Annotated in this window: 59 protein-coding genes and 2 tRNA genes (1 of these 61 running past the window's edge); 18 read left to right on the top strand and 43 right to left on the bottom strand. The window is 61.3% G+C overall.

The features are described from left to right. Positions 1-3,227, bottom strand: partial view of a DUF3683 domain-containing protein gene (locus AC1DS5_RS08240; protein WP_477717759.1) — the 5' portion only. It extends 676 nt beyond the left edge of the window; only the first 3,227 of its 3,903 coding nucleotides appear in the window; its start codon is at positions 3,225-3,227; the stop codon falls past the left edge of the window. A 215-nt stretch (positions 3,228-3,442) separates the two neighbouring features. On the opposite strand from AC1DS5_RS08240, the gene ugpB reads away from it, so the two are divergent. From ugpB to ugpQ, 5 genes are all read left to right on the top strand, one after another. Then, on the top strand, positions 3,443-4,756 hold the full coding sequence (ugpB, locus tag AC1DS5_RS08235; protein ID WP_477717758.1) for a sn-glycerol-3-phosphate ABC transporter substrate-binding protein UgpB: 1,314 nt from the start codon (positions 3,443-3,445) through the stop codon (positions 4,754-4,756). Between the two features lie 97 nt (positions 4,757-4,853). Continuing rightward, the gene (gene ugpA, locus AC1DS5_RS08230) at positions 4,854-5,735 is read left to right on the top strand and encodes a sn-glycerol-3-phosphate ABC transporter permease UgpA (protein WP_477717757.1); all 882 of its coding nucleotides are present in this window, start codon (positions 4,854-4,856) and stop codon (positions 5,733-5,735) included. A 63-nt stretch (positions 5,736-5,798) separates the two neighbouring features. Then, the gene (ugpE, locus tag AC1DS5_RS08225; RefSeq protein WP_477717756.1) at positions 5,799-6,650 is read left to right on the top strand and encodes a sn-glycerol-3-phosphate ABC transporter permease UgpE; all 852 of its coding nucleotides are present in this window, start codon (positions 5,799-5,801) and stop codon (positions 6,648-6,650) included. A gap of 65 nt (positions 6,651-6,715) precedes the next feature. Further along, positions 6,716-7,738 (top strand): sn-glycerol-3-phosphate import ATP-binding protein UgpC, encoded by a 1,023-nt coding sequence (locus tag AC1DS5_RS08220; protein WP_477717755.1) that lies wholly within the window; start codon positions 6,716-6,718, stop codon positions 7,736-7,738. After that, entirely contained in the window at positions 7,735-8,514 is a 780-nt protein-coding gene (gene ugpQ / locus AC1DS5_RS08215) for a glycerophosphodiester phosphodiesterase (protein WP_477717754.1), read from the top strand. Before AC1DS5_RS08220 ends, ugpQ begins: the two co-directional genes overlap by 4 nt. Before the next feature lie 150 nt (positions 8,515-8,664). Here ugpQ and AC1DS5_RS08210 read toward each other — a convergent pair whose 3' ends face one another. Beyond that, positions 8,665-8,970, bottom strand: a complete 306-nt coding sequence (locus AC1DS5_RS08210; protein ID WP_477717753.1) for a hypothetical protein — start codon at positions 8,968-8,970, stop codon at positions 8,665-8,667. 98 nt (positions 8,971-9,068) lie between these two features. On the opposite strand from AC1DS5_RS08210, the gene hemA reads away from it, so the two are divergent. From hemA to grxD, 4 genes are all read left to right on the top strand, one after another. Next, positions 9,069-10,349: a glutamyl-tRNA reductase gene (gene hemA, locus AC1DS5_RS08205; protein WP_477717752.1), complete on the top strand. Its 1,281-nt coding sequence runs from the start codon at positions 9,069-9,071 to the stop codon at positions 10,347-10,349. 105 nt (positions 10,350-10,454) lie between these two features. After that, a complete protein-coding gene (gene prfA, locus AC1DS5_RS08200) occupies positions 10,455-11,576 on the top strand; it encodes a peptide chain release factor 1 (RefSeq protein ID WP_477717751.1) in 1,122 nt (373 codons plus the stop codon). A 98-nt stretch (positions 11,577-11,674) separates the two neighbouring features. After that, a complete protein-coding gene (gene prmC / locus AC1DS5_RS08195) occupies positions 11,675-12,538 on the top strand; it encodes a peptide chain release factor N(5)-glutamine methyltransferase (protein ID WP_477717750.1) in 864 nt (287 codons plus the stop codon). Positions 12,539-12,734: 196 nt separating this feature from the next. Further along, a complete protein-coding gene (gene grxD / locus AC1DS5_RS08190; RefSeq protein WP_477717749.1) occupies positions 12,735-13,064 on the top strand; it encodes a Grx4 family monothiol glutaredoxin in 330 nt (109 codons plus the stop codon). 63 nt (positions 13,065-13,127) lie between these two features. Here grxD and AC1DS5_RS08185 read toward each other — a convergent pair whose 3' ends face one another. The 9 genes from AC1DS5_RS08185 to AC1DS5_RS08145 form a co-directional block, all read right to left on the bottom strand. Next, the gene (locus AC1DS5_RS08185) at positions 13,128-13,403 is read right to left on the bottom strand and encodes a hypothetical protein (protein ID WP_477717748.1); all 276 of its coding nucleotides are present in this window, start codon (positions 13,401-13,403) and stop codon (positions 13,128-13,130) included. A gap of 85 nt (positions 13,404-13,488) precedes the next feature. Beyond that, a complete protein-coding gene (locus AC1DS5_RS08180; RefSeq protein WP_477717747.1) occupies positions 13,489-13,695 on the bottom strand; it encodes a DNA gyrase inhibitor YacG in 207 nt (68 codons plus the stop codon). 40 nt (positions 13,696-13,735) lie between these two features. Next, entirely contained in the window at positions 13,736-14,491 is a 756-nt protein-coding gene (gene zapD, locus AC1DS5_RS08175; protein WP_477717746.1) for a cell division protein ZapD, read from the bottom strand. A gap of 43 nt (positions 14,492-14,534) precedes the next feature. Beyond that, positions 14,535-15,158, bottom strand: a complete 624-nt coding sequence (gene coaE / locus AC1DS5_RS08170) for a dephospho-CoA kinase (RefSeq protein ID WP_477717745.1) — start codon at positions 15,156-15,158, stop codon at positions 14,535-14,537. Positions 15,159-15,162: 4 nt separating this feature from the next. After that, on the bottom strand, positions 15,163-16,026 hold the full coding sequence (locus AC1DS5_RS08165; RefSeq protein WP_477717744.1) for a prepilin peptidase: 864 nt from the start codon (positions 16,024-16,026) through the stop codon (positions 15,163-15,165). Further along, complete coding sequence (locus AC1DS5_RS08160; protein WP_011481800.1) at positions 16,026-17,243, bottom strand: type II secretion system F family protein; 1,218 nt, start codon at positions 17,241-17,243, stop codon at positions 16,026-16,028. Before AC1DS5_RS08160 ends, AC1DS5_RS08165 begins: the two co-directional genes overlap by 1 nt. A gap of 81 nt (positions 17,244-17,324) precedes the next feature. Next, a complete protein-coding gene (gene pilB, locus AC1DS5_RS08155; protein ID WP_477717743.1) occupies positions 17,325-19,061 on the bottom strand; it encodes a type IV-A pilus assembly ATPase PilB in 1,737 nt (578 codons plus the stop codon). Positions 19,062-19,210: 149 nt separating this feature from the next. Beyond that, positions 19,211-19,287: transfer RNA gene (locus AC1DS5_RS08150), tRNA-Pro, on the bottom strand. Between the two features lie 12 nt (positions 19,288-19,299). Next, entirely contained in the window at positions 19,300-20,283 is a 984-nt protein-coding gene (locus AC1DS5_RS08145) for a polyprenyl synthetase family protein (protein ID WP_477717742.1), read from the bottom strand. A gap of 173 nt (positions 20,284-20,456) precedes the next feature. On the opposite strand from AC1DS5_RS08145, the gene rplU reads away from it, so the two are divergent. The 4 genes from rplU (at position 20,457) to proB (ending at position 23,495) form a co-directional block, all read left to right on the top strand. Then, entirely contained in the window at positions 20,457-20,768 is a 312-nt protein-coding gene (rplU, locus tag AC1DS5_RS08140) for a 50S ribosomal protein L21 (RefSeq protein ID WP_011481797.1), read from the top strand. A gap of 27 nt (positions 20,769-20,795) precedes the next feature. Further along, positions 20,796-21,053 carry a 50S ribosomal protein L27 gene (gene rpmA / locus AC1DS5_RS08135; protein ID WP_011481796.1) on the top strand — a complete coding sequence of 86 codons (258 nt, stop codon included), beginning with the start codon at positions 20,796-20,798 and terminating at the stop codon, positions 21,051-21,053. Positions 21,054-21,173: 120 nt separating this feature from the next. Then, positions 21,174-22,268, top strand: a complete 1,095-nt coding sequence (gene cgtA, locus AC1DS5_RS08130; protein ID WP_477717741.1) for an Obg family GTPase CgtA — start codon at positions 21,174-21,176, stop codon at positions 22,266-22,268. 90 nt (positions 22,269-22,358) lie between these two features. Then, positions 22,359-23,495, top strand: coding sequence for a glutamate 5-kinase (proB, locus tag AC1DS5_RS08125; RefSeq protein WP_477717740.1), 1,137 nt, complete (start codon positions 22,359-22,361; stop codon positions 23,493-23,495). A 101-nt stretch (positions 23,496-23,596) separates the two neighbouring features. Here the strand turns inward: proB and AC1DS5_RS08120 are convergent, their stop codons facing one another. Next, the gene (locus AC1DS5_RS08120; RefSeq protein ID WP_477717739.1) at positions 23,597-24,118 is read right to left on the bottom strand and encodes a CNP1-like family protein; all 522 of its coding nucleotides are present in this window, start codon (positions 24,116-24,118) and stop codon (positions 23,597-23,599) included. Beyond that, positions 24,115-24,834 carry an RNA pyrophosphohydrolase gene (locus tag AC1DS5_RS08115; RefSeq protein ID WP_477717738.1) on the bottom strand — a complete coding sequence of 240 codons (720 nt, stop codon included), beginning with the start codon at positions 24,832-24,834 and terminating at the stop codon, positions 24,115-24,117. The genes AC1DS5_RS08120 and AC1DS5_RS08115 overlap by 4 nt, the downstream gene beginning before the upstream one ends. A gap of 114 nt (positions 24,835-24,948) precedes the next feature. Between AC1DS5_RS08115 and AC1DS5_RS08110 the strand changes: the two genes are divergently transcribed. Both AC1DS5_RS08110 and AC1DS5_RS08105 read left to right on the top strand, forming a co-directional pair. Beyond that, on the top strand, positions 24,949-26,691 hold the full coding sequence (locus AC1DS5_RS08110) for a proline--tRNA ligase (protein WP_477717737.1): 1,743 nt from the start codon (positions 24,949-24,951) through the stop codon (positions 26,689-26,691). Then, positions 26,688-27,344, top strand: a complete 657-nt coding sequence (locus AC1DS5_RS08105) for a lytic transglycosylase domain-containing protein (RefSeq protein ID WP_477717736.1) — start codon at positions 26,688-26,690, stop codon at positions 27,342-27,344. The genes AC1DS5_RS08110 and AC1DS5_RS08105 overlap by 4 nt, the downstream gene beginning before the upstream one ends. A gap of 90 nt (positions 27,345-27,434) precedes the next feature. Here AC1DS5_RS08105 and AC1DS5_RS08100 read toward each other — a convergent pair whose 3' ends face one another. The 5 genes from AC1DS5_RS08100 to AC1DS5_RS08080 all read right to left on the bottom strand — a co-directional run bounded on the left by AC1DS5_RS08100 (position 27,435) and on the right by AC1DS5_RS08080 (position 34,047). Continuing rightward, entirely contained in the window at positions 27,435-27,896 is a 462-nt protein-coding gene (locus tag AC1DS5_RS08100; protein WP_477717735.1) for an NUDIX domain-containing protein, read from the bottom strand. Continuing rightward, positions 27,893-28,858, bottom strand: a complete 966-nt coding sequence (locus AC1DS5_RS08095) for an ATP-binding protein (protein ID WP_477717734.1) — start codon at positions 28,856-28,858, stop codon at positions 27,893-27,895. Before AC1DS5_RS08095 ends, AC1DS5_RS08100 begins: the two co-directional genes overlap by 4 nt. Before the next feature lie 20 nt (positions 28,859-28,878). Continuing rightward, positions 28,879-30,120 carry a bifunctional glutamate N-acetyltransferase/amino-acid acetyltransferase ArgJ gene (gene argJ / locus AC1DS5_RS08090; protein ID WP_477717733.1) on the bottom strand — a complete coding sequence of 414 codons (1,242 nt, stop codon included), beginning with the start codon at positions 30,118-30,120 and terminating at the stop codon, positions 28,879-28,881. A gap of 41 nt (positions 30,121-30,161) precedes the next feature. After that, entirely contained in the window at positions 30,162-32,927 is a 2,766-nt protein-coding gene (gene secA, locus AC1DS5_RS08085) for a preprotein translocase subunit SecA (RefSeq protein WP_477717732.1), read from the bottom strand. A 136-nt stretch (positions 32,928-33,063) separates the two neighbouring features. After that, the gene (locus tag AC1DS5_RS08080; RefSeq protein WP_477717731.1) at positions 33,064-34,047 is read right to left on the bottom strand and encodes a M23 family metallopeptidase; all 984 of its coding nucleotides are present in this window, start codon (positions 34,045-34,047) and stop codon (positions 33,064-33,066) included. A gap of 61 nt (positions 34,048-34,108) precedes the next feature. Here AC1DS5_RS08080 and AC1DS5_RS08075 point away from each other — a divergent pair, with 61 nt between their 5' ends. Further along, entirely contained in the window at positions 34,109-34,417 is a 309-nt protein-coding gene (locus tag AC1DS5_RS08075; RefSeq protein ID WP_477717785.1) for a hypothetical protein, read from the top strand. Between the two features lie 121 nt (positions 34,418-34,538). Here the strand turns inward: AC1DS5_RS08075 and AC1DS5_RS08070 are convergent. The 6 genes from AC1DS5_RS08070 to petA form a co-directional block, all read right to left on the bottom strand. Further along, positions 34,539-34,614 (bottom strand) — tRNA-Thr (locus AC1DS5_RS08070). 11 nt (positions 34,615-34,625) lie between these two features. After that, positions 34,626-35,159 carry a ClpXP protease specificity-enhancing factor gene (locus AC1DS5_RS08065; RefSeq protein WP_477717730.1) on the bottom strand — a complete coding sequence of 178 codons (534 nt, stop codon included), beginning with the start codon at positions 35,157-35,159 and terminating at the stop codon, positions 34,626-34,628. 143 nt (positions 35,160-35,302) lie between these two features. After that, positions 35,303-35,914 carry a glutathione S-transferase N-terminal domain-containing protein gene (locus AC1DS5_RS08060; protein ID WP_007868077.1) on the bottom strand — a complete coding sequence of 204 codons (612 nt, stop codon included), beginning with the start codon at positions 35,912-35,914 and terminating at the stop codon, positions 35,303-35,305. 105 nt (positions 35,915-36,019) lie between these two features. Further along, positions 36,020-36,787, bottom strand: a complete 768-nt coding sequence (locus tag AC1DS5_RS08055) for a cytochrome c1 (RefSeq protein ID WP_477717729.1) — start codon at positions 36,785-36,787, stop codon at positions 36,020-36,022. A gap of 17 nt (positions 36,788-36,804) precedes the next feature. Next, positions 36,805-38,205 carry a cytochrome b gene (locus AC1DS5_RS08050; RefSeq protein WP_477717728.1) on the bottom strand — a complete coding sequence of 467 codons (1,401 nt, stop codon included), beginning with the start codon at positions 38,203-38,205 and terminating at the stop codon, positions 36,805-36,807. 126 nt (positions 38,206-38,331) lie between these two features. Continuing rightward, positions 38,332-38,958, bottom strand: a complete 627-nt coding sequence (gene petA, locus AC1DS5_RS08045) for a ubiquinol-cytochrome c reductase iron-sulfur subunit (protein ID WP_477717727.1) — start codon at positions 38,956-38,958, stop codon at positions 38,332-38,334. A gap of 267 nt (positions 38,959-39,225) precedes the next feature. On the opposite strand from petA, the gene mscL reads away from it, so the two are divergent. Continuing rightward, the gene (mscL, locus tag AC1DS5_RS08040) at positions 39,226-39,651 is read left to right on the top strand and encodes a large conductance mechanosensitive channel protein MscL (protein WP_332774990.1); all 426 of its coding nucleotides are present in this window, start codon (positions 39,226-39,228) and stop codon (positions 39,649-39,651) included. A gap of 121 nt (positions 39,652-39,772) precedes the next feature. Here mscL and pdxA read toward each other — a convergent pair whose 3' ends face one another. Continuing rightward, on the bottom strand, positions 39,773-40,810 hold the full coding sequence (gene pdxA / locus AC1DS5_RS08035) for a 4-hydroxythreonine-4-phosphate dehydrogenase PdxA (protein WP_477717726.1): 1,038 nt from the start codon (positions 40,808-40,810) through the stop codon (positions 39,773-39,775). A 49-nt stretch (positions 40,811-40,859) separates the two neighbouring features. Continuing rightward, entirely contained in the window at positions 40,860-41,621 is a 762-nt protein-coding gene (locus AC1DS5_RS08030) for a Nif3-like dinuclear metal center hexameric protein (RefSeq protein WP_477717725.1), read from the bottom strand. Between the two features lie 251 nt (positions 41,622-41,872). Between AC1DS5_RS08030 and AC1DS5_RS08025 the strand changes: the two genes are divergently transcribed. Next, positions 41,873-43,024, top strand: coding sequence for a S1C family serine protease (locus AC1DS5_RS08025; RefSeq protein ID WP_477717724.1), 1,152 nt, complete (start codon positions 41,873-41,875; stop codon positions 43,022-43,024). 156 nt (positions 43,025-43,180) lie between these two features. Here the strand turns inward: AC1DS5_RS08025 and tatC are convergent, their stop codons facing one another. The 17 genes from tatC to AC1DS5_RS07940 form a co-directional block, all read right to left on the bottom strand. Then, positions 43,181-43,999: a twin-arginine translocase subunit TatC gene (gene tatC / locus AC1DS5_RS08020; RefSeq protein ID WP_477717723.1), complete on the bottom strand. Its 819-nt coding sequence runs from the start codon at positions 43,997-43,999 to the stop codon at positions 43,181-43,183. Between the two features lie 63 nt (positions 44,000-44,062). Continuing rightward, a complete protein-coding gene (gene tatB, locus AC1DS5_RS08015; RefSeq protein WP_477717722.1) occupies positions 44,063-44,545 on the bottom strand; it encodes a Sec-independent protein translocase protein TatB in 483 nt (160 codons plus the stop codon). 106 nt (positions 44,546-44,651) lie between these two features. Next, positions 44,652-44,900 carry a Sec-independent protein translocase subunit TatA gene (gene tatA / locus AC1DS5_RS08010; protein WP_477717721.1) on the bottom strand — a complete coding sequence of 83 codons (249 nt, stop codon included), beginning with the start codon at positions 44,898-44,900 and terminating at the stop codon, positions 44,652-44,654. Positions 44,901-45,089: 189 nt separating this feature from the next. After that, positions 45,090-45,449, bottom strand: coding sequence for a histidine triad nucleotide-binding protein (locus AC1DS5_RS08005; protein ID WP_477717720.1), 360 nt, complete (start codon positions 45,447-45,449; stop codon positions 45,090-45,092). A gap of 51 nt (positions 45,450-45,500) precedes the next feature. Next, positions 45,501-45,851: a DUF4870 family protein gene (locus AC1DS5_RS08000; protein ID WP_477717719.1), complete on the bottom strand. Its 351-nt coding sequence runs from the start codon at positions 45,849-45,851 to the stop codon at positions 45,501-45,503. Positions 45,852-45,901: 50 nt separating this feature from the next. Next, the gene (locus AC1DS5_RS07995; RefSeq protein WP_477717718.1) at positions 45,902-46,285 is read right to left on the bottom strand and encodes a phosphoribosyl-ATP diphosphatase; all 384 of its coding nucleotides are present in this window, start codon (positions 46,283-46,285) and stop codon (positions 45,902-45,904) included. Between the two features lie 17 nt (positions 46,286-46,302). Then, a complete protein-coding gene (gene hisI / locus AC1DS5_RS07990) occupies positions 46,303-46,692 on the bottom strand; it encodes a phosphoribosyl-AMP cyclohydrolase (protein WP_477717717.1) in 390 nt (129 codons plus the stop codon). Positions 46,693-46,848: 156 nt separating this feature from the next. After that, positions 46,849-47,628, bottom strand: a complete 780-nt coding sequence (gene hisF, locus AC1DS5_RS07985; RefSeq protein WP_477717716.1) for an imidazole glycerol phosphate synthase subunit HisF — start codon at positions 47,626-47,628, stop codon at positions 46,849-46,851. 160 nt (positions 47,629-47,788) lie between these two features. Further along, positions 47,789-48,529: a 1-(5-phosphoribosyl)-5-[(5-phosphoribosylamino)methylideneamino]imidazole-4-carboxamide isomerase gene (gene hisA, locus AC1DS5_RS07980; RefSeq protein WP_444825571.1), complete on the bottom strand. Its 741-nt coding sequence runs from the start codon at positions 48,527-48,529 to the stop codon at positions 47,789-47,791. Between the two features lie 80 nt (positions 48,530-48,609). After that, on the bottom strand, positions 48,610-49,281 hold the full coding sequence (hisH, locus tag AC1DS5_RS07975; RefSeq protein WP_477717715.1) for an imidazole glycerol phosphate synthase subunit HisH: 672 nt from the start codon (positions 49,279-49,281) through the stop codon (positions 48,610-48,612). A 99-nt stretch (positions 49,282-49,380) separates the two neighbouring features. Then, positions 49,381-50,001, bottom strand: coding sequence for an imidazoleglycerol-phosphate dehydratase HisB (hisB, locus tag AC1DS5_RS07970; protein ID WP_477717714.1), 621 nt, complete (start codon positions 49,999-50,001; stop codon positions 49,381-49,383). Further along, on the bottom strand, positions 49,998-51,074 hold the full coding sequence (hisC, locus tag AC1DS5_RS07965) for a histidinol-phosphate transaminase (RefSeq protein WP_477717713.1): 1,077 nt from the start codon (positions 51,072-51,074) through the stop codon (positions 49,998-50,000). Before hisC ends, hisB begins: the two co-directional genes overlap by 4 nt. Beyond that, a complete protein-coding gene (gene hisD / locus AC1DS5_RS07960; protein WP_477717712.1) occupies positions 51,071-52,414 on the bottom strand; it encodes a histidinol dehydrogenase in 1,344 nt (447 codons plus the stop codon). Before hisD ends, hisC begins: the two co-directional genes overlap by 4 nt. 15 nt (positions 52,415-52,429) lie before the next feature. Next, the gene (hisG, locus tag AC1DS5_RS07955) at positions 52,430-53,068 is read right to left on the bottom strand and encodes an ATP phosphoribosyltransferase (RefSeq protein WP_477717711.1); all 639 of its coding nucleotides are present in this window, start codon (positions 53,066-53,068) and stop codon (positions 52,430-52,432) included. Between the two features lie 138 nt (positions 53,069-53,206). After that, entirely contained in the window at positions 53,207-54,481 is a 1,275-nt protein-coding gene (gene murA / locus AC1DS5_RS07950; protein WP_477717710.1) for a UDP-N-acetylglucosamine 1-carboxyvinyltransferase, read from the bottom strand. A 6-nt stretch (positions 54,482-54,487) separates the two neighbouring features. Next, on the bottom strand, positions 54,488-54,745 hold the full coding sequence (locus tag AC1DS5_RS07945; protein ID WP_477717709.1) for a BolA family protein: 258 nt from the start codon (positions 54,743-54,745) through the stop codon (positions 54,488-54,490). A gap of 180 nt (positions 54,746-54,925) precedes the next feature. Continuing rightward, entirely contained in the window at positions 54,926-55,681 is a 756-nt protein-coding gene (locus AC1DS5_RS07940; protein ID WP_477717708.1) for an ABC transporter permease, read from the bottom strand. Between the last annotated feature and the right edge of the window lie 27 nt (positions 55,682-55,708).

The following is a 55,708-nucleotide window of genomic DNA, read 5'->3' as shown; positions in this document are numbered from 1 at the left end:
TAGCCGCAGCACAGGTAGCCTGGCGGCAGCACGGTTTGCACGCCGGCATGCCACAGCATGGCCTGCGTAGCCAGGCCGACCTGGCTGAACAGACGCTCGGAACCGCAACCCGGGAAATAAAACACCGCTTCGGTTTCCGCCGTGGTGTTTTTTGGATTACGGATGATGGGCACGTAATCCTTGTCCTCAATGTCCAGCAGGGCACGGGCCGTCTTCTTGGGCAGGCCACCGGGCATTTTCTTGTTGATGAAGTGGATCACCTGCTCCTTGACCGGCGCCTTGCCCACCGTTGCCGGTGGCCTGGCGGTCTGCTTGCGCGCCAGGGTGCGCAGCAGGTCATTGGCCAGGCGCTGGACCTTGAAGCCCACGTCGACCATGGCGCCGCGCATGAACTTGATGGTTTGCGGATTGGTGGCGTTGAGGAAGAACATGGCGGCCGCATTGCCGGGCCGGAAGGACTTCTGGCCCATCTTGCGCAACAGGTTGCGCATGTTCATCGACACATCGCCAAAGTCGATATCCACCGGGCAGGGCGTCAGGCACTTGTGGCATACCGTGCAGTGGTCGGCCACATCCTCAAACTCTTCCCAGTGCTTGATGCTGATGCCGCGCCGGGTCTGCTCCTCATAGAGAAACGCTTCCACCAGCAGCGAGGTCGCCAGGATCTTGTTGCGCGGGCTGTACAGCAGGTTGGCGCGCGGCACATGCGTGGCGCACACCGGCTTGCATTTGCCGCAGCGCAGGCAGTCCTTGATGCTGTCGGCAATCGCGCCGATGTCAGACTGCTGCATGATCAGCGACTCATGACCCATCAAGCCGAAGCTGGGCGTGTAGGCATTCGTCAAATCGGCCGGGAGCCTTTTCCCATCCTGCGTATTCAGCTCCTGATTTCGCAGCAGCTTGCCTTTGTTGAAGCGGCCTTCGGGGTCGACCTTCTGCTTGTACTCGGTGAAGGGGCGCAGTTCCTCGTCGGTCAGGAAATCCAGCTTCGTGATGCCGATGCCGTGCTCGCCGGAAATCACGCCGTCGAGCGAACGCGCCAGCACCATGATGCGCGCCACGGCTTCGTGCGCGGTCTGCAGCATCTCGTAATCGTCGCTGTTGACCGGCAAATTGGTGTGCACATTGCCATCGCCAGCATGCATGTGCAGCGCTGCCCACACGCGGCCCTTGAGCACCCGCTTGTGAATGGCGTTGCATTCTTCCAGGATGGGCAGGAATGGCGCGCCGCTGAACAGGGTCTGGAGCCTGGCCCGGATCTGCGTCTTCCAGCTGGCGCGCAGCGTATGGTCCTGCAGCTGCGGGAAAAACGCCTCAATACCCTCGAGCCAGCCGGCCCAGAGGGCCCGGACTTCGGCAATCATGGCAAGCGCCTGGCCGACCCGGTCTTCCAGCAGTTCGGCCGACGGGATGTCGTTGGCATCGTCCGATTTACCCAGAGGCAGGTTGCCCTTGAGGAAAAAGGCTTCCAGCTCATCGCACAGCCTGATCTTGTTGCGCAGGCTCAGCTCGATATTGATGCGCTCGATGCCGTCGGTGTACTCGGCCATGCGCGGCAGCGGGATCACCACATCCTCATTGATCTTGAAGGCATTGGTGTGCCGGGAAATGGCGGCGGTGCGCTTGCGGTCCAGCCAGAATTTCTTGCGCGCGTCCGGGCTGATGGCGATAAAACCCTCACCATGGCGCGAGTTGGCAATGCGCACTACTTCCGAGGTCGCACGCGCCACCACATCGGCGTCATCGCCAGCGATGTCGCCGAACAGCACCATTTTTGGCAGGCCGCCGTGCTTCTTCGACTTGGTCGCATAGCCGACCGCTTTCAGGTAGCGGTCGTCCAGGTGTTCCAGGCCCGCCAGAATGGCGCCGCCGCGCTTTTGTTCCGCAAACATGAAATCCTTGATCTCGACGATGCTGGGAACAGCATCCTTGGCATTGCCAAAGAACTCCAGGCAGACGGTCCGGGTGTGTGCAGGCATGCGGTGCACGATCCAGCGGGCGCTGGTGATCAGGCCGTCGCAGCCTTCTTTCTGGATACCCGGCAGGCCACTGAGGAACTTGTCGGTGACGTCCTTGCCCAGGCCTTCCTTGCGGAAAGTCTTGCCCTGAATATCCAGGCGCTCTGTGCGCACCGGCGTCTTGCCGTCGGCTTCAAAATACTTGAGCTCGAAACTCGCCATCTCGGCGTCGTGGATCTTGCCCAGGTTGTGGTCCAGCCGGGTGACTTCCAGCCACTGGGCTTGGGGCGTCACCATGCGCCAGGAGGCCAGGTTGTCCAGGGCCGTCCCCCACAGCACGGCCTTTTTGCCGCCCGCGTTCATCGCGATATTGCCGCCAATGCAGGACGCTTCGGCAGACGTCGGGTCCACCGCGAACACAAAACCGCCCCGCTCGGCGGCATCGGCCACACGCTGCGTGACCACGCCGGCCTCGGTCCAGACCGTGGCCACGGGCTGCGCAATACCGGGCAGCGAGACCATTTCCACTTCGGTCATCGCCTCGAGTTTTTCGGTGTTGATGACGGCCGACTTCCAGGTCAGCGGAATCGCGCCGCCGGTGTAGCCGGTTCCGCCACCACGCGGCACGATCGTCAGGCCCAGTTCGATACAGCCCTTGACCAATCCGGCCATTTCCTGCTCGGAATCGGGGGTGAGCACGACAAAGGGATATTCGACGCGCCAGTCGGTGGCGTCGGTGACGTGCGAGACGCGTGACAGGCCGTCAAACTTGATGTTGTCCTTGAGCGTCAGCTTGCGCAGTTTGCGCTCGGTCTGACGGCGCAGGCCGGCTATTTCCTCAAACGAGGCCGAAAAGCGGCTGACCGCGCTGCGGGCCGCGTCCAGCAGCTCGCCGACGATGCCGTCGCGCTGGCTGTCAGCCTCCGGTGTGCGGCGCTTTCCGACTTCGGAGAGGCGATGGTGCAAGGCATCCACCAGCAGCTTGCGGCGTTTGGGATTGTCCAGCAGGTCATCCTGCAGATAGGGGTTGCGCTGAACCACCCAGATGTCCCCGAGCACCTCATAGAGCATGCGGGCAGACCGGCCGGTGCGCCGTTCGTCGCGAAGGCGGTTCAGCAAGTCCCAGGCAGGCGCGCCCAACAGACGAATAACCACTTCCCGATCGGAAAAGGACGTGTAGTTATAGGGAATTTCGCGAATGCGTGCTTCGCCGGGCTTTGCGTCATCCGCAAAAACGTTCAATTCTTGAAGGGTAGTAGGGGCGTTCATCGTGAAAATCAGCGGCTTCGGACCCACGTCCAGCGCTGTTGCCCTATGTTACCGCAGCACGGCGTTTGGCCGGGGACCCGGCCCAATGGCCTCATGGAAACCCCGCTTGTTAAGAAGGCACCAAATCGCTTAAATCGGCCTGTCACAAACAGTTCCTAGACTGACCTATTTCAATAACAGCCCCAAAAAATGGGGCATCCATATCAGGAGTTTTCATGAAAACCCGTTTCTCCGCACTGGCCATCGCTGCCTGCGCCCTTGTTGCCCCCCTGGCGAGCCAGGCGCAAACAGAGATCCAGTGGTGGCACTCCATGGTTGCCGTTAACAATGAATGGGTCAACGACCTGGCCAAGGATTTCAATGCGAGCCAGAAGGAGTACCGGGTCGTGGCCACCTACAAGGGCAGCTACGACGAGTCGATGACCGCCGCCATCGCCGCCTTCCGCGCCGGTAACGCGCCGCACATCCTGCAGGTGTTCGAGGTAGGCACCGCCACCATGATGGCCAGCAAGGGCGCGATCGTGCCCGTAGCCAAGGTCATGAAGGATGCCGGCCTGAAATTCGACCCGGCCGCCTACATATCGGCAGTCGCCGGCTACTACACGGCGCCAAACGGCCAGATGTTGAGTTTCCCGTTCAACAGCTCCACCACCATTTTTTACTACAACAAGGACGCCTTCAAGGCGGCAGGACTGGACCCGGACAAGGCGCCCTCCACCTGGCCCGAAGTCGCGCTGGCGGCTGCCAAGCTCAAGGCCTCCGGCCACAAGTGCCCCTTCACGACGGCCTGGCAGGGCTGGACCCAGCTGGAAAGCTTTTCCGCCTGGCACAACGTCGAATTCGCCAGCAAGTCCAATGGCCTGGCCGGCATGGACGCGCGGATGAAAATCAACTCACCGCTGCACCAGCGGCATATCGAGAACCTGTCGAGCATGTCCAAGCAGGGCCTGTTCGTCTACAAGGGCCGTGGCAATGTGCCCGAAGCGAGCTTCATTTCGGGCGAGTGCGCAATGATCAACACCTCTTCGGGTTTCTACGGCAATGTGGCCAAAAACACCAAATTCAGCTATGGCCTGGCCCCGCTGCCCTACTACCCTGACGTCCCCGGCGCACCGCAAAACACGGTGATCGGGGGTGCCAGCCTGTGGGTCATGTCGGGCAAGAAACCCGCTGAATACAAGGGGGTGGCAGCCTTCTTCAACTACATCTCCAGCCCTGAAGTGCAGTCAGCCAGCCACAAGCGTACCGGCTATCTGCCGGTCACCACGGCCGCCTACCAGCTGACAGAAAAATCCGGCTTCTACAAGGAAAAACCGGGCACCGATGTCGCCGTGACACAGATGATTCGCAAGGTCACCGACAAGAGCCGCGGTATCCGCCTGGGCAACTACGTACAGGTTCGCGCGATCGAGGATGAAGAGCTGGAGCAGGTCTGGAGCGGCAAGAAATCAGCCAAGGAAGCCCTTGATGCCATTGTGAAACGCGGCAACGAGCAGCTCGAACGCTTCGAGAAAGCCAACAAGCCCTGATATCCCCGGCGCCGGCCGCAGGCCTGCACCACGGCTAACCCGCAATCCCCCGCCTGCCCGGTTGCTGGCGGGCGGATTGTTTACCTTGAATAAGCCCATGGAAAAACGCGTCTTGTTCCGCTCAGGCTGGCTGCCATGGCTGCTGCTGACTCCCCAGGTCATCGTGATCAGCGTGTTTTTCTTCTGGCCCGCAGCGCAGGCGCTGCTGCAATCATTCCAGCTACAGGATGCCTTTGGGAGTTCCACGGAATGGGTCGGTCTGGCCAACTTTGACAACCTGTTCAACGATCCGGGTTACCTGGCCTCATTCAAAACCACCGCGGTATTTTCCGTGCTGGTTGCGGTGCTCGGTATCTCTTTGTCGCTGACGCTGGCGATCTTTGCAGACCGCATCCTCAAGGGTGCGCTGTTTTACAAAACCTTGCTGGTCGTCCCCTATGCAGTGGCCCCTGCCGTGGCTGGTGTACTGTGGGTGTTCATGTTTTCTCCGGCGCTGGGCGTGGTCGCCTATGCACTGGACCAGGTGGGCATCAACTGGAATCACCTGCTCGACTCCGGCCACGCGATGACGCTGATCGTGATGGCCGCCGTGTGGAAGCAGATTTCCTACAATTTCCTGTTCTTCCTGGCCGGCCTGCAGTCGATTCCAAAATCGCTGATCGAGGCCGCCGCCATCGATGGCGCCCGGCCCTGGCGGCGTTTCTGGACGATTCAATTTCCGCTGCTCTCGCCCACCACCTTCTTCCTGCTGGTGATCAACATGGTGTACGCATTCTTCGACACGTTTGCCATCGTCGATGCCACCACTCATGGCGGCCCCGGCCAGGACACATCCATCCTGGTCTACAAGGTCTACTACGATGGCTTCAAGGGCATGGACCTGGGCGGTTCAGCGGCGCAATCGGTGGTCCTGATGCTGATCGTGATTGCCCTGACGGTGGTGCAGTTCCGGTATGTTGAAAAGAAAGTGGTGTACTGATGTTCCTGCCCATCATGAGTTCAGCCTCGGCTGCTGCGCCGCAATTTCAGCAGGAGCGCCCTCATGGTTGAGCGCCGCGCCACCCTGGGGCTGCTTGCCCATGCAGTGATGATCCTGGGCGTTTTGATTGTCGCTTTTCCGCTCTACCTGGCTTTCGTGGCGTCCACCCATACCGCGCAGGAAATCGTGCAGGCCCCGATGCCTCTGCTGCCGGGCAACCATTTTTGGGACACCTACCGCGCCGCGTTGTTCGGCCGTGATACCGGAACGGGTTCCAACGCGCCTGTCGCCCGCATGATGTGGGTCAGCCTCGTGACGGCGCTGGTGATTACCTTCGGCAAGATCGCGATCTCGCTGCTGTCGGCCTTTGCCATCGTCTACTTCCGTTTTCCCCTCAAAAACTTCTTTTTCTGGGCGATTTTTGTGACCCTGATGCTGCCCGTGGAAGTGAGGATAGGCCCCACCTACAAGGTAGTTTCCGATCTGGGCATGCTCAACAGTTACGCGGGCCTCACCATTCCGCTGATTGCGTCCGCCACGGCAACTTTCCTGTTCCGCCAGTTTTTCCTGACGGTGCCCGATGAACTGGTAGAGGCCGCGCGCATGGATGGCGCGGGCCCGATGCGCTTTTTCAAGGACATCCTGCTGCCGCTGTCCAAAACATCAATGGCCGCGCTGTTCGTGATCCAGTTCATTTACGGCTGGAACCAGTACCTCTGGCCTCTGCTGGCCACCACCAGTGAAGACATGTACCCCGTCGTGATCGGCATCAAGCGCATGATCGCCGGCGGTGACGCCGCCAATGAATGGAACGTGGTCATGGCCACAGCCATTCTGGCCATGCTGCCGCCCGCCTTCGTGGTGGTGCTGATGCAGAAGTGGTTTGTCAAGGGCCTGGTGGATACCGAGAAATAGGCAGAAAACACAAAAACGACAACGACAAAAATGACAAGAAAAGACAACAAGCAGGCGCAACACCCATGGCATCCATCTCGCTGAACAACGTCATCAAGCGCTACGGCGCCGGCAAAAGCACCGTGCAGGTCCTGCATGGCGTGAATGCCGAAATCGCAGACCGCGAATTCATCGTCATCGTCGGCCCTTCCGGCTGCGGCAAATCAACGCTGCTGCGCATGGTCGCCGGCCTTGAGGAAATCAGTGAGGGACAGATCGCCATCGGCGGCAAGGTGGTCAACGACCTGGAGCCTGCCGAGCGCGACATYGCCATGGTGTTCCAGAACTACGCGCTCTACCCGCACATGAGCGTGTTCGACAACATGGCGTACGGCCTGAAGATCGCAAAAATTCCGAAGAATGACATCAAGACCCGCGTCGACAAGGCCGCCGGAATCCTCGAACTCGGCCACCTGCTGGACCGCAAACCCCGCGAACTCTCAGGCGGGCAGCGCCAGCGCGTAGCCATGGGCCGCGCCATCGTGCGCCAGCCCCAGGTGTTTTTGTTCGACGAGCCGCTTTCCAACCTCGACGCCAAGCTGCGCGTGCAGACGCGGCTGGAGATCCAGAAGCTGCACCGCGAGCTCGGCATCACCGCGCTGTTCGTCACGCATGACCAGGTGGAGGCGATGACACTGGCACAGCGCATGATCGTGATGAACGCGGGCCGCATGGAGCAGTTCGGCACCCCCGAAGAGGTCTATAACCGCCCCGCCACCACCTTTGTGGCGAGCTTCATGGGCTCGCCGCCGATGAACCTCCTCAAGCACGCCCCCAACGCTGACTTCGGTGGCAAGCCCGGCACCATTCTGGGCATCCGCCCCGAGCACCTGCAAATCGGCCCGACCGGCTGGGCGGTGCAGGTTGACACCCTTGAAATGCTGGGCGCTGAGCGTTTGGTGTACTGCCGCATGGGTGACGAGTTCCTGATCGTACGCACCGATGAGAGTCTGTCGTCCGCACCCGAAATCGGCGCCACCATTCATGTGACGCCGCGCACTGACCGTTTGCACTGGTTTGACGCCGGGACAGGGAAACGTTTGCCATGAACAACGGGTCGCCACACGAAGTAGCGAGCAGTGGGGCTTCAGCTTCCTGGCCCTACCCGCGCTGGATCGCCCACCGCGGCGCTGGCAAGCTGGCGCCTGAAAACACGCTGGCGTCGTTCAGGCTGGGGGCCAGCCACGGCTACCGCATGTTCGAGTGCGATGTGAAGCTGAGTGCCGACGGCGTGCCGTTTTTGCTGCACGACACCACGCTGGAGCGCACCACCAACGGCCGGGGCGTGGCCGGCGAGCAGCCCTGGGAAGCACTGTCCGAGCTCGACGCGGGCAGCTGGCACTCGCCTGCTTTTGCCGGTGAAGCCTTGCCCACGTTCGACAGCATTGCGCGTTACTGCCTCGACAACAGTTATTTTTTGAATATCGAGATCAAACCCACGCCGGGAGTCGAAAGCCGCACCGGCACCGTGGTGGCCAATGAAGCGGCCCGACTGTGGCAGAGCACTGCCATCCCTCCCTTGCTCACGTCGTTCCAACCTGCGGCGCTGGAGGCGGCGCGGGCTGCCCAGCCCGGGCTGCCACGCGGCCTGCTGCTCGACGAGCTACCCGAAAATTGGCTGGAAACCGCGACAAAGCTGCGATGCGTGGCCATCGTCTGCAATCAAAAGCTCTGGAACGCAGATACGGTGGCACAGGCCCAAAAAGCCGGCTTCAGGACGCTCAGCTACACCGTCAATGACGAAATCAGCGCCCGCCGGCTGATCGAATTGGGCACCGACGGCATCATCACTGACCGGGTGGATGCCTTCCGGCCTGATTCGTAAACCGCGCGGGGGACCTCTGGAGATTCAATTCCCGGGATGCAGGGCAAGGCGCCCGGAGCGCAGGACACCGGATTGCACTTGGGTGCATGAGGATTCCGAGCACCGCGCAACGCGGCCATGCGCCCGGGAATTGAATTTATAGAGATTCCCTCAGGCCTTCCAGCCACGCAGCAGGACCCACTGGCACAGCGCCGCAACCACCACCAGCGCGGCATAGGTCAGCATTTTTCCGTCGTGGCCGAAGATCAGCAGCCCGGCCACCAGGACAGCCATGCCCGCTACGAAAACAATAGCAAACTGCATCCAAACTGCTTGAGCCAGCGGTCTTTTTGATTTAAAAAATCCGGAAAAGAGACGGGGCAGGAGCACCAGCAGCACAGCGACAAACGCGGCCGGCGCCATGAAATTGAGCAAGTGGTTGGTCAGCAGGTAAGCGGTCATGGCGGCGGCGGTCAAAGTCACGGGCAAGCCCTGAAAACAGCCTCCAAAAGGCTCTGAAGGGTGATTGATCCAGGCCAAATGACCCTCCCGCGCTTCAATTTTATAATCGGGAGATGTCAGTCTGGGCCCTGGGGCTAAACCATACCACCGCACCGCTCGATTTGCGCGGGCGATTCGCCTATGCCCTGGACCAAATCGAGCCCACGCTGCGCGGCTTGCGCGAATCGCTGGCCCGCCAGCCCGAGGCCACCTTGCTCTCGACCTGCAACCGGACCGAGATTTATTGCGCGGGCGACCACAACGATCTGGAACACACGCTGGAGTGGCTGGCGCACAACGGCGGCGTCTCGCCTGCCCTGCTGCGTTCGCACGCCTACACACTGCAGGACGACCAGGCAGCCCGCCACGCTTTCCGCGTCGCCAGTGGGCTCGACTCCATGGTGCTCGGCGAGCCGCAGATTCTGGGCCAGCTGAAAGACGCGGTGCGTGCCGCGGAGGACGCGGGCGCCATGGGCAGCACACTGCACCAGCTGTTCCAGCGCTCCTTCGCCGTCGCCAAGGAAGTACGCACCAGCACGGAGATTGGCGCGCACAGCATCAGCATGGCGGCCGCCAGCGTGCGGCTGGCCGGCCAGCTGTTTGAAAACCTGGGCGACATCAAGGTGCTGTTCGTCGGCGCCGGTGAAATGATCGACCTGGCAGCCACCCACTTTGCCGCCAAAAACCCCAGGTCTATGGCGATTGCCAACCGCACGCTGGAGCGCGGCGAAAAGCTCGCCAGCCGCTTCGGTGCCGAAGTCATGCGCCTGGCCGATCTGCCCAGCCGCCTGCACGAGTTTGACGCGGTGATCAGCTGCACGGCAAGCACCCTGCCCATCATTGGCCTGGGCGCCGTGGAACGTGCGGTCAAGCTGCGCAAACACCGCCCCATGTTCATGGTCGACCTGGCCGTGCCGCGCGACATCGAACCCGAGGTCAAGGCCCTGCCCGACATCTACCTTTACACCGTGGACGACCTGGCGCACGTCGTCCAGACTGGCAAGGACAACCGCCAGGCCGCCGTGGCCCAGGCCGAGGTCATCATTGATGCCGGCGTGCAGAACTTCATGCACTGGCTGGGCCAGCGCCGCACGGTGCCCTTGATCCAGCAGCTCAATGCGCAAACCGACGAGTGGCGCGCCGCGGAAATTGCCCGGGCCAAAAAACTGCTGGCCAAGGGCGAGCCTATGGATGCCGTGCTGGATGCGCTGACGCGCGGCCTCACACAGAAAATGCTGCACGGCGCCCTGGCCGAATTGCACGCGGGTGACGCCGCCAGCCGCGAGGTCACGGCGAACACGGTGTCCAGGCTGTTTTTGCGCGGGCAACTGCCCAAAGAACACAAAGAGCGTTAGCGCCGGCCTTCCGCGCCGCCGCAGCCGCCAGAACGGCTGCTTTCCTGCCGGCGGCTTCGCCGGTGTGCTCTCCCTGATTTTTTCGCCACTCCGGCCTTCGACTCGATGAAACCCTTTCTCCGCCAAACCCTGGACCGTCAGCTGCTGCGCCTGCATGAACTGGACTCCCTGCTGTCCGCCAGCGACGTCGTGAGCGATCTGGACCGTTTTCGCGCCCTGACCCGGGAGCATGCCGAAGCCAGCGTGGTGGCCGAGCAATACACCCGGCTCACCAGCCGCGAGGCCGACCTGGTCAGTGCCGAGGGCATGCTGGCGGAAGCCAAAGACGACCCCGAAATGGCCGCCATGGCCGAAGAGGAAATCGCTGCCGCCAAGCTGGATGTCGCCCGGCTCGATGAAGCCCTGCAGCTCATGCTGATTCCCAAAGACCCGGACGACGCGCGGGCGGCCTTTATTGAAATCCGCGCCGGCACGGGCGGTGACGAGTCGGCGCTGTTCGCCGGCGACCTCTTTCGCATGTACACGCGCTTCGCGGAACGCAACCGCTGGCAGGTCGAGATCATCAGCGAATCATCCAGCGAACTGGGCGGCTACAAGGAGGTGGTGTTGCGCGTGGACGGACCCACCGATGCCACGGGCGTGGGCGTGTACGGCAAGCTGCGCTTTGAGTCGGGCGGGCACCGTGTGCAGCGCGTGCCGGCCACCGAGACCCAGGGCCGAATCCACACCAGCGCCTGCACCGTGGCAGTAATGCCGGAGCCCGATGAGGCCGTGGCCATCCAGATCAACCCGGCCGACCTGCGCATTGACACCTACCGCGCCAGCGGCGCCGGCGGCCAGCACATCAACAAGACCGACTCGGCGGTGCGCATCACGCACATCCCGACCGGCATCGTCGCCGAATGCCAGGAGGGCCGCAGCCAGCACAGCAACAAGGCCCAGGCGCTCAAGGTGCTGACCGCCCGCATCCATGAAAAAGACCGCGCCGAGCGCGCCGCCAAGGACGCGGCGCTGCGCAAGGGCCTGGTCGGTACGGGCGACCGCAGCGACCGCATCCGCACTTACAACTTCCCGCAGGGCCGCCTGACCGACCACCGCATCAATCTGACGCTGTACAAGCTGCTGGCCATCATGGAAGGCGATTTGGGCGATGTCATCACGGCGCTGCAGGTGGCGCGCGGCGCCGAACAGCTGGCCGAGCTGGAAACCGCCAACAACGGCTTTTAAGCGGTTGATCGCCGCTCCTCACGCGTCAAATCAGCCTCTAACCCCATCTTTATGAGAACAAGCAGCTATTTCTCTTATAGCAAATGCAAGGCTGTCCGATGAACCATCCACAACGCCAGCCCACCTGCGCCCAAGCCCTGGGTGCCGCCCAGGCACTCGGGCTGGATCGGCTGGACGCCCAGTTGCTGCTGCTGCACGCGCTGGGCAAGCCCGCCACCGACCGGGCCTGGCTGCTGGCGCATGACACCGATGAGTTGACGGAAGGGGTCGCCGGGCGCTTGCGGGCATTCAGCCTGCGCCGGGCCAGCGGTGAGCCCCTGGCCTATATCGTCGGCAGCAAGGAGTTTTTTGGCCTGGACCTGCAGGTCGACGCCCGGGTGCTGGTGCCCCGCCCCGACACCGAAACGCTGGTGCATTGGTCGCTGGAGGTGCTGCAGGCGCCGACCATGCCGGCACGGCCGCAAATTCTTGACCTGGGCACCGGCAGCGGAGCCATTGCGCTGGCCATCGCGCACAGCCTGCAAGCGGCCGGCCGGGAGGCCCGGGTGGTTGCCGTGGACGCGAGTGCCGACGCGCTGGCCGTGGCCCGTGCAAACGCCCGACGCCTCCAGCTGGAGCTCGATTTCCGGGAGAGCGACTGGCTGACAGAAGTTAGTGGACACTTTCACCTGATCGCCAGCAATCCGCCTTATATCGCCAGCGCCGACCCGCACCTGGTGGCATTGGCGCATGAGCCTTTTCCGGCGCTGGCAGCGGGTACAGACGGGCTGGAAGATATCCGGAAAATTGTGACGCAGACGCCGGGACACCTGGAGCCCGGCGGCTGGCTCCTGCTGGAGCACGGCTATGACCAGGCCGCTGCGGTACGCGGTCTCCTCGCGGAGCAGGGCTTTTCGCAGGTCCAGAGCCGGCCGGACCTGGCCGGCATCGCGCGCTGCTCGGGCGGCCAATGGCCAGGCTAAGTATCCCGCGCGGAGGCCGTAAGGTCCGGACGGGCGGGTAGCGCCCAGCACCCGGTTTCAAACAGCGGGATAATCAGGTTCTTCAGACCGTTGAATTCTGATTCCCGGATTCCATATATTAAAGAACGGCCCGGCGGAAAACGTCTGTTTTTCGACCCTGCACGGGCCCTTAGCGCCCATTCCAAAGGATTTCACCATGAGCACCAGCGACACCACCCAGCAACGCATTGACCAGATCGTCAAATCCAGCGACGTCGTCCTGTTTATGAAAGGCACGGCCCAGTTCCCGATGTGCGGCTTTTCAGGCCGCGCCATCCAGGTGCTGAAAGCCTGCGGGGTGAACAAACCTGTGACGGTCAACGTGCTGGAAGACGAGGAAATCCGTCACGGCATCAAGGAATACAGCAACTGGCCCACCATTCCCCAGCTGTATGTGAAGGGCGAGTTCATTGGCGGTTCGGACATCATGATGGAGATGTACCAGAACGGCGAACTCCAGCAGGTACTGGGCACGACTGCCGCCTGAGACCTTTCAACGCCGTCCGGGGGTAGCCTCAATAGCGTCACATAGCGCCCACGGCGCGCCCGGTTAGCGCGTGTAGCCTTCGCAGGCGCCCGCGTTCACAGCCCCCTTGCATTCACGCTTCAGCCGGGCCACGCGCTGGCTGACCGTCTCTTCGGATCCGGGCATGAACTTGACCTTGCTGCCCCGGGTTGGGGTTTTGGCTGCTTTTTTGCCGGATTTGGCTTTTTCAGGCCTATTTCCGGTTTGTGCAGGCTCTGCAGGCTGGGCGTGCGCCGTGCCCTGCATCAGCGCGGCGACGACCAGGACGGCCTGTGCCGGCCAGATAACGGACTTCTTCATTTCCTCTCCCTCTCTTCCTCTTCCAAACCTTTTTGATCTTCTTGATCTTCTTGATGCGGTTCTACGCCGCTTGCGGCTCTAAAGCTTATTGCAGCCTGGGGTCACCAGGGTTTTCATTATCAGGCGGGGCGTCCGCCGGCAACCTGAACCCCTCGCTGGCCCAAGCGCCCAAATCGATGTTTTTGCAGCGCTCGCTGCAAAAGGGCCGGAAGGGATTGCTCGGTGCATAGATGCTTTGACCGCCGCAGCCGGGGCATACCACCCGCTTGACGGGTATCGGGTCTTCATTCATGGCTGACATGACCTCAAACGGTTCTGCAAAAATCAACCGGTCAGGAGCAAAGCGTCAACTCAAACGTCGAATCATCTGTGCTCGCGTGCAGCCGGTCATCGCTCTCGTGGCGCATCAGGCGTACCGACACAATCAGGCGATTGCCGCTGATTTCGGGAATCAGCCCCTTTGCAGGGTCAATGCGCAGGCGCAGCAGCTGGAAGGTGCGTCCCTGCGGCAGCGTCTGCTGGTATTGCCCCCCCGGCGCCACCACTTTTTGCGGTGCACCCGAGTCGCGCAAAAGCGTCAGCAGCACGCGTATGGATTCAGCCAGCGGTACGAGTGGCGCCACCCAGCGCTGCAAATCGCGCTGGCGCGTGGCGGAAGCCAGATGCTGCCATGCATAGTAGGCCGGCAAATCAAACTCGCAGGTTCCGCCCGGAATACCGACACGGCTGCGTATGCTCATGAGCCAGTCGTTTTCGGTCAACGAATGCCCAGCCTTGCCCGGAAGGTTGTTCAGGGCAGCAAAACAGCCCTCAAGCTGCCCCGTCACTTCATCGAGCACCGCCTCGGAAATGGCCGGATTGCCGCGGTAACCATTCAGCACATGTTTCTGCTTTTCGAGGTCCTTGAGCACATCGGTTTTCAAATCCGCCCGGGCACCCACATCCATGATTTCGAATATGGTCGTGATGGCATAGTGATGATCCGTCGGGCTCTCCCGCTCCACCAGTTCACCCAGGCGGCGGAACAGGTGCTCCAGGCGCAAATAGGTGCGTATGCGTTCGTTAAAAGGATACTCGTAAAGAATCACAGCGCTATTTTCGTCAACTTCATTGGGGATGCTAGTCTGCGCATCATAGCCCGAAGCGGCTCGCCAGCTGCCTGACCTGCAAGCCAAGGGCTTCAAGGGACAGGCTGTCGTTGTATAGACAGATGTCGGCTGCCGCGAGCCGCTGCGCGCGGCTGGCCTGGCCAGCGATAATCTTTTCAACGACATCACGCGTCCAGCCGCTGCGGCCCATTTCTCGGGCCACGACCCGGGCTATCTGGGTGGCTTCGCTGCAGTCCACCACCAGAACCCGGTCCAGCTGCTGCCGCCAGCGCCCCGACTCGACCAGCAAGGGAATGTCAAAGACGATGCATGAACTGCCTGCCCGCACCGCGTGTTCGTACTGCCGCAAGGTTTCCTGACTCACCAAGGGGTGAATGATGGCTTCCAGCTGCTGCTTGACTGTCGGGTCGTTGAAGGCAAGCTGGCGCATCCGGTCACGGTCCATGGCCCCGTCGGCTGTGATGGCCGCACTTCCAAACCGATGGCGGATTTCATGGATCGCAGCGCCCCCGGGCGCCGTCACCTGACGGGCGATGGCGTCTGCGTCGACCAGCGTCGCGCCCCTGGCCACCAACAGACGGCCTACCGTACTCTTGCCGCTGCCTATGCCGCCAGTCAGTCCGATGCGCTGGGCTGCGAAGGGCATGGCATCACAAGCCCACAAACTGCAAAATCGATTGAGGCCCGAACACCATGGCGGTAAATCCCGCACCTGCCAGGAAAGGACCAAATGGCACGTAACCGCCCTCGCGCAGTCCACTGGAAAACTTCAGCGCAATACCGATGACGGCGCCAATAACGGAGGCCATCAGGATCATCGGGATCAGTGCCTGCCAGCCAAACCAGGCGCCCAGTGCCGCAAACAATTTGAAATCTCCGTAACCCATGCCTTCTTTTCCGGTCACCAGCTTGAACGCCCAGTACACCAGCCACAGGGAGAGATAGCCGGCGACCGCACCCCACAGGGCGGAGTACAGATTGACGGCCGGATTCCACTGCAGCGCCGCCACGATCAGTCCGGCCCACAGCAAGGGGAAGGTGATGTCGTCCGGCAGCAAGGTCGTGTCCCAGTCAATCAGCGCCAGCACCAGGAGCGCCGCCGAGAATCCGCACCAGACCAGCGCAGCCAGCGACCAGCCCCAACGCCATGCGCAAAAGAAGAACAGGGCGCCGGTCACCGCCTCCACGATGGGATAGCGCACGCCGTAGGGCGTCCCGCACACCGCGCACTTCCCCCTGAGGAACAGGTAGCTCGCCACCGGGATGTTCTCATACCAGCGTATGACATGGCCGCAGTTGGAGCAACGCGATCGCGGTGCCAGCAAATTGAATTTCTCTCCGGGCTCCACTGGGTTTCCGGCCAGGTCGGCACATTCCTGCGCCCATTGCCGCTCCATCATTTTGGGCAGGCGATAGATTACGACGTTCAGGAAGCTGCCAATGAGCAGGCCAAAAAAACCGGCCAGCAGGGCATCGATCTCCGGCCCTAAACCCAGTCCCGATCCCGTCGTCATTAAACGACTTGGCCCAGCTTGAAAATGGGCAGGTACATGGAGACCACAATACCGCCAATCAGCGTGCCCAGAAACACGATGATGATGGGCTCCATCAGGCTGGACAGGCCGGCCACCATTTCATCAACTTCCGCCTCATAAAAATCGGCGGCCTTGCCCAGCATGTGGTCGACCGAGCCGGACTCCTCGCCAATGGCGCACATCTGCAGCACCATGGTGGGAAACAGGTTGGCATTGCCCATGGCAGCCGTCAGGCTGGTACCTGTCGAAACCTCCTGCTGGATTTTTTCGGTGGCATCGGCATAGAGGGAATTACCCGATGCGCCCCCCACGGAATCCAGGGCCTCCACCAGCGGCACACCGGCCGCAAACATGGTCGAGAGGGTACGGGTCCAGCGGGCAATGCAGGACTTTTCAATGAGGGGCCCAAACACAGGCACCTTGAGCAGGAGCCGGTCCATGAACTTCTGCATTTTTTCATTGCGCTTCCAGGCCTGCATGAAAAAATACAAGGAACCGCCGATACCGCCAAAAATCAACCACCAGTAAGCCACAAAGAATTCACTGACGGCAATCACGAACAGCGTGGGTGCCGGCAAATCCGCCCCGAACGAGGTAAACACTTCCTTGAAGGCCGGGATCACGAAAATCATGATCACCGCCACCACCACAAAAGCCACCACGACCACCGAGATGGGGTACATCAGGGCGGACTTGATTTTTGACTTGATGGCCTCGGTCTTTTCCATGTAGACCGCCAGGCGGTCCAGCAAGGACTCCAGAATACCGGCGGCTTCACCCGCCTCGACAAGATTGCAATACAGGGCGTTGAAATACAGCGGGTATTTGCGAAACGCAGCGCTCAGCGAGGTACCGGTTTCCACATCAGTGCGAACATCGTTGAGCAGTTTGGTCACGCTGCCGTTGGGGTTGCCGCGACCCACGATGTCAAATGACTGCAAAAGGGGCACGCCGGCCTTCATCATCGTGGCGAGCTGGCGGGTAAAGATGGCAATATCCTTGGGCTTGATGGCCTTGCCCGAGCGCATGCTGCGTTTCTTGATTTTGGTGGGCAACACACCCTGCCGGCGCAAGGAAGACTTGACCTGGTTCTCGCCAGAGGCACGGATCTCGCCACGGACCGGTTTACCCCCCCGGTCCTTGCCCTCCCACTCGAAAACAAATTCCTTGACGCCTTTGGATACTGCAGTTGCCATGATGTTTTCTCGTTGTATGGACGGCCTCAGGCCATCCCGTCGCCACAGTCACTCACCAGTGTGTTCAACTTTGCACGCCCATTAAACATTGGTGCAACCCAAAACCTCTTCCAGGGAGGTCGTGCCGAGTTTAACTTTAGACAGACCGGATTGGCGCAAACTCCTGACCCCCTCAGCCTCTGCCTGCGCCGCAATCTCGAGGGCGCTGCCGTCGCGCAACACTATCCGCTGAATCTCTTCGGAAATAGGCATGACCTGGTAGATGCCGACGCGCCCCTTGTAACCGTTTGTGCACATGGAGCAACCCACCGGGCGATAAGGTGTCCAGGAGCCATCGACTTCCTCCTCCTTGAATCCTGCCTCCAGCAGCGTTTCGCGCGGAATATCGGCAGGCGCCTTGCAGCTGACGCACAGGCGCCGCGCCAGCCGCTGCGCCGTGATCAGGATCACGCTGGATGCAATATTGAACGGCGCAATTCCCATGTTGCGCATGCGTGTCAAGGTAGTGGGCGCGTCATTGGTGTGCAGCGTTGACATCACCATGTGGCCGGTCTGGGCCGCCTTGATCGCAATGTCGGCCGTTTCGATGTCGCGGATCTCACCCACCATGATGATGTCGGGATCCTGGCGCAAAAAGGCCTTGAGCGCGACTGAAAAAGTCATGCCCGCCTTGTCATTCATGCTGACCTGGTTAACGCCCGGCAAGGTGATCTCGGCGGGGTCTTCAGCGGTGGCAATGTTGACGCCCGGCTTGTTCAGGATATTCAGACAGGTGTAGAGCGACACCGTCTTGCCTGAGCCGGTAGGGCCAGTCACCAGCACCATGCCATAAGGCCGCTGTATGGCCGCCAGCAAACGCTCCTTCTCGACCGGCTCGTAGCCCAGGGCGTCAATGCCCAGTTTGGCACTGCTCGGGTCCAGGATACGGATCACGACTTTTTCGCCGTACATGGTGGGCAAGGTGCTGACCCGAAAATCGATCACGCGATCCGGGCCGATTTTGAGCTTCATCTTGCCGTCCTGCGGCACCCGCTTTTCCGAGATGTCCAGCTTGGAGATCACCTTGATACGTGCCGCAAGTTTTTCCTTGATGGCCACGGGTGGCGACGCGATTTCGCGCAATTCGCCGTCTATTCGGAAACGGACACGGTAGGTGTGCTCGAACGGCTCAAAGTGCAAATCAGAAGCCCGCATGCTGAAGGCATCGAGCAGCATCTTCTGGAGGAATTTGACGACCGGTGCATCCTCGACTTCCGAGACGCTGGCATCGTTGTCCTCAGCGGCTCCCGAATCCACCGTGGATTCATCGAATTCGAAATCATCGCCAATGATGCTTTCCATGGCCTCGGCAGCCGTGGTACTCGACGTCTCCACCAGTTTGGACAGCTTGTCGTACTCGGCGATCACCCAGTCCACACCCATCTGGGTGGAAAACTTAATCTTTTCCGCCGCTTCCTGGTCGGAGGGATCTGCCGTTGCGACGATCAGGCGGTTATTGCGCTTGCTCAGCACGACAATGCGGTAAGTCGTGCAAATCTTGGTGTCGAGCAGGCCCTTGGGCAGGCGCAGAACGTCGATGGCCTCCAGATCCAGCAAGGGCGCAGCGAACGAGGTAGACATGATGTGCGCCAGATCAATGGCGGACACTGCCCCCGAACCGGTCAGCTCGGCAATGAAACTGGTACGCCCGCTTTGGGCCTTGCGAAAGATGTCTTCAGCGGCCTTCTGGCCCAGCTTGCCTGCCACCACCAATGCCCGGCCCAATCCGGGCAATGCCAAGGCGGGGGGTTCATTGATAGCGGTATCGACAGCGGCCATGAATCTTTGAAATTAGCCCAAATGGGTATCATCGTCGATAGATAACACGGTGTAAATCGAAAACGCCCCCGCCCCGCCCCCAAGCGTCGGAACTGTGCGGAGAAACGCACACTCTATGTATGCATACTCTATAAAAACAGAAAAGAATCTGGTCGGGGTGAGAGGATTCGAACCTCCGGCCTCTACGTCCCGAACGTAGCGCTCTACCAGGCTAAGCTACACCCCGCCTTGACAACCCTCAGGAACGCCTCTGCAACAGTTGCGATGCCAGTTGCCCCAAGGCACTACTGTAAGGGTTTTGGGGCAATGCTTGCAAGGTATCCAGCGCACGCTGGGCCTCCGCGGCGGCCGCGTCCCGTGTTGCCTGCAGGGCTCCCGTCTGTTGCACGATGGCAATGATTTGCGGCATCTGGTCCGTTCCGCCTGTTTCAATGGCCCGGCGAATCACGGCACGCTCAAGTTCAGTGCATCGCTGCATCGCAATGATGAGCGGCAACGTCGTCTTGCCTTCGCGCAGGTCGTCCCCCAGGTTTTTTCCCATTTCCGACACGTCGCCGTCATAGTCCAGCACATCGTCAATCACCTGGAAGGCGGTGCCCAATGCCTGGCCATAATCCGCGCAGCTTTGCTCCACCGCCAGCGAAGACTGCGCCAGCAACGCCGCCAGACGAGCGCTGGCCTCGAACAACTTGGCCGTCTTGGAACGGATGACCCGCAGGTAACCGTCCTCCGACAGCGTCGCGTCATGCATGTTCATGAGTTGCAGCACCTCGCCCTCGGCAATCACATTGGTGGCCTCCGCGAGCGTCTGCATGATGCGCATGTCGCCGGCCTCCACCATCATCTGAAAGGCGCGTGAATATAAAAAATCCCCCACGAGCACGCTTGCAGGATTGCCGAAGGCCTCGTTGGCCGTGGCACGGCCGCGACGCAATGTGGACTCATCCACCACGTCATCGTGCAGCAAGGTGGCGGTATGAATGAACTCCACCACCGCAGCCAGGTTGTAGCGCTGATCGCCGCGATAGCCCAGGGCGCCGCACATCAGAAGCAGCAAGGCGGGCCGCAGGCGCTTGCCGCCGGCCGCCACGATATATTGAGACACTTGGCTGACCAGCGGCACGTCCGACTCCAGCCGGCGCTCGATCACCGCGTCCATTCCACGCATGTCGTCGGCAATCAGGGCAAGGGCGGCGGCGGTGCTTGAGGAATTGGCAGACAAAAGGCGGTCCAGACGTTAAGTTTGGGCAGATTATAGAAAGCACCCCATCCGCAGCACCCGGCGCGCCCTGGAGAATGCCTTAAAACCGTCCGCCTGGCCATTTTTGGCCGGCCGTGCTAGAATATCGGGCTCTGTGGAAATTCGTCCACAGAACTCAATTTACGAGGTCTCACATGTACGCGGTCATAAAAACCGGTGGCAAACAATACAAGGTTGCTGCTGGAGAAAAAATTAAAGTAGAACAGATTGCTGCGGACGTAGGCCAAGAGATCGTTATTGACCAGGTATTGGCTGTCGGAGAAGGCAGTGCAATCAAGGTTGGTACGCCCTTGGTGTCCGGCGCGACTGTCACAGTCACAGTGCTGTCTCATGGCAGGCACGACAAAGTGCGCATTTTCAAAATGCGCCGTCGCAAGCACTACCAGAAACGCCAGGGTCACCGGCAAAACTTCACCGAACTGCAAATCGGCGCCATCGTCGGTTAAGCAGGGAAGTACCAGGAGTAACGAAAAATGGCACAGAAAAAAGGCGGCGGCTCTACGCGAAACGGGCGCGATTCGCAGCCCAAAATGCTGGGCGTCAAGAAATTTGGCGGCGAAGTGATCAATGCAGGCAGCATCATCGTGCGCCAGCGTGGCACCAAGTTCCACCCAGGCGTCAATGTCGGCATCGGCAAGGACCATACCCTGTTTGCGCTTGTTGACGGTGCGGTATCGTTTTCCGTCAAGGGTGCACTGAACAAGCACACTGTGAATGTGACCCCGGCCTGAGCTGATCACTTCGATAAGTCACTTCGACTGAAGCGAAGCCCCGACCTGTCGGGGCTTTTTTGTTTGTAAACTACCTTTCAGCTTCTCCAGTCTTCCGCCCTACCCGAGCACCCGCACATCATGAAATTTGTTGACGAAGCCTTTATTGACATTGCCGCTGGCGATGGCGGGAGCGGCTGCGTTTCCTTCCGCCACGAGAAATACAAGGAATTCGGCGGCCCGAACGGCGGTGATGGCGGTCGCGGCGGCCATGTGTACGCGGTCGCAGATGTCAACCTGAACACGCTGGTGGACTTCCGGTTTTCGCGTCGCCATGAAGCCCGCAATGGCGAGCACGGCATGGGCTCCGACATGTTCGGCGCCAAGGGGGACGACATCATCCTCAAAATGCCCGTGGGGACCATCCTGACCGATGCCGAGACCGGTGAAGTGCTTTACGAACTGCTGGTGCCGGGTGAGCAGGTGTTGATCGCCAAGGGCGGCGATGGCGGTTTCGGCAACCTGCGGTTCAAAAGCTCTACCAACCGCGCGCCACGCAGCAAGACGCCCGGCTGGCCCGGGGAGCGCAAAAGCCTGAAGCTCGAACTGAAGGTACTGGCCGACGTCGGCCTGCTCGGCATGCCCAATGCGGGCAAGTCGACCTTTATTTCGGCCGTCTCCAACGCCAGACCGCGCATTGCCGACTACCCTTTCACCACCCTGCACCCCAACCTGGGTGTGGTGCGCGTCGGCCCCGAACAAAGCTTTGTGGTGGCCGACCTGCCCGGCCTGATCGAGGGCGCCTCCGAAGGTGCGGGGCTGGGACACCTGTTTTTGCGCCACCTGCAACGCACACGCCTGCTGCTGCACATCGTCGATCTGGCGCCTTTTGACGAAGGCGTGGACCCGGTCGCCCAGGCCAAAGCCATTGTGGGTGAGCTGAAAAAATACGACGAAGCGCTGTATGAAAAGCCGCGCTGGCTGGTGCTTAACAAGCTCGACATGGTGGACGCCGACAAGCGCGCCGCGGTCGTGAAGGATTTCGTCAAGCGCTTCAAGTTCAAGGGTCCGGTGTTCGAGATCTCGGCACTGACGCGCGAAGGCTGCGAGCACCTCGTCAAGACGATTTACCAGCACGTCCAGGGTGTGCAAAAAAGTGAGCAGGCCGTGGAAGAGGTCGATCCGCGCTTTGCCGAACTGCCGCCCGAGCCACCCCAGCCGCCCGTTTCCAGCTGATCCGCGTGCAATTGCCTGGCGGCAGTTGCTTATAAATCACAGCTGTTTGCGCCCACCTTCCTTGGGTTAAAACCTCAAAACGTACTCAACATGCAAGATAAAACAGGCTCTCCTGTTCTACGCAACGCCAGACGCATTGTGGTCAAGGTGGGCTCCAGCCTGGTAACCAACGAGGGCCGTGGACTCGATGCGGATGCCATCGGCCTGTGGTGCGAACAGCTGGCAGCACTGGTCAAGGATGGACGCGAAGTCATCATGGTGAGCAGCGGCGCCATTGCCGAAGGCATGAAGCGGCTGGGCTGGACCGCCCGGCCCAAAGCCATCCACGAGTTGCAGGCCGCCGCCGCGGTAGGCCAGATGGGGCTGGCCCAAGTGTATGAGAGCAAGTTGCGGGAGAACGGCATCGGTAGCGCGCAGGTCCTGCTCACGCATGCTGACCTGGCCGATCGCGAACGCTACCTCAACGCGCGCTCCACCCTGCTGGCCCTGCTGCAGCTCGGCGTGGTGCCGGTCATCAATGAGAACGACACCGTCGTCAACGACGAGATCAAGTTTGGCGACAACGACACCCTCGGTGCGCTGGTGGCCAACCTCGTCGAAGCCGACGCACTGGTTATCCTGACCGACCAAAAGGGACTCTACACCGCCGATCCGCGAAAGGACCCGACCGCCCGGTTTGTGCACGAAGCAAAAGCCGGTGATGCCGCGCTGGAAGCCATGGCGGGTGGCGCGGGCTCGAGCATTGGCAAGGGCGGCATGATCACGAAAATCCTGGCGGCCAAACGCGCGGCAGGTTCAGGCGCTTCAACCGTCATTGCCTGGGGCCGCGAGCCGCAGGCCCTGATCCGGCTGACACAAGGCGAGGCCATCGGTACGCTGCTGGTGGCGCAGACCCAGAAGATGCAGGCCCGCAAGCAATGGATGGCCGATCACCTGCAAATGCGCGGCTCGGTCACCGTGGATGCGGGTGCTGTCGGCAAGGTGCGCGACGAAGGCAAGAGCCTGCTGCCGATTGGCATGACAAGGGTGGACGGTGATTTTTCCCGTGGCGACGTGATTGCCATCAGGGATACCGAAGGCGCAGAAATTGCGCGGGGCCTGGCCAACTATTCGAGTTCGGAGGCGCGGCTGATTTGCCGCAAGGCGTCGTCGGAATTCGAAAAGCTTCTGGGCTACACCGGCGAGCCTGAAATGGTCCACCGGACCAACCTCGTGCTCACGCGGTAGCTACCCGAGGCAGAGCGCGCCAGCATCGAAAGGTGCCCCGAAGCAACCAGTCCTCCCCCCATGCGACCGGGCGACGCCCTCGCACGACAGGGTACGGTGCGCTATTCCGATATCCTGAAATTCGGATTTTTCAGCCGGCTTATCAGGACGGGAACTGACGGTGCCGGTGCCGCGTTATCGCATGCGCCGGCCTTGGCGAACCGCAAGACATGCTTGGACGGCATGTTGCCAAACATGGAGCGCCACTCCGCATTGGCCACCGGGTTCCAGCGGCCATCTGGCGAGTAACGGGCATAGGTCTTGTATTCACCGGTAGCGCAGCGTATGCCTTCGTACATCACATTGCGCGCACCACTGGCGCTGGTCGCCACCATCACATAGCGTACGAGGCCGTCGCTGTTGGAAATGCGGATGGTAGCGGGATCGACTCCATAAACCAGCGATGAGTTGGGTGACACATCGAAAGTGACCAGCTTGCCGGCATCAAATGCCGGAGGCGGCGGAGCGTCCGATTCCTTCCAGTCCGGATCGTCCGTAGCGCTCTGGGCCCAGGCCGCGCAGGTGATGCCCAACGCAATTGCTATACAAGAAAGACGGACCACAAAGGCCGGTTTGAATGTCATGTTTTGGTCGTCGAAGGATCCGCGCCCAGGCTGGTCTGCGGATCAGGTTCAAAGGTGGCACCGGGGGGCAACTCGAACGAGGCACCCAATCTGGCCGTGTAGCTGTATGTCAGGCTATTGGCCGGACGGGGGCTGGTTTCACCGGCCTGGCCCGCCATCTGATCGCGCAGGTGAACTCCCCCGCGCAGATAGCGGTTGCGATGGTCGGGACGTGAATCGGGCCGTGGGTCGGACCGGGGGTCACAACGCGGAACAAAGCGCGCCAACTCGGTCAGCGCCATCTCGTACACGCCACGTTTGAACTCCACCACCACATCGAGTGGCACCCAGTAGTCGTTCCAGCGCCAGGCGTCAAACTCGGGATGGTCTGTCGCGCGCAGGTTCAGGTTCCAGTCGTAACCGACCAGCTGCAGCAGGAACCAGATCTGTTTCTGGCCTTTGTAATGTCCGCGCGCATCGCGGCGGATAAACCGGTCAGGCACCTCATAGCGCAACCAATCTCGGGTACGGGCCAGCACGTGAACGTGCTGCGGCAACAGTCCCACCTCTTCATGCAACTCGCGGTACATGGCCTGTTCGGGATTTTCGCCCCGATCAATGCCACCCTGCGGAAACTGCCACGAGTGGGTACGGATACGTTTGCCCCAAAATACCTGACTTCTCTGGTTGAGCAAGATGATGCCGACGTTAGGCCTAAAGCCATCCCGGTCAAGCATAATCAAACCTCAAATTTTTTAAACTGAGTCCATTATGCACAGCGAAGGCGCCAGCGCCAAGCGCACGGCCGGGCTCCAGCCCCCTTCCAACGCAGAATTCCAGAAAAATAGCCCATGAAAGCCTCCCAGTTCTTCATTTCCACCCTCAAGGAAGCTCCTGCGGATGCGGAGATCGTCAGCCATCAGCTCATGGTGCGTGCCGGCATGATCAAAAAGCTCGGCGCCGGCATTTACAACTACATGCCCATGGGTTTACGTGTCATCCGCAAGGTCGAGGCGATTGTTCGTGAGGAAATGAACCGCGCTGGTGCCGTGGAAATGGCAATGCCAGTGATTCAGCCGGCCGAGTTCTGGCAGGAGACCGGCCGGTTTGAAAAAATGGGCCCCGAACTGCTGCGCATCAAGGACCGCCACGGCCGCGATTTTGTGGTGCAACCGACCAGCGAGGAAGTCATCACCGACGTGATGCGCCAGGACATCAAGAGCTACAAGCAGCTGCCGAAGAACCTGTACCAGATCCAGACCAAATTCCGCGACGAGCGCCGTCCGCGTTTTGGCCTGATGCGCGGGCGGGAATTCATCATGAAAGACGCCTACAGCTTTGACCGCGACCAGGCTACGGCCAAGGCCAGCTACCAGGTCATGGCTCAGGCCTACCGGCGGATTTTTGACCGCTTTGGCCTCACCTACCGCGCGGTGGCTGCCGACAGCGGCGCGATTGGCGGCGATTTGAGCGAAGAGTTCCAGGTGATTGCCACCACTGGCGAAGACGCCATCGTCTACTGCCCCGGCAGCGACTATGCGGCCAACATGGAAAAGGCCGAAGCCCTGGCGCCCCAGGGCGCGCGCAAGACCGCCTCCCGCGCCATGACCAAGACCCCCACGCCGGACAAAGCGACCTGCGCCGACGTAGCCCAGTTGCTGGGCATCCCGCTGGAAACGACCGTCAAGTCCCTGGTGCTGGCCACCGACCAGACCGATGAAACCGGCAAAATCATCAAGACACAGATCTGGCTGCTGTTGTTGCGCGGCGACCATGACATGAATGAAGTCAAGGTCGGCAAGGTACCCGGCCTGGCGGGATTCCGCTTTGCCACCTTGCCTGAAATCGAGGAGCACTTTGGCTCCAAGCCCGGCTACCTGGGCCCCCTGAATCTCCAAAAACCGGTGAAGCTGGTCGTCGACCGTGAGGTGGCGGCCTTGAGCGACTGGGTTTGCGGCGCCAATGAAATTGATTTTCACATCACCGGCGTGAACTGGGGACGTGATCTTCCTGAACCCGACCTGGTGGCCGACCTGCGCAACGTGGTCGCGGGCGACACCTCGCCCGACGGCAAGGGCGTGCTGGCGATTGAACGCGGCATCGAGGTGGGCCACGTGTTCTACCTCGGCACCAAATACAGCCAGGCCATGAACGCCACCTTCCTGGACGAAAACGGCAAGCCCCAATTCCTGGAGATGGGCTGCTACGGCATCGGCATCACACGCCTGCCTGCTGCGGCCATCGAGCAAAACCACGACGAGCGCGGCATTATCTGGCCCGACGCGATTGCGCCCTTCACGGTGGTGCTCTGCCCCATCAGCCCGGACCGCTTCGCCGACGTGAAAGCCGCTGCCGACAAGCTCTATGGCGAACTCCTCGCCGCCGGCGTGGACGTGATTCTCGATGACCGCGGCGAGCGCCCCGGCGCGATGTTTGCCGACTGGGAACTGATCGGCGTGCCCCACCGCGTCACCATTGGCGACCGCGGCCTTCAATCCGGCCAGGTTGAATACCAGCACCGCCGTGATGCCACCTCCAGCAAGGTCGATGCAGCCACGGCGCTGGACTTCCTCAAGGGAAAACTGGCCCTGTGACAGCGCCCGGCATCGCGTCTGCGACGTCCCTCCGGCAACTTTCAAGAAGAAAGTGCCTACAGTCCCTGTCTGCCGCGTGTATTCCGCTATTATTTTCAGAGCAAGCGGACGCCGGCGCCCAGATTGAAGAGCCTTTGATGGACTCGGTCCGCTCGGCCCTGAGCTCGGCCGTTGCCAACCATGCGCCTCCGGTGCCGGAGTTCAGGGACACCGAAAGCCGGCTGGCCTACCTGCGCTGGCTGGGCGCCATGAGCGAGCGCCTCAAAAAGAAAAAACCGGAGTGGCAAGTCCGCAAGGAATTCCTGCAAACCGTCTGGTATGAGAGCAAACGCGCCGGACTGGACGTTACGCTGGTGCTCGGCCTGATCCAGGTCGAAAGCAACTTCCGCAAGTTCGCCGTGAGCAATGTGGGTGCGCGCGGTTACATGCAGGTGATGCCATTCTGGACACGCGTGATTGGAGACGGCGACCCTTCCAAGCTCTTTCACATGCAGACCAATTTGCGCTTCGGCTGCGTCATTCTTCGCCATTACCTGGACCGCGAACGCGGCGACCTGTTCATGGGCCTGGGCCGCTACAACGGATCGCGCGGCAAGGCGCCCTATCCGAATGCGGTGATGGGTGCGAGCAAACAGTGGGAATTCAGCGGCTGAAACCGTCTCCACGCACAAACAAGCCAGAACCCCAATGAATTCTGGATTTACAGCTATCAATTAAATAGCAAACCCGAGTTGAGCTGCCGCTCAGCGCGTCGCGCCCGAAAAGCCGCGCTCTTCGGCAAACCAGGCCAGCACCGGTACCGTGCCCGGCAACACCGGCTGCACGGTGACCGGCAATGACTGCCAGGCAAACGACTGCCCCTCATGCATGTGCAGTTCACCCGTCCACTCAAACACCTTGCAGAAGTTGAGCCGTACCAGCGCATGGGGGTAGTCCACCATTTCAACCTTCCACGGATGCACGGCGCCGATGGTGATCCCGATCTCTTCCTGCAGCTCGCGCCGCAGCGCCTGCTCGACACTCTCGCCCTGCTCCAGCTTGCCGCCGGGAAACTCCCAGTAGCCTTCATAGACTTTGCCAGGCGGGCGCGAGGTCAGCAGGAAATCGCCATTGGGCCGGATCAGCACGCCGACCGCAACGTCAACAATCTTTCGGTCCACACCGCCCTCGCGCGGTCGCTCACCGTCGGCGACCAGCATGCTCATGTGGAGTGGTCTGGCGCCTGGTCGGACGGTGCAACGGCAGAAGCACTGGCCCGCTCGTACGGCAGGATGACCTTCACAGCCACAGACGTTGCGGCACCATCCCGGCCCGCAAAGTCGCGCGCGAACTGGTAGGCGACACGGCCGCTGCGCGAGCCACGCTCCAGCGCCCACACCAGGGAGGCCGGCTTCGCTGCGGCAATCGGGTCCTGGCCCACGCCGAACGACGAGAGCCACTGCGCGACGATGGTCAGGTATTCCTCCTGGCTGAAGGGGTAAAAGCTCACCCACAAGCCGAACCGTTCCGAGAGCGAAATCTTTTCCTCCACCACCTCGCCGGGGTGAACCTCGCCATCCTCGCTGTGCGTGTAGGTGAGGTTTTCCGTCATGTACTCGGGCAGCAGATGGCGCCGGTTGCTGGTGGCGTAGATCAGCACATTGGGCGTGGCCGCTGCGACCGAACCATCCAGAATCGATTTGAGCGCCTTGTAACCTGGCTCGCCCTCCTCAAAGCTGAGGTCGTCACAAAACACAATGAATTTCTCGGGCAATTCGGACACCACGTCCACAATGTCCGGCAGGTCGGTCAGGTCGGCCTTGTCGACTTCAATCAGCCGCAGGCCGCGTGACGAATATTCATTCAGGCAGGCCTTGATCAGCGACGACTTGCCGGTGCCCCGTGCGCCCGTCAACAGCACATTGTTGGCCGGTTTACCGTTGACGAACTGCTCGGTGTTGCGCCGGATTTTTTCCTTCTGGTCCTCGATCTCCTTCAGGTCGGCCAGGCGCATGGCGCCCAGGTGCCTGACGGGCTCGAGCGAGCCGTGGCCCGACCTGCGCTTGCGGTAGCGGTAAGCGACTGACGCCTGCCAGTCGGGCGCCTGCAGCGGTTGCGGCAAGACCGATTCAATGCGCGTGACCAGGGACTCCACCCGCGCCATCAGGCGCTCAAATTGCTCGTTCATGCTCTTTAGCCCCGGTTGCTTCAGCTGCGGTAATCAGCGTTGATCTTGACGTAATCGTAGGAGAGGTCGCAAGTCCAGACGGTATCCTGGGCCGCACCACGGCCCAGCACCACGCGCACCGTGATCTCGCTTTGCTTCATCACGCGCTGGCCATCCGCTTCCACATAGCCCACGTGCCGGCCACCGTTTTTGGCCACCAGCACATCATCCAGGTACAAGTCGATTTGGGTCTGGTCCAGGTCGTCAATGCCGGCATAGCCCACAGCAGCCAGAATACGGCCCAGATTGGGATCGCTGGCAAAAAATGCCGTCTTGACCAACGGTGAATGGGCGATGGCGTAGGCCACCTTGCGGCACTCTTCACCAGTTTTTCCGCCCTCGACCTGCACCGTGATGAATTTGGTGGCGCCCTCGCCGTCCCGCACGATGGCCTGCGCCAGTTTTTTGGCGATGTCCAGCATCGCCGCACGCAGGGCGTGGCCGTCTGCGCTGTCCAGCGAGGTGATGGGGGCGTGGGTCGCCTGGTTGGTGGCCACAACCACAAAGGAGTCGTTGGTTGATGTGTCGCCATCCACCGTGACGCGGTTGAACGAGCCCTCGGCGAGTTCGCGGGCCAACTGGCCCATCAAGGTTTGCGACACGCAGGCGCTGGTTGCCATGAAGCCCAGCATGGTCGCCATATTGGGCCGGATCATGCCGGCGCCCTTGCTGATGCCGGTGATGGTGACTTCTGCGCCGCCGATCACGAGCCTGGTGGAGAATGCCTTGGCCACCGTATCGGTGGTCATGATGGCCTCCGCCGCATTCGCCCAGTTGTCGGCTTTGGCATCCGCCAGCGCGGCGGGCAGGCCAGCGGCAATGCGGTCGTGCGGCAGCGGCTCCATGATCACGCCGGTTGAAAACGGCAGGATTTGCTCGGGAGCCAGATTGAGTTCGCGGGCCAGTGCAATACAGCTGGCCAGCGCGCGGTTCAGTCCGTCCTCGCCGGTGCCGGCGTTGGCATTGCCGGTGTTGATCAGCATGGCGCGGATACCCAGGCTTTGGCCCGCGTTCTTTGCGAGGTGCTCCCGGCAGATCTGCACGGGCGCCGCACAAAACCTGTTTTGCGTGAAGACGGCGCCTACCGAGGCCCCCTCATCCAGCAGCAGCACGGCCAGATCCTTGCGGTTGGCCTTGCGTATGCCTGCTTCGGTGATGCCCCAGCGCACACCAGGCACAGGGTAAAGGTCCGCCGCGGGTGTAGCCAGCAGATTGACGGGCATGTTCGTGACTCCAGAAAACTAGTCGTTCGACCCAGAGGGACTCAATTCAGCCGGCCGTGGCACAGCTTGTATTTTTTTCCCGAACCGCAGGGGCACGGATCATTGCGCCCCACACGCGGCACGGCGATGCCGGAGGCCAGTGGCACGCGCCGCTGCGTGTCTTCGTCCACCCGGGTTTCCGCTTCACCGGTTTCGGTGGGAGCCGTATAGGTGACGTTGGAGATGCTTTCTGCCCGGTTTTCCATTTCCTCGGCGGCCTGCTCGAGCTGCTCGCCCGACTGGATCTTGACCGTCATCAGCACCTTGGTGACTTCGTTCTTCACGCTGTCAAGCAACTGGCCAAACAGCTCAAACGCTTCGCGCTTGTATTCCTGCTTCGGCTGCTTTTGCGCATAGCCGCGCAAATGGATGCCCTGGCGCAGATAGTCCAGCGCGCTCAGGTGTTCACGCCAATGGGTGTCTATGCTTTGCAGCAACACAATGCGCTCGAACTGCGTGAAGTTTTCCTGGCCGATTTTCTCGACCTTGTCGGCAAACGCGACATTGGCCGCAGCAATAACCTTTTCCAGGATGTCTTCGTCGGTGATGGCGGTTGCGCTCTCCAGCTCGCCGGCCAGCGGCAGGCTGATCTGCCACTCATCGAGCAGCACCTTTTCGAGGCCGGCAATGTCCCACTGCTCCTCGACGCTTTCAGCCGGCACGTACTGCCGCGCCAAATCCGTGAAGCAGCCTTCACGCAGGGACTCGATCTGACCTTGCAGGCTGCCCGCGTCCATGATGTCATTGCGCTGCTGGTAAATCACCTTGCGCTGGTCATTGGCCACATCGTCATATTCAAGCAGCTGCTTGCGGATGTCGAAGTTGCGCGCTTCAACCTTGCGCTGTGCTGATTCGATGCTGCGCGTCACGATGCCGGCTTCGATGGCCTCGCCATCGGGCATTTTGAGCCGCTCCATGATGGCCTTCACGCGATCGCCCGCGAAAATGCGCATCAGCGGATCATCCAGGCTCAGGTAAAACCGCGAGGAACCCGGGTCACCCTGCCGGCCCGAACGGCCGCGCAACTGGTTGTCGATGCGGCGTGACTCGTGACGTTCGGTCGCGATGATGCGCAAGCCGCCCAGCGCCTTGACCTGCTCATGCTCTTCTGTCCACCGGGCACGCAGGCGGGCAATTTCGGCCTCCTTCGCAGCGGTGTCCATCGACTCGTCGGCTTCAACCGCTTCAATCAGCTTTTCAAGGTTACCCCCCAGCACGATGTCGGTACCGCGACCGGCCATGTTGGTGGCAATGGTGATCATCTTCAGGCGACCGGCCTGCGCCACGATATCGGCTTCCCGGGCGTGCTGCTTGGCGTTGAGCACCTGGTGCGGCAGTTTTTCCTTTTCCAGCAACTGGTCAATGATTTCGGAGTTCTCGATGGAGGTCGTACCCACCAGCACCGGCTGGCCGCGCTCATAGCACTCGCGAATATCCTTGATGCCGGCTTCGTATTTCTCGCGTGTGGTTTTGTACACGCGATCAAGCTGGTCATCGCGCCGGCTGACCCGGTTGGGTGGAATGACCGTCGTCTCCAGTCCGTAAATCTCCTGGAACTCGTAGGCTTCGGTATCGGCGGTACCGGTCATGCCGGCCAGCTTGCCGTAGAGGCGGAAATAGTTCTGGAACGTGATGGAAGCCAGCGTCTGGTTTTCCGCCTGGATCTGCACACCTTCCTTGGCTTCAACGGCCTGGTGCAGGCCATCGCTCCAGCGGCGGCCCGACATCAGGCGGCCGGTGAACTCGTCAACGATCACGACCTCACCGTCCTGCACCACATAGTGCTGGTCACGGTGGTACAGCAAATTGGCGCGCAGGGCGGCGTACAAATGGTGCATCAACGAAATGTTGGCCGGATCGTAGAGCGTGGCGCTTTCGGCAATCAGGCCCAGGTTGAACAGGATGCGCTCGGCGCTCTCGTGGCCCTGCTCGGTCAAAAACACCTGGCGTGTTTTCTCGTCGATGGTGAAGTCGCCGGGCTTGGTCACGCCCTCGCCGGTGCGGGGGTCGGCCTCGCCTTCCTGGCGCGTGAGCAACGGTACGACCCTGTTCATCGCGAGGTACATCTCGGTGTGGTCTTCGGCCTGGCCGCTGATGATGAGGGGTGTACGCGCCTCGTCAATCAGGATCGAGTCCACCTCGTCAACGATGGCGTAGTTCAGGCCGCGCTGCACGCGGTCCCCGACCTCGTACACCATGTTGTCGCGCAGGTAGTCAAAACCGTACTCGTTGTTGGTCCCGTAGGTGATGTCGGCGTTGTAGGCGGCCTGCTTTTCCTCGCGCGACATGTTGGGCAGGTTGATGCCGACCGTCATCCCGAGAAAGTTATAGAGCTTGCCCATCCAGCGGGCGTCCCGGCTGGCCAGGTAATCATTGACCGTCACCACATGGACGCCCTTGCCGGTCAATGCATTGAGGTAGACCGGCAGCGTCGCGGTCAGGGTCTTGCCCTCACCCGTGCGCATTTCCGAAATCTTGCCGTTGTGCAGTGCCATGCCACCCAGCATCTGCACGTCAAAGTGGCGCATCTTCATGACGCGCTTGCTGCCTTCGCGTACAACGGCAAAGGCTTCCGGAAGAATGGCATCCAGCGCCTCGCCAGCCGCCACGCGACTCCTGAATTCCTCGGTCTTGACACGCAACTCGTCGTCGCTCAGCTTCTCGTACTGGGTCTCCAGTGCATTGATGTGGTCTACGGTTTTGCGGTAGGTTTTGAGCAGCCTGTCGTTGCGGCTGCCGAAAATTTGGGTCAGGATGTTGGAAGCCATAAATGCGAGGCCGCCTTGACACTCCCGTGAGCGGGCAAGGCGGCCAAAATCCCTTAGTGAATACGGAACTTAGGTGTGGGCGCGACCAGTTAGTTCAACTGTGCGCAAAGCGCTGATTTTAGCGCCGCTGGAACCGCTAGTTCGGCGGGGCTTGCGGCAAGGCTGCCGTCCGCCGCGGCCGGGTGCCTGCAGCAGCCATTGCAAGCCTGGGCAGTTTCTGGCCGGCTGTCAGAAATTTCTGCGGGTCCTGAAAAACCCCCTGGACCAGAACCTCAAAATGCAGGTGCGGGCCTGTGGAGCGACCGGTAGTGCCCACCTCAGCAATCTTCTGGCCGCGTTTGACCAGATCGCCTTTTTTGACCAGCACCCGCGACGCATGCGCGTAGCGCGTCACCAGCTCATTGCCATGGTCCACTTCCACCATGTTGCCGTAGGCCGGGTGATATTCCTGCGCCACGACCACGCCGCCCGCAGCCGCAAGGATCGCGGTGCCAGGGTCTGACGGGAAGTCCAGGCCGGTATGCAGCGCAGACCGGCCATTGAGCGGGTCAATGCGCCAGCCAAAGGACGAGCCAAGTTGGCCGCCAGCCACCGGCTCCTGGGTCGGCACCATCATTTTCTTGATCTTCTGGTCAAACAGGCGGGACTCCATCACGGTCATCAGGTCGACCCGCTGATCGGTCAGTTTGTCCAGATCCGCCAATGTGGCCTGAAGCTCGTCCATCGTGAGTGAACGCCCGGACACCAGCGCGCCGCCGCTGCCGGGCACTGCCCTGATCTCGCCGGGGTTCACACCGGCCAGCCCCGATACCCGCTCACCCAGCGCTTCAAGCTGCATCATCTTGGCCTGCATTTCACCAAGCCGCCTGGCCATCACATCGAGGTTCTCGCGCAGGAAGCGATCGCGCTGATCGAACTCATCCTTGACCACCAGCTTCACCAGCGATCCAATCACGGGCCAGCCTTCACGGGCCCCCTTGAGAAACACCCAGTGGTACAGGCCGGCGGCGACAAGCATGAGGGCCAATGCGGCGACAAAGCCCGCCAGAATCAGTTTTGTGCCACTTAAATAGATGGCCCGGCTATTGGCCAGCCACGCATCCGTGATAATCAAATGCACTTGTGTCTACCTCTTTAAAAGCTTGCACTGACCGGGCCAGAGCCCGCCCAACGTGAATCCCATCCGGCGCCCTCCTTCGACCCTCACCATCCATCAGGCTGCCGGCAATTCTCCGTCCCTTGCACGGCTGACCGAACTCGTCCGTGAGTCCAATGACAGACTCAGGGCGATTGAGTCGCTGCTTCCGGAGGCCCTGCGTCCTGCCGTCAAGGCCGGACCGATTGAGGGAGAAAGTTGGTGCCTGCTGGTGAGCAGCAATGCAGCCGCCGCGAAAATCCGTCAGCTACTTCCGCTCATCCGGACCCACCTAGTGGGCAAAGGTTGGAAGGTTACCTCAATTCGGTTGAAGATACTAATAACCAAAAAGTAGTAAGCGCATGCTTCCAACGAAGGTTCAGCGCAGTCGACCCGGTGATCAGTTTGCCAATCGCTACTCAAGTCATAGCGCCGAACACCCATGAAGTATGGGATGGCAAAGATGCTTTGATAAATGGTGCCGCTTGTCGGAATCGAACTGACGACCTACCGCTTACAAGGCGGTTGCTCTACCAACTGAGCTAAAGCGGCACAAAACTATTTTACTTGACGCGCTTGAGTGACGGGCGTGTGCGCGGTGGTGACTTGGGGGGCTCGGGGGAATCAGGGCCTTGCTCACCAGCTTCGGGTGCACTCTCGGGCACCAGCTGCATGATCTTGCCCTCCGGTCCCTCCGCCACACCCTGCGCCGAAGAGACTTCGGCCGGGGCAGATTCACCGGGTGTCCCCGAAGCCGCATCAATGCCGGCCGGCGAGGCCACCATGGGGAAAGCCATGCCCTGCCCATTTTCGCGGGCGTAGATGGCAATCACATGCGTGATCGGAACGATGATCTCGCGGGCGCTGCCGGCGAAACGCGCCTTGAACTCGATAAAGTCGTTGCCCAGTTTGAGCGAGCTGGTCGCATCAAAGCTGATATTGAGCACGATCTCATTGTTTTTCACATACTCGCGCGGCACTTGCACGGTTTCATCCACCGACACCGCCACATAGGGCGTGAGGCCGTTGTCGGTGCACCACTCGTAAAGGGCCCGTATCAGGTACGGGCGGGTCGACGTGGAATCCGGTGCGTTCATGAATTCAGCCAAGTTAAACCCGGGCCAGCGTGCGGGCACCCTCTTCACCAGCCAGGGCCGCGGAACCGGCTATGCCGGGCCGCAGGCGCAGCGCCCCCCCGGGGGGCAGCGAAGTACACGCAGTGACGAGCGTGGGGGCCATATTACTTGCGCATGACCTTCTCGGAAGGCGTCAGTGCTTCAATGTAAGCGGGACGCGAAAAAATGCGCTCGGCATACTTGAGCAGCGGTGCGGCATTTTTTGACAGGTCGATGTCGTAGTAGTCCAGGCGCCAGAGCAGCGGCGCAATCGCCACGTCCAGCATCGAGAAGTTGTCGCCGAGCATAAACTTGTTTTTCAGAAAGATCGGGGCCAGCTGCGTGAGGCGGTCACGGATGTGCGAGCGGGCTTTTTCAAGCGCCTTCTCATTGCCCTTGGAGGCACGTGACTCCAGCGTGCTGACGTGAACGAACAGCTCTTTTTCAAAGTTCAGCAGGAACAGGCGAACACGCGCACGGTCAACCGGGTCGCCGGGCATCAGTTGCGGGTGAGGGAAACGCTCGTCGATGTACTCGTTGATGATGTTGGACTCGTACAGGATCAGGTCGCGTTCGACCAGAATGGGAACCTGTCCGTAAGGATTCATCACATTGATGTCTTCCGGCTTGTTGTAGAGGTCGACATCGCGGATTTCGAAGTCCATGCCTTTTTCAAACAGCACAAAACGGCAGCGGTGCGAGAAGGGGCAGGTCGTGCCTGAATAAAGGACCATCATGATTCGGAACTCCTGAAAACAAAAGAGTGGAGGCTAAGAATCAAAACTTAGAACCTTCCACTCCGAAGATGCCGGCGCGCAGCAAAGCGCATGGCCGGCGAAAAATTACTTGATATCTTTCCAGAACGCCGCATTCAGGCGCCAGGCAATGAAGGTCATGCCCAGAAGGAAAATCAGCACCCACACACCTACACGAACACGGGTGTTCTGGGCCGGCTCGCTCATCCACTGCAGGTAACCCACCAGGTCACCCATGGCCTGGTCGTATTGCAGCGGCGTCATGGCGCCAGGCGTGACCTGCTGCCAGCCCTTGAAAATAGACACCTTGTGGCCGTGTTCTTCCTTTTCCAGGTAGACCGGCTTGCGTTCACCCTGCAGTTCCCACAGCACATGCGGCATGGCCACGCTGGGGAAAACCAGGTTGTTCCAGCCCGTCGCCTTGGTGTCGTCGCGGTAGTAGGTGCGCAGGTAGGTGTAGAGATAGTCGGCACCCGTGCCATTGGCGCCGGAACGCGAGCGTGCAATGACGCTCAAGTCCGGTGGGTTGCCGCCAAACCAGTCCTTGGCCTGTTTCGGGTCGATCGCGGCCTTCATGGTTTCACCGACTTTTTCAGTGGTGAACAGCAGGTTGTCCTTGATCTGCTGCTCGGTCAGGCCGATGTCCGCGAGGCGGTTGTAACGCATATAAGCAGCCGAATGGCAGCTCAGGCAGTAATTGACGAAGAGCTTGGCGCCGCTTTGCAGGGTGGCCATGTCGTTGGTCTTGCCGGGCGCCTTGTCCCAGGCAATGCCACCTTCCGAAGCCTGCGCACCAGCTACCAGACCGACCGCCGTGACCAGGGCAAAAATCGCGTTAGAAATCAGTTTTTTCATTGTTACAACTTTCCAGCTCAGTGGGCAGCAAAAGTCACGCGGTTGGGGACGGGCTTGAAGGTTCCCAATCGGCTCCACCAAGGCATCAGCAGGAAGAAGCCAAAGTAGAAGAGGGTGCCAATCTGCGACACGCGCTCGCCAACCGGAGAGGGAGGCTGCACGCCCAGGTAGCCCAGCACCAGGAAGTTGACCACGAACACACCGTACAGGATCTTGTTCCAGCTTGGGCGGTAGCGGATGGACTTGACTTCGCTGTGGTCCAGCCACGGCAGGAAGAACAAAATGACGACCGCGCCACCCATGACCATCACACCCCAGAACTTGGCGTCGATCGACAGCATCAGGATCGCCACCACCACGGCCGCCGCCACGATGACACCCTTGACCAGCGCAGGCATCTTGAACTTGACCACGCTCAGCGCCGCAGCACCGATCACACAGGCAATCAGCGCATACATCATTTCGCTGGTAATTGCGCGCAGCATGGAGTAATAAGGCGTGAAGTACCAGACGGGTGCGATGTGTGCAGGCGTCTTGAGCGGATCAGCCGGGATGAAGTTGTTGTACTCAAGGAAGTAGCCGCCAAACTCGGGCGCCAGGAACACGACAGCGGAGAACACCATCAGGAACAGGCAAACGCCAAAAATGTCGTGCACCGTGTAGTAGGGGTGGAAGGGAATGCCGTCCAGCGGATGGCCGTCCGCACCCTTGGTGGCCTTGATCTCAACACCGTCGGGGTTGTTGGAGCCCACTTCGTGCAGCGCGATGATGTGCGCGGCCACCAAGCCCAGCAGGACCAGCGGCACGGCAATCACGTGGAAGGCGAAAAAGCGGTTCAGCGTGGCGTCACCCACCACATAATCACCGCGAATCAGCAGCGCCAGATCGGGACCAATGAAGGGAATGGCGGCGAACAGGTTCACGATCACCTGGGCGCCCCAGTAGCTCATCTGGCCCCAGGGCAACAGGTAGCCCATGAACGCCTCGGCCATCAGGCAGAGGAAAATTGCGCAGCCGAAAATCCAGATCAGCTCGCGCGGCTTGCGGTAGCTGCCGTAGATCAGGCCGCGGAACATGTGCAGGTAGACCACGACAAAGAAGGCCGAGGCGCCGGTGGAGTGCATGTAGCGGATCAGCCAGCCCCAGGGCACGTCGCGCATGATGTATTCGACAGAGCCAAACGCCAGCGCCGCATCCGGCTTGTAATGCATGGTCAGGAAAATACCGGTGACGATCTGGATCACCAGCACCAACATGGCCAGCGAGCCAAAGATGTACCAGAAGTTGAAGTTCTTCGGCGCGTAATACTCGCTCATGTGCTCTTTGTAGAGCTTGCTGGCGGGAAAACGGTTGTCAACCCAGGCCATCGCCTTGGCAGCGAGGGGGGCGTCGGGGGAAATTTCTTTGAATTCAGCCATCACTGATCCTGGTTCGGTGGGGTTCTTTGTCGATCGCTTGAATCAGGTCTGGATATTCCGTTTGAAGGAACGGCCAGCAAATTTTCAAGCGCTTTCGGCAGGGTCTTGGGAAGGATTGATCAGCCTTCAGGCCTTTTTGTCTTCACCAATCAGCAGTCGGGTGTCTGACAGGTACATGTGCGGAGGCACTTCCAGGTTATCGGGAGCGGGCTTGTTTTTGTAGACGCGGCCAGCGATGTCGAAGGTGGAGCCATGGCAGGGGCAAAGGAAGCCGCCCGCCCAGTCGTCAGGCAGCGAGGGCTGGGCGCCGGGCTGGAACTTGTCGGACGGCGAGCAGCCCAGGTGCGAGCAGATGCCCACCACCACCAGCGTTTCGGGCTTGATGGAACGGTTTTCGTTGCGGGCGTATGCGGGGGTCAACTCATCCGGCTTGCGCTCGGACTTGGGGTCGGCCAGCAGGGCATCGACTTTGGGCAGGGAGGCGAGCTGCTCGGGCGTGCGCTTGACAATCCACACCGGTTTACCGCGCCACTCGACCGTGATTTTCTCGCCGGGCTTGATGCCGGAAATATCAACTTCAACGGCCGCACCGGCGGCCTTGGCACGCTCGGACGGTTGAAAACTGCTTACAAAGGGAACGGCAACAGCGGCAGCGCCAGCGGTGCCTGCAACGGCCGTGGCCACGAGCCAGTTTCTTTTATCTTTATCTACAGGAGCGCCGTGCGGCACTGCGTTCACGCTTGCTTGGGTCATGAGAGTCCTTCAAGAACTGGCTTGAAAAAGGCATAGTGGGGTCAACCCGCAATTGTAGCGGAGCGCGAACGCGTTTTTCAAGGCGGTGGCAGTTGGTCCGGCTTGCCGCCGCCCGTGCCGGGCTGTTTCAGCCATGGGTGGGAACGGGACGCGATTTCTTCCAGCCAGACGAGGTACGGCGCCCAGGATCAGGTCCAGCCTTCATAATGCCTTTTCGACAATCGCAAGGGGCGATCGGCAAGCGTTCACCAACAACAGGAGTAGCACATGGGAATGATGCAGGAATTCAGGGAATTTGCCGTGAAAGGCAACGTGATTGATCTGGCTGTGGGCGTGATCATCGGCGCGGCATTCGGCAAAATTGTCGAATCGGTGGTGGGCGACCTGATCATGCCGGTGGTGGGCGCGGTGGTCGGGAAACTGGATTTTTCCAACCTGTTTGTGGTGATGGGCAGTGTGCCGCCGGGCACCGTGATGACACTGGACGCCCTGAAAAAAGCCGGCGTACCGGTGCTGGCCTATGGCAACTTCATCACCGTCGCGGTCAACTTTGCCATCCTGGCTTTCATCATTTTCCTGATGGTCAAGCAGATCAACCGGCTCAAACGCAGCCAAACCCCGCCTGCGGCGCCCGCAGCACCGCCTGAAGACGTCGTGCTGCTGCGCGAAATTCGCGACAGCCTGAAAAAATAAGCTCCTGCGAACCCTGCCGCAGGGTTCTGCGCCAAGTCGCCATTTCGCCATTTCGCCATCTATTTGATAGCTTGATGGATTGATTTCTGTCGGACCGGTAGCGGTTTTGCGGCGCGTTCCGTCAGGCAGCCAGCTGGCGCGCCATGCGGACGGCGGCCAGCAAGCTTGCGGCGTCGGCACGCCCGGTCCCGGCAATGTCAAACGCGGTGCCGTGATCCGGACTGGTGCGCACCAGCGGCAGGCCCAGCGTCACGTTGACGCCCTGCTCCACCCCCAGGTATTTCACCGGGATCAGCCCCTGGTCGTGGTACATCGCGACCACCACATCAAACTCCCCGGGCTTTGCAGGCGTACGGCGGGCTCGCATGAAGACGGTGTCGGGAGCGAAGGGTCCGCTCACCTCCAGGCCCTCCGCACGCGCGGCCGCAATAGCCGGCGCGATGACGGCCTGCTCCTCGGTGCCGAACAGCCCGCCCTCGCCGGCATGCGGATTCAGCCCTGCCACGGCGATGCGGGGAGGCCGGCCCAGGCTGGCGCCCACAGCCTGGTGGGTGATGCGCAGGGTTTGCAGCACATTGTCAAAAGTCACGGCCTCGATGGCGTGCCGGAGCGACATGTGAATGCTCACCAGCACGGTTTTCAGCTCATCATTGGCCAGCATCATGCGCACCGGCACCTCGCGCACCGGCTTGCCCAGGAAGGCCGCGGCCTCGGCCTGGAGCAGTTCCGTGTGGCCCGGAAAATTCGCCACCCAGCCACCGGCCGCGGCCAGGGCTTCCTTGTGGATCGGCGCCGTCACCATGCCAGCCGCCTCGCCCGCCAGCACCGCGCGGGCCGCCCAGACAATGCAATCGGCCGCAGCTTTTCCAGCCAGATCATTCACCCGCCCAAAGGGGACGGGCGTTTTCAGCTCACATTTTTGCAGCACTCCAATGCAATTGGGCGGAACGGAGGGCGCGTCGGCCAGCGCCGCGAGTTCAGCCACCGGCAAGGCCAGGGGTGAAGCCACCAGTGCGGCGGCGCGGCGCAGCGTGGCCACATCGCCCACGACCACGCAGCCGGCCATCCCCGTGGGCGATTCGCCAAACGCCCTGGCGATGATTTCCGGGCCGATACCGGCGGCATCGCCCATCGTGATGAGCAGGGGCTTGTCATGCATGGTGGTCAGGGGAAGGGAAAAGGGAGAGAGAAGGACTGGGGCCAAAAAATCAGGCCGGGTTGTCGATGTCGATGAACTGGTGGGCCAGGCCCAGTTGCGCTGCCACGTGCGCGGCCACGGCCGGCGCGCCGTAGCGCTCGGAGGCATGGTGGCCGCAGGCGATGAAGGCCACGCCCATCTCCCGCGCATAGTGGGCCTGCGGCTCGGAAATCTCGCCCGTGATAAAGGCATCGGCACCCGCCGCAATCGCGGCTTCAAAGTAGCCCTGTGCGCCGCCGCTGCACCACGCTATGTTTTTTATAGCATCATGCGGCCGACCTTCAATAACGACAGGCCGATTCACCACCTTTTTGACGTGCTCGGCCAGGGCATCTGCGCTGGCAAAGCTGCCGCCATCGGCCCGCCCGCCCATAAAGCCCAGGTCCTGCTCGCCGAACCGCGCCGTCGCCTGCAACCCAAGCCGCGCGCCCAGCTGCGCATTGTTGCCAAGCTCCGGGTGCGCATCCAGCGGCAGGTGGTAGGCGAACAGGTTGATGTCATGGGCCAGCAGCAGCGCCAGTCGCGGCTTCATCCAGCCCGTGACACGGCCGTCATGGCCCCGCCAGAACAGGCCGTGGTGCACGAAGATGGCATCGGCCTGCGCTGCAATGGCGGCCTCGATCAGCGCGCGGCTGGCGGTGACGCCCGAGACGATTTTGTCAATCTGCGCCCGCCCCTCCACCTGCAGGCCGTTGGGGCCGTAGTCCTTGAAGCGGGCGGGCTGCAGCAGTGCATCAAACGCCTGCAGCAAATCCTGTCGGGTGGTAGTCATGGGCTGATTGTCTCAGCTACTGCGCGCAGCGGCATCCCGCCCGGCCCCCATCCGGACCTCGCCCAAACCACCCCGGGAGCCCGCACGGACCGTTGCACGCCAAAACGGCCCCGGAAGCAGCCCTGGAAATGCCGGCTTGAGGGACAATATGACCAGTGAGCAGGCGCTTAACCGGCGGTCGGCAATACATCTGGCTTTGGGACACCCCGTTCACCACCTTCCACCCTCACCTTCTACCCACCTTTTTCCCCATGAAGCGCACCTGGCTCCTGTTTTCCCAGACCGTCACTGTCCTGCTGGCCGCCTACTTTGTCGTGGCAACGCTCAAACCGCAGTGGCTGGGTACCTCCGTCGGTGGGGTATCCGTGATCGAGGCACCGGCCAGCATCGTGCCGCGCGGCGCCGGACCCGCCGGCAGCTTCAGTTCGGCCGCCAAAATCGCCTCGGCAGCGGTGGTCAGCATCAACACCAGCAAGGCCGCCGTCAAAAACCCGCATGCTGACGATCCGTGGTTCAAGTTTTTCTTCGGCGACCAGGGCCGTATCGAACCGCAGGGTGGCTTGGGTAGCGGCGTCATCATCAGCGCCTCGGGCTACATCCTGACCAACAACCACGTGGTCGAAGGTGCTGACGAGATCGAGGTCATCCTCAACGACACGCGCAAGGCCAAGGCCCAGGTGATAGGCACCGACCCCGACACCGATCTGGCCATTCTCAAGATCGACCTGGACAAGCTGCCCATCATTGTGCTGGGCAACTCCGACGCGCTGCAGGTGGGCGACCCAGTGCTGGCCATTGGCAACCCTTTCGGCGTGGGCCAGACCGTGACCGGCGGCATCGTGAGCGCCCTCGGGCGCAACCAGCTCGGCATCAACACCTTCGAGAACTTCATCCAGACCGATGCCGCCATCAACCCCGGCAATTCAGGCGGGGCACTGGTTGACGTGAACGGCCACCTGATGGGCATCAACACCGCTATTTACTCGCGCTCGGGCGGCTCCATGGGCATCGGCTTTGCCATACCGGTGTCAACGGCCAAGCAGGTGCTGGAGGGCATCGTGAAAGACGGCCAGGTCACGCGCGGCTGGATAGGCGTGGAGCCGCAGGAGCTCAACACCGAATTGGCCGAAACCTTCAACATCAAGCCCGCAGCCCTGAAGAACGGTGGGGTGATCATCACGGGCGTGCTGCAGAACGGCCCGGCCGCGCAGGCCGGCATCCAGCCCGGCGACGTGATCACTGCGGTCAACGGCAAGTCCGTGAGCAATGTGAGCCAGCTGCTGACCGCCGTGGCAGCCCTCAAGCCCGGCACGCCGGCACCCCTGACCGTGCTGCGCCAGGATCGCCAGACCGACATTGCAGTCACACCGGGCAAGCGCCAGCGACCCAAAGTACAGCGCTGAGGGATCAGCCGGGTGCAAGCGCCGAGGGCTGGCGGGAGGCTTTGTGCCCATGGGCAAGCCGACGAATGCACGACTGATTTATAGCGGAAGACGCGCATTGGGAGGGGAGCTGCGCGATGGAAGCTATATTGCCCGCCACCGGGCCGGCGCGCAGCCTCAGGGCTTGGCAGCTTCCGTTTCGCTGTCCGCGTCGGGTGCCTTGGTGTGCTTGACAAACACCTGCGCGGCCACAATGCCAATTTCATAGAGCCCACCCACCACCATCAGCAGCATGATCATCGAGCCCGCATCAGGCGGCGTGACCAGCGCCGTGCCAATGGCGGCAATCACCCAGAAATAGCCGCGGTATTCGCGCAGCTGGGCCACACTCAGCACGCCCATGCGCACCAGCAGGATCACGGCGATGGGCACCTCGAAAGCCAGGCCAAAGGCCAGGAACATGCCCAGCACGAAATTGAGGTATTCCTCAATGTCAGGTGCGGCGGTGATTGACTTGGGTGCAAAGCTCTGGATGAAGCGAAACACCTGGCCAAAGACAAAGTAGTAGCAAAACGCCACGCCCACAAAAAACAGCAGAGTGCTGGAGATCACCAGCGGCATGACCAGCTTTTTCTCGTGCGAATACAGGCCGGGCGCGACAAAGGCCCATACCTGGTAAAGCACCACCGGCAGCGCAATCATGAACGCGGCCATGAACAGTATCTTGATGGGCACCACAAACGGCGAGATGACGTTGGTGGCAATCAGCGTGGCCCCCTTGGGCAAGGTGGCCACCAGCGGCGCGGCCAATATGTCATACAACGCGCCGGGCCCCGGAAACAGCGCCAGGATAGCAGCGGCGACGCCGATCGCAATCACCGCCTTGATCATCCGGTCGCGCAACTCCATGAGGTGCTGAACAAAAGGCTGTTCAGTCCCTGCAAGTTCGTCGGGTTTGTCGGGTTTGTCGGGTTTATCAGTGTTGTGATCGCTCATGAAGGGAGTTTGCGCTGGATGAAGGGCGCCGCAATGCGCGGAAAGAGAAGAAGACCGGAACGATCAAAAAGAGGAGGAGCGCCCGGACTGTGGACGAAAACGTGCCACGCGGGCGGCGCCAGACTGCGCCTTGGTCCGCACGCCGGACCGAGCCTTGTACCACTGCGGAGTAGCGCCGGCTTTCAGCCGCCAGTTCTTTTTCGGGTGCTTGTATTCGGGAAAGACCACCATGCCGGGCAACTCGTCAGTAGCGGGTGACGCGGCAGTGCCCGTGGCTTCAGACCATGACTTTTCAAAATCACTGGCATTCGTCTGGATCGAGTTTTCGACGTCGCGGGCGGCGCCCTCCACCGTGTCTTTCATTTTCTTGAGCTCGTCGAGCTCCATGGACCGGTTGACCTCCTGCTTGACGTCGGCCACGTAGCGCTGCGCCTTGCCCAGCAGCGTCCCCACCGTGCGCGCCACGCGCGGCAGCTTTTCGGGGCCGATCACAATCAGCGCCACCGCACCGATCAACGCAATTTTTGAAACGCCGAGATCAATCATGCGGGCAGTCGAGGGTCAATCCGGCCGCCGGGCCGCCCCAACGCTGGCTGCGCCCCCTCGGGGAGCAACGCAGCACGCGAAGCCGCAAGTGGGGGACCAACATTTTTCAAGACTTCTGCTTGGCTTCGACGTCGATGGTGGTTTTGTCTGCAGCTTTGTCGACGGCTTGCGCGTTTGTGACCTGACCAACAGGTTTTTCGTCAGTGGCAGACTGCCCGCCGTCTTTCATGCCGTCCTTGAAGCCTTTGACCGCGCCGCCGAGGTCGCTGCCCATGTTTCTGAGTTTTTTGGTGCCGAACACCATCACCACGATCAACAGCACGATCAGCCAGTGCCAAATGGAAAGTCCACCCATGTTTTACTCCTAATCTGTAATTGCAGGTTTTGTCGGTTTGCAGACAACTGTAGTCATTCTAAATGCCCCACCTGCCCGGGCACCTATTACACACATTGACCTGCGGGTTAGAGGCCGGATCCCGCGCGAGGTTCCAGATTGTCTGACCCCGCCTGCCCGGCCCGCCGGTATTTTTCAGTTTACTTTTTGCTACCCCTTGAGCCACGGCCGGGGCCCGCCGATCACATGGAAATGCAGGTGATGGACTTCCTGGCCCCCTTCGGCGCCCGTATTGGTCAAAATGCGGAAACCGCCTGCAGGGTAGGGATTGCAACCCAGTTCCATGGCCAGCCGGGGCGCCAGCACCATCATGCGTCCCAGCACCCCTTCATGCTCGGGCCCCACCTGCGCCATGGACGGGATATGCACCTTGGGGATGATGAGGAAATGTACCGGCGCCCAGGGGTGGATGTCATGAAACGCGAACAGTTCGTCGTCTTCATACACCTTGCGGCTGGGAATGGCGCCTGCGGCAATTTTGCAGAAAATGCAGTTGTCAGAGTGGCTCATGCGATGGGTGAGGGGTCGGGAGAGTTTTTTGGGGAAGCGCGGCTACCGGAATCAGGACGGCCGCTGGCTGTTAAAGCGCATCCAGCCCTTGATGCAGCGGTACAGGTACCAGAGCCAGACAATGCCGTAAGCGATCGCACCGGGCAAAAACAGCAGCAGCCACAAGGGCGACAGCAGGACCAGCCACAGCAGCGTCCACCAGAACGTACGGATCATGTAGTTGTGATGGTCGACATAGAGCGCATCCGTCTCGTCGGCCCGCCGGATGTAGTTGGCAATGAGCGCGATGACAGCAAACACGCCGCCGCTGAACCAGGCCAGCGTGTGCAGGCCATACAGCACATGCATGAAGAGGCGATCGCCGCTGCTCTTGATTTCAAATTCGGCCAGATCAGTTTCCAAAGTTGGACCTCCACTCAGCAGGGAAAGGTGGCGGAAAATTCCGGAGAAAATCAGGTCTTTTCAGCCGCATCGCGATTTTGCGCCTTGCGCAACGCTTTTTCCTCGATGCCGCTGGTGCCCTCGCGGCGCTCCAGTTCGGCGATCACGTCGGCAGGCTGCAGGCCGTAATGGGCCAGCGCGATCATGCTGTGAAACCACAGGTCAGCCACCTCGCCGACCAGCTTGGCCCGCAACTCCGGGGTCGGGCCGCCATGGTCCAAATCCTTGGCGGCCATCACGGTCTCGGTGGCTTCTTCGCCAATTTTTTTCAGGAAGGCGTCGGGGCCCTTGTGCAGCAGGCGCGCCACATAGCTGGTGCCAGGGTCGCCGCCATTGGCCGGTTTACGGCTTTCGATGATCTGCGCCAGGCGCCGGAGGGAATCGTTGGAGGACATGCGTGGTACGGTTAGGGCTATTTGTAGATGCTGCCGGGATCTTTCAAGACCGGCTCGGTCACGATCCACTGGCCGTCTTTGTAGAGATGGAAAAAGCAGCTGTGGCGGCCGGTGTGGCAGGCAATGCCGGGCTCGTGGCCGAGTTGCGTGACCTTGAGCAAAATCACGTCGTTGTCGCAGTCCAGGCGAATCTCATGCACGGTCTGCAGGTGACCGGACTCTTCGCCCTTGTGCCACAGGCGCCCGCGCGAGCGGCTGTAGTACACCGCCTGCCCCAACTCGGCGGTCTTTTGCAGTGCCTCGCGATTCATCCAGGCAAACATGAGCACATCGCCGCTGGAAGCTTCCTGCGCGATGACCGGGATCAGGCCTTTTTCATCCCAGCTGACTTCGTCTAACCAGTTCATGGGTCTATTGTCGGGGATTTGAATACTTCAGGAGATTGCAACACAAAACCTTCCAGGCCAGGACATCGCGGGGCCGGCTTGGCCGGACCGCAGATGTCGCCCCAGCAGGGGGGAAGGTGTAGCGACACGCAGTGCGCGAAGCCTGCGGGGGTTGCGTCACATTCTGACCGGAATACCGCGCCTGGCCATGTGCTGCTTGGCCTGCTGCACCGTGTATTCACCGTAGTGGAAAATGCTGGCCGCCAGCACCGCGTCAGCGCCCCCCAGCTGGATGCCGTCAGCCAGATGGTCCAGGTTGCCAACGCCGCCCGAGGCAATCACCGGCACAGTCACGGCGTCGCTGACCGCACGGGTCAGGGCCAGGTCAAACCCCGACTTGGTGCCGTCACGGTCCATGCTGGTCAGCAGAATTTCGCCGGCGCCGCGTCGCGCCATCTCGGTGGCCCAGGCCACGGCGTCGAGCCCGGTGTTCTTGCGCCCGCCATGGCTGTAGACGTCCCAGCCGGGGCCGCGGGTTTTGGCGTCTTCTTCACTGCGCCGCTTGGCGTCGATGGCCACCACGATGCACTGCGCGCCGTATTTGGCCGAGGCGTCCTCAATCACCTGCGGGTTGGCCAGTGCGGCCGAATTAAAGCTGGTCTTGTCGGCCCCGGCATTGAGCAGGCGCCGCACGTCTTCCACCGTGCGTACGCCGCCGCCCACGGTGAGCGGAATGAACACCTGCGAGGCCACGGCTTCGATGATGGGCAGGATCAGGTCGCGCCCGTCGCTGGTGGCGGTGATGTCCAGGAAGGTGAGCTCATCCGCGCCCTGGTCGTTGTAGCGCGCGGCAATTTCCACCGGGTCGCCGGCATCGCGCAGCTCGACAAAGTTGACGCCCTTGACCACACGGCCGCCGGTAACGTCTAGGCAGGGAATGATTCGTTTGGCTAACATAAGCCCCCACGGTTGCCCACTTCGTGTGGCGCCCTGCTCCCCGAGGGGGCCGCTGCGCCTGCGGCCCGGCGAAGCCGGTTCCGCGGCCCTGGCCGGAATACCAAACCGTCATGCGCGTCCACTACAGCCCCTCTGCACAACCTGCCACTCGTTGCAGCGCTCATCCGTTCAGCTCATCCGCTCTGGCCTGCGCCGCGGCAAAGTCCAGATCACCGCTGTAAATGGAGCGGCCGCAGATCACGCCTTCAACGCCTTCTTCTTCGACGTCGCACAGCGCTTCGATATCAGCCATGTTCGACAGGCCGCCGGAGGCGATCACCGGGATCGTCAGCGCCTGCGCGAGCCTGACGGTCGCTTCAATGTTGATACCGCTGAGCATGCCGTCGCGGCCGATGTCGGTATAGATGATGGACTCGACGCCGTAGTCCTGAAATTTCTTGCCCAGGTCAATCACCTCATGGCCGGTGAGCTTGCTCCAGCCGTCCGTGGCGACCTTGCCGTCCTTGGCATCCAGGCCGACGATGATGTGGCCGCCAAAGGCGGTGCAGGCATCCTGGAGGAAACCGGGGTTCTTGACCGCGGCCGTTCCGATGATCACGTAGCGCAGGCCGGCGTCCAGATAACGCTCGATGGTGTCGAGGTCGCGAATGCCGCCGCCGAGTTGCACATCGATCTCGCTGCCGACTTCGGTCAGGATTTTCTTGATGGCCGCCTCGTTTTTGGGCTTGCCGGCAAAGGCGCCATTCAGGTCCACCAGGTGCAGGCGGCGTGCGCCCTTGTCGACCCAGCTGCGCGCCATGGCCGCCGGGTCTTCGCTGAAGATGGTGGATTGATCCATGTCGCCTTGTTTGAGGCGAACGCAGTGACCATCTTTCAGGTCAATCGCGGGAATAAGTAGCATGTTGCAGTAAGAGGAAAACAGGTTACGGGGTTAACAAAGACCTGGAAATTTTGACGAATCGCGCTGCTGCCCGGCAGCCTTCAGGGCTTCCAGTGCAGGAAATTACGGTACAGGGCCAGTCCGTGGTCGGCACTTTTCTCGGGGTGGAACTGGGTGGCAAAAATATTATCGCGTGCAATCGCCGCCGTAAAGCGGCCACCATAGTCCGCTTCTCCGGCGATGTGGCGCGCATCCGACGGACGGGCATAAAAGCTGTGAACGAAGTAAAAATAGGCACCGTCCGGCACACCAGCCCAGATCGGGTGCTGGATCGAGGCCGGGCGCCACACCTGGTTCCAGCCCATTTGCGGCACCTTGTAGCGGCTGCCGTCGGGCTGGATCTGCCCGACCAGGTCGAACTTGACGACTTCGCCGGGGATCAGGCCCAAGCCGGGCGTTGCAACACCGGCGGCCCCCTCATGGCTGCTGTCCAACAGCATCTGCATGCCCACGCACACGCCGAACAGGGGCTTGTGCGCGGCGGCGTGCAATACCGCATCCTTCAGGCCGGATTCAGCCAGGGCACGCATGCAGTCAGGCATGGCCCCCTGGCCCGGCAGTACCACGCGCTCGGCGTCCAGCACGTCCTGCGCACGCGAGGTGACCAATACCTCATAGCCGCTGCCCTGAGACACATGCTGGACGGCTTGCGACACCGAACGCAGGTTGCCCGAGCCGTAGTCGACGACCGCCACTCTTTTCACATTAGACATTCATCGATATTTGCTACGAATTCAGGAGCTGATAACGCCCATTCTACTGAGGCAACAAGCCAAAAACAGGGTAAATGCAATTCCATGGCGCGCCGGCGGCTAGAGCGAGCCCTTGGTCGACGGAATCACGCCCGCCGCACGCGGGTCGATTTCCAGCGCCATGCGCAGCGCCCGGGCGAAAGCCTTGAACACGGTTTCGGCCTGATGGTGGGCGTTGTCGCCGCGCAGGTTGTCAATGTGCAGTGTCACAAATGCATGGTTCGCGAAGCCCTGGAAGAACTCGTAGGCAAGCTGGCTGTCGAAGGTGCCTATCATGCCGCTCTTGAAGGGCACATGCATCTCCAGGCCCGGGCGGCCTGAGAAATCGATCACCACGCGCGACAGCGCCTCGTCCAGCGGCACATAGGCGTGGCCATAGCGGCGCAGGCCTTTTTTGTCCCCTACGGCCTGGGCCACGGCCTGCCCGAAGGTGATGCCGACGTCTTCCACCGTGTGGTGGCCGTCAATGTGCAGGTCGCCCTTGGCCTGGATGTCCAGGTCAATCAGGCCGTGCCGGGCGATCTGGTCCAGCATGTGGTCGAAAAAGCCGATGCCCGTCGACAGGCTGGACTTGCCCGTGCCGTCCAGGTTGAGCTTGACGGTGATCTGGGTCTCGGCAGTGTTGCGCGAGACTTCCGCCTTGCGCGGGGCCGGGGTCTGAGCAGTGGGAGGGGTGGTCATAGGGATTTTTCAAGCGCCGCCAGCATTTGCGTATTCTCGTCCGCGGTGCCGACGGTCAGGCGCAAACAATTGGCCAGCAATGGATGCATTTTAGAAACGTTTTTGACCAGCACATGGCGCGACTTCATGCCTTCAAAGGTTTTGGCTGCATCGGGCACCCGCACCAGGATCATGTTGGCGTCGCTTTTCCAGGCCTTGACGCCCTTCATGGCCGCCAGCGCGTCCAGCAGCATGGTGCGCTGCGCGACCAGGGCCGCGGCCTGCCCGGCGAACACTTCCCGGTGCTCCAGCGCAAACAGCGCGCACTCGTAATTGAGCACGCTGATGTTGTAGGGCGGGCGCACCTTGTCGATTTCGGCAATCAGGGCCTTCGGGCCCATCATGTAGCCGATGCGCACACCGGCCAGGCCAAACTTGCTGAGGGTACGCATCAGCAGCACATGGCCGTGTCTGGTAATGCGGTCGATATAGCTTTTGCTGGAAAACGGCTGGTAGGCCTCGTCCATCACCACCAGACCGGGCGCTGCGGCGATGATTTTCTCAATGACGGCATCGTCCCACAGGTTGGCGGTGGGGTTGTTCGGGTAGGCCAGGTAAATGATGGACGGCCGGTGCTCGGCGATGGCGGCCAGCATGGCAGCTTCGTCGAGCTCAAAGTCAGCCGTCAGCGGCACGCCAATGAATTTGAGGCCCTGCAGCTGCGCGCTCATGCCGTACATCACAAAGCCCGGCAGCGGCGCCAGAATGGAACCGCCTTCCACGTCGCAGGCCATGGCGAGCAGCGAAATCAGCTCATCCGAGCCATTGCCCAGCATGATGTCAAAGCCCTCAGGCATCCGGGCGTAGTCTGCCAGGGCCTGGCGCAGGTCGTTGACGCGGCCGTCGGGGTAGCGGTTCAGCGCCAGCGCACCCAGCCGCTGCCCGAGATGGGCCTGCAGCGCGGCCGGCAGCCGATGCGGGTTTTCCATTGCGTCGAGCTTGACCATGCCAACGGAGTCCTGAATGGCATAGGCATGCATGGACTGAACGTCCTGGCGAATCAGCTGTTTGAACTTCGGGTCCAGCGCGGTCATTTATTCACTTTCATCTCGGGTACGGTGTGCAGGCGAAACTCGGCGGCGCGGGCATGCGCCTGCAGGCCTTCGCCATAGGCCAGTTCAGCGGCAATCCTGCCCAGTGTCTGGGCACCCTGCTCGCTCACTTCGATCAGGCTGGAGCGTTTCTGGAAGTCGTAGACGCCCAGCGGACTGGAAAAGCGCGCCGTTCCGCTGGTAGGCAGTACGTGGTTGGGGCCGGCGCAGTAGTCGCCCAGCGACTCGCTGGTGTAGGCACCCAGGAAGATGGCGCCGGCGTGCTTGAGCAAGGGCTCCCATTCATGCGGCTGGCTGCTGGAGACTTCCAGGTGCTCGGGCGCAATGCGGTTGCTGATGGCGCAGGCCTCTTCCATGCTGCGGGTATGGATCAGCACACCCCGGCCGTTGAGCGATTTGGCAATGATCTCGGCGCGCGGCATGGCGGGCAGCAGGCGGTTGAGGGCTTCGTGCACCTTGTCGATGTAGGCCGCATCCGGACACAGCAAAATGCTTTGCGCCATTTCATCGTGTTCGGCCTGGCTGAACAAATCCATGGCCACCCAGTCGGCGGGGGTGCTGCCGTCGGCCAGCACCAGGATTTCGGAAGGGCCGGCAATCATGTCGATCCCCACCGTGCCGAAGACGCGGCGCTTGGCCGCGGCCACGTAGGCATTGCCGGGGCCGGTGATCTTGTCGACCGCGGGAATGGTGGAAGTACCGTAGGCCAGCGCAGCCACGGCCTGCGCGCCGCCAATGGTGAAGGCGCGCGTCACGCCGGCCACATGGGCGGCCGCCAGCACCAGCGGGTTTTTCTCGCCCTTGGGCGTGGGCACGACCATGATGATTTCGCCGACGCCGGCCACGTGGGCGGGAATGGCGTTCATCAATACCGATGAGGGGTAAGCCGCCTTGCCGCCAGGCACATAGATGCCGACACGGTCCAGCGGTGTGACCTTCTGGCCGAGCAAGGTGCCGTCTTCGTCACGGTAGCTCCAGCCTTCGCCATTGGCCTTCTTCTGAGCCTCGTGGTAGCTGCGCACACGGCGGGCCGCGGCCTGCAAGGCATCGCGCTGGGCTACGGGAATCGCATCAAACGCGGCCTTCAGCTCGGCCTGGCTGAGCTCCAGCGCGCTCATGGCCGCGACATTCAGGCCGTCAAACCGCGCGGTGTACTCAAGCACCGCGGAATCGCCGCGCCGCTGCACGTCCAAAAGGATGTCGGCCACCCGCTGCTCTATGGCCGCATCGGCCTCGGCAGACCAGTGCAGGCGTGCCTTGAATTCAGCGTCAAAAGTGCTGGAAGTGGTCGAAAGACGTGCGGGACTGGCTACTAAACTCATAGCATTCTTTGCGGACTATTGCGTGATGACCGAGGAAAAGGCGTCAATCAGCTTGCGGATGGGCGCCTGCTTCAGTTTGAGGGCGGTCTGGTTGACCACCAGATGCGAGCTGATGTCCATGATGCGCTCGACCTCGATCAGGTGGTTGGCCTTGAGCGTGCTGCCGGTTGAGACCAGGTCGACGATGGCGTCGGCCAGGCCGGTGAGCGGCGCCAGTTCCATGCTGCCGTAGAGCTTGATCAAATCCACGTGCACGCCCTTGGAGGCGAAGAAGTCGCGGGCAATGGCCACGTACTTGGTTGCCACTTTCAGGCGCGAGCCCTGCTTCACCGCGGCGGCATAGTCAAAGCCTTCGCGCACGGCCACGCTGACGCGGCATTTGGCAATTTGCAGGTCCAGCGGCTGGTACAGGCCCTGGCTGCCGGACTCCAGCAGGGTGTCCTTGCCGACCACGCCCAGGTCCGCGCCGCCGTACTGCACATAAGTAGGCACATCCGTGGCGCGCACCAGCACCACGCGCAAATCGGGCTGGTTGGTCCGCAGGATCAGCTTGCGCGATTTTTCAGGATCGTCCAGCACTTCGACACCCGCCGTCCGAAGCAGCGGCAGGATGTCATCGAAAATACGGCCTTTGGAAAGTGCGAGCGTGATCACGGTGATGCTTTCAAAGAATTGGGAGGCTTGGCAAGCCCTGTAGTAGCAAGTTCAAGCCGCAGGGCCGGCTTTGCCGGACTGCAGGCGGGCGGCCCCCTCGGGGGGCAGCGTAGTACGCGAAGCGACAAGCGTGGGGGCTCACGTCTTCACCCGTTCTATGTCCGCACCGATGCCGCGCAATTTGGCCTCCATCTGGTCGTAGCCGCGGTCCAGGTGGTAAATGCGGTCCACCAGGGTTTCGCCTTCGGCCACCAGGCCGGCGATCACCAGGCTGGCGGAAGCCCGCAGGTCGGTGGCCATGACGGTGGCGCCGGAAAGCTTTTCCACACCTTCCATGACGGCAACCTTGCCTTCGATCTGGATCTTCGCGCCCAGGCGCACCATCTCGTTGACGTGCATGAAGCGGTTTTCGAAAATCGTCTCGGTCACCGTGCTGCTGCCCTGCGCAATGGCATTGAGCGCCATGAACTGGGCCTGCATGTCGGTCGGGAACCCGGGGTATTCGGTGGTACGGAAGGACTGGGCCTTCATGCGACCCTGCGCCTGGATACGGATGAATCCCTCGCCGGCCGTGATGGTGGCGCCCGCCTCACGCAGCTTGTCGATGACCGCATCGAGGTGGTCGGCCCGGCCATGCCGGAGCACCACATCGCCGCCCGCAGCGGCCACCGCACACAAAAAGGTGCCGGTTTCAATGCGGTCGGCCACCACCTGGTGGGTACAGCCATGCAGGCGCTCCACGCCCTGGATGCGGATGCGGCGGCTGCCGTGACCCTCGATCTTCGCGCCCATCTTGATCAGCATGTCGGCCAGGTCACCGATTTCAGGCTCCTGCGCCGCGTTTTCAAGAATGGTTTCGCCCTCGGCCAGGCTGGCTGCCATCAAAAAGTTCTCGGTGCCGGTGACGGTCACCATGTCGGTGGTGATGCTGACACCCTTGAGGCGCTTTTGACCCGCAGGAAGTTTGGCAATCATGTAGCCGTGCTCGACCACGATCTCGGCACCCATGGCCTGCAGGCCCTTGATGTGCTGGTCCACCGGCCGGGAGCCAATGGCGCAGCCGCCCGGCAGCGACACCGTGGCTTCGCCAAAGCGCGCCAGCAGCGGACCCAGCGCCAGCACGGAGGCGCGCATGGTCTTCACCAGTTCATAGGGCGCTTCGGGCGAGCTCAAGGCGCCGGCATGGAGGGTGACGGTTCCCGGTACATGCGTGCTGCGTTCGGCTTCCACGCCCATATTGCGGATCAGCTTGAGCATGGTGGCCACGTCCTGCAGGCGCGGCACATTCTCCAGCGTCACAGTGTCTGCCGTGAGGAGCGCCGCGCACAACTCCGGGAGGGCGGCATTTTTGGCGCCCGAAATATCGACGGTGCCGGCGAGCGATCTGCCGCCCTTGATGAGTAGTTTGTCCATGCGTCTTTAGTCTGCTGCTTGGTTTGCGTTGTTGGCTGCCCACTCCGCGGGCGTGTAGGTTTTCATGGACAGGGCATGCACTTCGTCGGTTTGCAGCCGCCCGCCCAGCGTGGCATACACACGCTGGTGGCGCTGGATCAGGCGCTGGCCCTCAAACGCACTGGAGACAATGGTGGCGTACCAGTGCCGGCCGTCGCCGGAAAGCTCGATGTGCTCACAAGGCAGGCCTGCGGCAATGATGGTTTGGAGTTCTTCGCTGGTCATACAAGGTTTCAAAAAAGAGTTCGCAGTGCAGGGCCTCGAGAGCTACACGCAGTGAGCGAACGTGGGGGCTCCTCACCCCAGCAGGGGCCGCGGGACTGGCTTTGCCAGACCACAGGCGCAGCGGCCCCCTCGGGGGGCAGCGCATTACACGAAGTGAAAAGCGTGGGGGTCATATTTCTTCTAGTGCCTGATTTTGTAGCCGGTGCGCAGCATATTGACCGCCACCGCGCTGACGATCAGCAACGCGGCCAGCACGATCCCCAGGCTCAGCCAGGGCGACACATCGCTGACGCCGAAAAATCCGTAGCGAAAACCGTCAATCATGTAGAAAAACGGGTTCAGGTGGCTGACCTTTTGCCAGAACGGCGGCAGTGAATGAATCGAGTAAAACACACCGCTCAGGAAAGTCATGGGCATGATGACGAAATTCTGGAAAGCCGCCATCTGGTCGAATTTTTCAGACCATAGCCCCGCAATCACACCCAAGGCACCCAGCATGGCGGCGCCCAGCACCGAAAACAGCACAATCCACCATGGTGCCACAAAGCCGGGCTGGCCAAAAAGCACGGTGACGGCAAACACACCGGCGCCGACCAGCAGGCCGCGAGCAATCGAGGAGCCTACATAGGCAAAAAACCAGTGCCAGTGCGACAGTGGCGTGAGCAGCACAAACACCAGGCTGCCCATGATCTTGCTCTGGATCAGCGACGACGAGCTGTTGGCAAATGCGTTTTGCAGCACGCTCATCATCACCAGGCCCGGCACCAGAAACGCGGTGTAACTCACCTGGTCGTACACCTTCACCTGGTCCTGCAACACATGCCCAAAAATCAGCATGTAGAGCACGGCGGTCAGGACAGGCGCACCCACAGTCTGAAAGCCGACCTTCCAGAAGCGCAGGACTTCCTTGTAAAAAAGGGTCTGCCAGCCGGTCATACTTTGGCCCCCACGCTTKTCACTTCG

The sequence above is a fragment of the Polaromonas sp. P4_H1 genome (assembly GCF_056400945.1).
This window is presented reverse-complemented; position numbering and strand designations above follow the sequence as displayed.

Bases quoted from the DNA above. Each gene is read 5' to 3' on its own strand.
- AC1DS5_RS08065 (WP_477717730.1), bottom strand. From the start codon at position 35,159: ATGAACGCACCGGATTCCACGTCGACCCGCCCGTACCTGATACGGGCC.
- coaE (WP_477717745.1), bottom strand. From the start codon at position 15,158: ATGCCCTTCGCAGCCCAGCGCATCGGACTGACTGGCGGCATAGGCAGC.
- AC1DS5_RS08115 (WP_477717738.1), bottom strand. From the start codon at position 24,834: ATGCTTGACCGGGATGGCTTTAGGCCTAACGTCGGCATCATCTTGCTC.
- AC1DS5_RS07940 (WP_477717708.1), bottom strand. From the start codon at position 55,681: ATGACCGGCTGGCAGACCCTTTTTTACAAGGAAGTCCTGCGCTTCTGG.
- hisF (WP_477717716.1), bottom strand. From the start codon at position 47,628: ATGTTAGCCAAACGAATCATTCCCTGCCTAGACGTTACCGGCGGCCGT.
- mscL (WP_332774990.1), top strand. From the start codon at position 39,226: ATGGGAATGATGCAGGAATTCAGGGAATTTGCCGTGAAAGGCAACGTG.
- secA (WP_477717732.1), bottom strand. From the start codon at position 32,927: ATGGCTTCCAACATCCTGACCCAAATTTTCGGCAGCCGCAACGACAGG.
- rplU (WP_011481797.1), top strand. From the start codon at position 20,457: ATGTACGCGGTCATAAAAACCGGTGGCAAACAATACAAGGTTGCTGCT.
- AC1DS5_RS08165 (WP_477717744.1), bottom strand. From the start codon at position 16,026: ATGACGACGGGATCGGGACTGGGTTTAGGGCCGGAGATCGATGCCCTG.
- AC1DS5_RS08120 (WP_477717739.1), bottom strand. From the start codon at position 24,118: ATGACATTCAAACCGGCCTTTGTGGTCCGTCTTTCTTGTATAGCAATT.
- tatB (WP_477717722.1), bottom strand. From the start codon at position 44,545: ATGATTGATCTCGGCGTTTCAAAAATTGCGTTGATCGGTGCGGTGGCG.
- AC1DS5_RS08025 (WP_477717724.1), top strand. From the start codon at position 41,873: ATGAAGCGCACCTGGCTCCTGTTTTCCCAGACCGTCACTGTCCTGCTG.
- cgtA (WP_477717741.1), top strand. From the start codon at position 21,174: ATGAAATTTGTTGACGAAGCCTTTATTGACATTGCCGCTGGCGATGGC.
- rpmA (WP_011481796.1), top strand. From the start codon at position 20,796: ATGGCACAGAAAAAAGGCGGCGGCTCTACGCGAAACGGGCGCGATTCG.
- hisC (WP_477717713.1), bottom strand. From the start codon at position 51,074: ATGACCGCGCTGGACCCGAAGTTCAAACAGCTGATTCGCCAGGACGTT.
- hisD (WP_477717712.1), bottom strand. From the start codon at position 52,414: ATGAGTTTAGTAGCCAGTCCCGCACGTCTTTCGACCACTTCCAGCACT.
- tatC (WP_477717723.1), bottom strand. From the start codon at position 43,999: ATGAGCGATCACAACACTGATAAACCCGACAAACCCGACAAACCCGAC.
- AC1DS5_RS08055 (WP_477717729.1), bottom strand. From the start codon at position 36,787: ATGAAAAAACTGATTTCTAACGCGATTTTTGCCCTGGTCACGGCGGTC.
- petA (WP_477717727.1), bottom strand. From the start codon at position 38,958: ATGACCCAAGCAAGCGTGAACGCAGTGCCGCACGGCGCTCCTGTAGAT.
- AC1DS5_RS08060 (WP_007868077.1), bottom strand. From the start codon at position 35,914: ATGATGGTCCTTTATTCAGGCACGACCTGCCCCTTCTCGCACCGCTGC.
- AC1DS5_RS08185 (WP_477717748.1), bottom strand. From the start codon at position 13,403: ATGAAGAAGTCCGTTATCTGGCCGGCACAGGCCGTCCTGGTCGTCGCC.
- hisH (WP_477717715.1), bottom strand. From the start codon at position 49,281: ATGTCTAATGTGAAAAGAGTGGCGGTCGTCGACTACGGCTCGGGCAAC.
- ugpE (WP_477717756.1), top strand. From the start codon at position 5,799: ATGGTTGAGCGCCGCGCCACCCTGGGGCTGCTTGCCCATGCAGTGATG.
- AC1DS5_RS08050 (WP_477717728.1), bottom strand. From the start codon at position 38,205: ATGGCTGAATTCAAAGAAATTTCCCCCGACGCCCCCCTCGCTGCCAAG.
- hisI (WP_477717717.1), bottom strand. From the start codon at position 46,692: ATGAACTGGTTAGACGAAGTCAGCTGGGATGAAAAAGGCCTGATCCCG.
- pilB (WP_477717743.1), bottom strand. From the start codon at position 19,061: ATGGCCGCTGTCGATACCGCTATCAATGAACCCCCCGCCTTGGCATTG.
- tatA (WP_477717721.1), bottom strand. From the start codon at position 44,900: ATGGGTGGACTTTCCATTTGGCACTGGCTGATCGTGCTGTTGATCGTG.
- grxD (WP_477717749.1), top strand. From the start codon at position 12,735: ATGAGCACCAGCGACACCACCCAGCAACGCATTGACCAGATCGTCAAA.
- hisB (WP_477717714.1), bottom strand. From the start codon at position 50,001: ATGACCACCCCTCCCACTGCTCAGACCCCGGCCCCGCGCAAGGCGGAA.
- AC1DS5_RS07995 (WP_477717718.1), bottom strand. From the start codon at position 46,285: ATGTCCTCCAACGATTCCCTCCGGCGCCTGGCGCAGATCATCGAAAGC.
- ugpB (WP_477717758.1), top strand. From the start codon at position 3,443: ATGAAAACCCGTTTCTCCGCACTGGCCATCGCTGCCTGCGCCCTTGTT.
- AC1DS5_RS08030 (WP_477717725.1), bottom strand. From the start codon at position 41,621: ATGACTACCACCCGACAGGATTTGCTGCAGGCGTTTGATGCACTGCTG.
- hisA (WP_444825571.1), bottom strand. From the start codon at position 48,529: ATGCTACTTATTCCCGCGATTGACCTGAAAGATGGTCACTGCGTTCGC.
- ugpQ (WP_477717754.1), top strand. From the start codon at position 7,735: ATGAACAACGGGTCGCCACACGAAGTAGCGAGCAGTGGGGCTTCAGCT.
- hemA (WP_477717752.1), top strand. From the start codon at position 9,069: ATGTCAGTCTGGGCCCTGGGGCTAAACCATACCACCGCACCGCTCGAT.
- AC1DS5_RS08005 (WP_477717720.1), bottom strand. From the start codon at position 45,449: ATGAGCCACTCTGACAACTGCATTTTCTGCAAAATTGCCGCAGGCGCC.
- AC1DS5_RS08095 (WP_477717734.1), bottom strand. From the start codon at position 28,858: ATGAACGAGCAATTTGAGCGCCTGATGGCGCGGGTGGAGTCCCTGGTC.
- murA (WP_477717710.1), bottom strand. From the start codon at position 54,481: ATGGACAAACTACTCATCAAGGGCGGCAGATCGCTCGCCGGCACCGTC.
- ugpA (WP_477717757.1), top strand. From the start codon at position 4,854: ATGGAAAAACGCGTCTTGTTCCGCTCAGGCTGGCTGCCATGGCTGCTG.
- argJ (WP_477717733.1), bottom strand. From the start codon at position 30,120: ATGCCCGTCAATCTGCTGGCTACACCCGCGGCGGACCTTTACCCTGTG.
- prfA (WP_477717751.1), top strand. From the start codon at position 10,455: ATGAAACCCTTTCTCCGCCAAACCCTGGACCGTCAGCTGCTGCGCCTG.
- pdxA (WP_477717726.1), bottom strand. From the start codon at position 40,810: ATGCATGACAAGCCCCTGCTCATCACGATGGGCGATGCCGCCGGTATC.
- proB (WP_477717740.1), top strand. From the start codon at position 22,359: ATGCAAGATAAAACAGGCTCTCCTGTTCTACGCAACGCCAGACGCATT.
- AC1DS5_RS08180 (WP_477717747.1), bottom strand. From the start codon at position 13,695: ATGAATGAAGACCCGATACCCGTCAAGCGGGTGGTATGCCCCGGCTGC.
- AC1DS5_RS08110 (WP_477717737.1), top strand. From the start codon at position 24,949: ATGAAAGCCTCCCAGTTCTTCATTTCCACCCTCAAGGAAGCTCCTGCG.
- AC1DS5_RS08160 (WP_011481800.1), bottom strand. From the start codon at position 17,243: ATGGCAACTGCAGTATCCAAAGGCGTCAAGGAATTTGTTTTCGAGTGG.
- AC1DS5_RS08100 (WP_477717735.1), bottom strand. From the start codon at position 27,896: ATGAGCATGCTGGTCGCCGACGGTGAGCGACCGCGCGAGGGCGGTGTG.
- AC1DS5_RS07945 (WP_477717709.1), bottom strand. From the start codon at position 54,745: ATGACCAGCGAAGAACTCCAAACCATCATTGCCGCAGGCCTGCCTTGT.
- prmC (WP_477717750.1), top strand. From the start codon at position 11,675: ATGAACCATCCACAACGCCAGCCCACCTGCGCCCAAGCCCTGGGTGCC.